Consider the following 49,612-nt stretch of genomic DNA (forward strand, 5'->3'; position numbering starts at 1 on the left):
AATTGAAATATGGAAATGACACAGTTTAAATTACACTCCCCCTATGGCAGGATTATTCGATTGATAGTAATTGATTAACTCCACCTCTTTCTGATTCACTTCTTTGTCAGAGGCAGTCTCAGATTCCCACAGTATTTCTTTTCTAATAGTAAAGTCACGCTGCTGTTCTCTTGTGAAGTCTCTTTCTATGAGCTTGCTGTTGGCACTTCCAAAGTAGTTTAAGGTATCTGTTAAATCTTTGCCGATGTATATTTTGCCATTAGGATACATGATCTTGTAAATGACTTTCATCTAGTATGAAATTAATCCTTAAACCTATCAAAATATGAAATGTCTATTTCATAAACCACTTTGGGCTTTAGCCCCAGCTCTACTTTTTCAAACATGCTAATTAACTTTTGACCATCCACAAGTTCTATTTGTGGTGCTCCATCACGATTCGCTTCTTTTATAGCTTCATTGGTAAATGTGCCAGTTGTCATAATAATTCCTTTTTCAGCTCTACCAATCATGGCGTTTCTAAAGTCTCCTACCTGTGCCCTTGAAACAGAACCTTTGTACCTTTTGCATTGAAACAGCACTTTAAAACTTACAAAAGGGTTAACCTCCAAAACACCATAACCATCAATACCGCCGTCGTGAGAACCGCCTGTTACTTCTACTTTTTCAAAGTTATGCTCTCTTAAAAGCTCTTTACACACTCTCTCAAATCCAGAAGGAGACAAACTTTGTAAAACCTCCAGCAGGTTCCCTTCTGCACTTAGCTCAGCCTCTTCAGGAGACTGTTCTTCCTGCTCTATAATAACATCTGCTTTATCTTTATTTTTCCTAGCCCGTTGGTTTATTTCCACCCACTTTAAGAAGATATCATGAGCTTGCTTATAATCTAAATGAGTGCTTTTGCCTTTCTCAGTAAGCTTCCAGGTTCCTCTTACGGAAGAATCAAGCAGGCCTTCCCAGATAAGATATTGTCTTGCCCAAGCTACCTGATTATGAAATCTATTAGTACCAGATTTCAAAGTTTGGTCCAGAAAGTCATCCTTCAGCTTTAAAGTTTCAGCAATTTTAATTGAAACTTCCTGTGGCTTACCTGAATAGCCAAGTTCACGTAATGCATCTAGCACAGGACCAAACCATTGTACAAATTCAGCCTGCTTTTTCTTTTTAGCCATTATTTTCTATACCTAAGTATAAGTTAGAGAAAACAAACCTTACGGTTAAGAAAGTGTAATCAACCTAAAAGTAAGATTATTTTCTCTGGATAATATAAGCATTTAGTCTTGGAGTAGATTAGATGTAAAACAAAAAAGCTGCTCCGTTTCCAGAGCAGCTTTTTCCTATACTTTAAATTCACCGTTGTTGCGTCTTCTGACCAACAACAAAAAGTCCTGAGTCTTGTGTCTTAAATCTTGTGTCTCTAGAAAAAACTACACCAGTTCTTTCTCTACCAAATACTCTGCAATCTGCACCGCGTTGGTAGCGGCGCCCTTGCGCAGGTTATCGGCCACAATCCACATGTTCACGGTGCGCGGCTGGGTTTCGTCTAAACGAACACGGCCTACGAACACCTCATCTTTACCATGTGCGTCTTTCGGCATTGGGTACTGCAGGTTCTTCACGTCGTCTACTACCACCACGCCAGCTGTTTCGCCCAGTATGCGGTAGATATCATCCAGAGAGAAATCCTTTTCAAACTCCACGTTCACTGCCTCCGAATGGCCGCCCATTACTGGAATGCGCACTGCTGTAGCCGTTACACGAATAGAGTCGTCGCTCATGATCTTCTTTGTTTCCAAAATCATCTTCATTTCCTCTTTCGTGTAGCCGTTGTCCTGGAACACATCAATGTGCGGCAGCACGTTCAGGTCGATGGTATACGGATAAGCCTTTTCGCCTTCTTTACCCTCACGCTCGTTCATTAACTGGTCAACCGCTTTCACACCCGTGCCTGTTACCGATTGATAGGTGCTCACCACGATACGCTTCGCCTTCAATTCCTTGTGCAGGTTATTCAGCGCCACCACCATCTGAATGGTAGAGCAGTTCGGGTTCGCGATAATCTTATCCTCTTTTGTTAGTTCGTGTGCATTAATCTCAGGCACTACCAGCTTTTTGGTAGGGTCCATGCGCCAAGCAGAAGAGTTATCTACCACCACAGTACCTGCCTCTGCAAAACGAGGAGCAAGTGCGGTTGAGGTACTTCCACCAGCAGAGAAAATTGCAATTTGCGGAGCAGCGGCAATCGCCTCTTCCACCCCGATAACCTTTATCTGTTTACCCTTAAACTCGATCTGTTTACCAACAGACTTCTCTGAAGCAACCAACAATAATTCTGTTACTGGGAAATTCCTTTCCGCCAGCACTTTCAAAATTTCGCCGCCAACTAGTCCTGTGGCGCCTACAACTGCTACTTTCATGGTTTAAGGTTTATTTATTTAATTGTTGTTCATTGTTGTTCTATGGTAGAACGGCTAAAATGGAGGTCTTCAACTTTTTAACTTCTACCTTTTTAACTTCCCCAACTCTGCATACTTTTTCCCGTAAAAGTTCTAAAATTACCAGCTGGAGTTAAAATGGGCTTGCCCTTTCGCTGTGCGAGCAGGCCAGGCTTCCGCCTATACTCCTCGCCCTCACGGGCTGCGGGGTGTCGGCTCTATCCCTCACGCGGGGTGCAAAGTAAACAAGTTTTCATCACTAATTCTACAAATGAAACAAACTTTACCTCAAGCCTTTGCACATTTTCTAAAAGCAATACTGTGTTTTGTGTTCAGAGCTGCTAACTTCTGCGCCATTAGCATAGTTCCTTTTCCTCATGTTTTTAGAGTAGGGGCGCTGTTTATAAGGAGGAGCTTAGGGGGAAGTCTGTTGCTGCTCCCATTACTGGCCCAGGCCCAGCTGCAAGAAAACTTTTCTGACGGTGACTTTACGCAAAACCCCACTTGGGCAGGCAATACTGAAAGTTTTATAGTTAACGCTACAGAGCAACTGCAAAGCAACGGCCCCGCCGCCACAGGCACCACGTTATATCTGGCTACACCCTCGCAGGCTGTGGTTGGTACGGTTTGGGAGTTTTGGGCAAACCTGCGGCTGGCAACCTCCTCAGGTAATTATACCGATGTCTACCTCATCTCAGACAAAGAAGACTTAAGCAGTGCCGATATAAACGGCTACTTCGTGCGCATCGGCGGCACGGCAGACGAAGTAAGTCTGTTCCGCAAAGACGCAGGCCGTAATCCTGTACTTATAGTTGACGGCGAGAACGGCACCATCGGCAGTAGCAACAACGTGGTGGGAGTGCGGGTAAGCCGAAGTGTAAACCACGAGTGGCAACTAGAAATAGACATTACAGGTACAGGCGAAAACTATACAAGTCAGGGCACCGCCACCGATGCCACCCACCAACGCTCCAATTATTTCGGAGTATTGCTCCGATACAGTTCCGCCAACAGCCGCAACTTCTATTTCGACGATTTCAGCATCACCGACGCACAGCCACCTGCGCTGCAGGAGTTGGAAACTATAAACCGACAGGAACTGACGCTACGCTTTAATGAGCCCCTTGCAGAAGGTGCAGCACAAACTGTAGCAAACTTTACTTTAAATGGAAACCTACACCCGACGATAGCTGAGTTAACAGAGGCAGGAACAGTACGGCTGTGGTTTTCGCAGAACTTTAGCAACGGCAGCAACAGCTTAAGTATAGCCAATATTTCCGATCTCTACGGTAACTACCTTACATCGCCTATAGAAACAGATTTTACCTTCGTGCCGCCAGCGGTATTACCTAACTATAATGAGCTGCTCATCACTGAGATCATGGCTGATGAGTCGCCAGCAGTGGGATTGCCCGCACAGGAGTATATCGAACTATATAATTCCACTTCTGATAAGGTGCTCACGCTGCAGGGTATCCGCTACTCCGATGCCACCTCAACTACCACCCTACCCAACGTGCAACTGTTGCCAGGTGAATATGCGGTGGTGGTGCCGAATGCGCAGGTACAAAACTTTAGCCAGTACGGAAAAGTGATCGGCATCAGCAACTTCCCGAGTTTGAACAACAGTGGCGAACTGCTGCAACTGCGCCAGCCGAATGGCCGCCTGGTTTATGCTATAAGCTACAGCGATACCTGGTACAAAGATAATCGCAAACGTGAAGGAGGTTGGAGCCTGGAAATGATTGATGTGAGCAACCCCTGTGCAGGAGCAGAAAACTGGACTGCTTCGGTTGATTTGCGTGGCGGTACCCCTGCGCAAGCTAATTCCGTAGCTGCCTCTAATCCTGATAACACACCACCTGTTTTAGTAGCTACCACCGCTACAGCGCCACAAAGTATACTGCTGCGTTTTAACGAGCGCCTTGATAGCTTACAAGTTGCCAAGGTTGTGAACTACAGTTTAAGCCCAGGTATAAGTATATTAAGTGCGCAGGTACAAGGACCGTTGTTTGTGGAAGTTACATTGCAACTGGCGGAGCCGCTGCAGGAGCAGACGCCGTATACCTTAACCGCAACAGGTATGGTAGATTGCTCTGGCAACCTGAGCCCGCAGCCGCAGCAGGTAAGCTTTGCCTTGCCCTCACCACCAGCACCTGGTGATGTCGTTATCAATGAAGTGCTATTTAACCCAAGGCCGAATGGGGTGGATTTTGTGGAGCTGGTAAACCGCAGTGATAAATACATTAACCTAAATAACTGGCAACTGGCCAACACCAGCGGTGACACCATTGCCAACCAACGCACCATCACCAGTTCCAGTTATGTGCTACAGCCAGGGCAGTACGTAGTGCTTACCTCCAATACTGAAAATATAAAAACAAATTACCCCGCTGCCCGCGAAGAAACCTTTCTACGTATGGCCACGCTTCCTTCTTACCCAGACGGAGCAGGCACAGTCGTCGTGCTGCAGCCTGATGGCCGTGTAGCCGATAGCTTTGCTTATACTGATGATATGCATTTTGAATTGCTGGATAATTTGAATGGGGTATCGCTTGAGCGGATACGGCTGGAAGGGCCAACTATAGCGAGTAATTTCCACTCCGCCGCCAGTACGGTTTACGCCACGCCTGGCTACCACAATTCACAATCGCAGGAGGGGGTGGCGGCGCAGCAGCTGTTCCAGGTAGAGCCGCAGGTTTTCTCCCCCGACGGCGATGGCTATGAAGATTTCACTACCATCAACTATAGCAACGCCCAAAATGGCTTTGTGGCCAATATCACCGTTTTCGATGCGCAGGGACGGGAGATACGAAAGCTGGCACGGAATGAACTGTTAGCCTCTAACGGTTTCTTTCGCTGGGACGGTATTCGTGAAGACGGTACCAAAGCAGCCATTGGTTATTACCTGCTCTACATCGAACTCTTCGACCTGAACGGGCAGGTAAGTGTGTTCAAAGAGAAGGTGGTGGTGGGAGGGAGGTTGTAGCTTTATTTTGCCGAAGCTGTTGGTCCAACCATCTCCCTGATCTTCCTTGACTAAGGGATCAGAGAGAGGTTTCAGAACCAAGACTTTTCTACTGGTAACGGAGCTTGGGGAGAGGTCTTACTTAAACGACTTTATCCAGGGCACCATATCCTGCAGCATCGGAGCGAAGGCTGTACCGTGGCTTTTGCCTTCAATTGGGATAAATTCGAGCTGCTTAGCCCCTTGTGCCTTAAAGCGCTCGTAGGTTTGCTTTGAGTTCTCGAACGGCACGATGTTATCGGTAGTGCCGTGGTAGAGGCGGGTAGGACTCTGCGGTACCCAATCAAAGAAGCTGTTGGCCTGTAGCGCCTGCTTTAGCGGTTGCTCTTTACTGGCATCACTTAAAGCGGCAAAAAAGGCTGGTGCGAAAAGCTTCTTCGGGTCCGTAGTTAATTCACGGTTAATGCTGCCGCCGCTGTTTTTACCGTTAAGCAAGCCTTCAAGTTTAGAGGCGTAAGGCTCCTGAAAAAAGTCTGAAAGCGGACGGTTCCAGTTGTTGGTCTTGTTGTACGACTGCAGCACGTAGACCAGGTAAGCAGGGTACGAATATGATTTGCCAGACTTCACGCCCTGCAGCATTGATACCAAATCATAGCCCCCTGCACCTGCTGCTGAAGCTGTTACCTTCAGGCCATGCGTCGGGTTGGTTTCGATCTCCTTTTGCGCAGCTAGCGTTACGAAGCCTCCTTCGGAATAACCTGCCAGAAACAGCTTGTCGTTTACCTGAATTTCCTTCTCTTTGTAAAAAGACTTTGCAGCTTTGATCATATCCACCACAGCCAAAGCAGAATGTTTTTGGTCGTAGTATGGGTGAAAGATCTCTGCGGAGGCTCCGAAACCGATGTAGTCAGGTATAAGGGTAACATAGCCAGCGGCTGAAAATAGCTCAAAGCCAGATAATCCTTTGAAGTTGGAAGGAGCTTCGCTTTGCGTAAAAATGGTACCGTGTTGTGCGCTGATAACAGGAGCAGGCGTAGTCATGTTTTGGGGCACTACTACCAACCCCGAAGCTTTAATCGCGTGGCCCTGATAGGTGGTGGTGTATTCCAGTTTGTACACGTCCACACCATACTTGATCTCGTTGGTATAAACGCTGTAGCCCTGCGAATTTGCCACCGACTGCAGCATGTCCTTTGGTACGCTCAGCAGCAGTTCCGACGATACATAGAAGTTTGTTTTAGGTGTAGTTGTGGCTATTGTCTCAGGAGATGCAATAGGCTCTTTCTCGCATGCAGTAGTAGAAAGCAGCGAGCTGAGCAGTAATGTATAGGTTAAAATATGTTTTAGCACGAGCATAGAAGTTAAATGTAAGCTGATAAATATGGGCCACTGTGTTATTGAGTACCATTATTTTCATTCTCAAATTCAATAACTATACCAATGTTTGCCTTATGTTATGATTTGAGTTATAACTCCTGTGCCCTGCTAAATAAATAACGCCAAAGGCAGAAACGATAGGGAAATTTAGTCTCAGGAACGGAGACTAGTCCTTTGTTATGCTGAAAATAATCCTCCATCAATTCTCCCTCAATCAAGGGCAAACGTTTAACTTGCGCCACTTTTGCCTTAAGCCAAAATAGTGGTTTTAGAAGCTTATGGCTATATCTTATACTTGCTTCTTATAAATGGAAGAGATTTTATACCTGTGTCTGTTTGCCTTTCTGGCGGGCTTTATTGATTCGGTTGTGGGAGGCGGAGGCCTTATTCAGTTGCCTGCGCTTTTTATATTTCTGCCTGGCGTGCCTGTTCCTACTATATTCGGAACGGGTAAGTTGGCTTCTATTGCAGGTACCACTTCGGCCATGGTGCGCTATGTGCGTAGCGTCAAAATCAATTATATGGCCATTTTACCAGCTGCTGCTGCGGCTTTTGTCTTCTCTTTTCTAGGGGCACGTGCCCTCAGCCACCTCGATGCCAGCTTACTGAAGCCCTTGATTCTGGTGCTACTGGTTCTGGTGGCGGTGTATACTTTTATCAAGAAGGATTTCGGCTCATTGCATGCGCCTAAGCTAACGGAGGCAAAGGAGAAACTACATGGCTTATTAATTGGAGCCGTGATAGGCTTTTACGATGGCTTTTTCGGGCCAGGCACTGGTAGTTTTCTGATCTTCATTTTCATCGGTATTTTCGGTTTTAATTTTCTGGCGGCCTCGGCGGCGGCTAAGGTGGTGAATGTGGCTACAAACCTTTCGGCTTTGCTGTACTTTGGCTACAAAGGCTACATTCTGTATGAAGTGGCTATTCCGATGGCGATCTGCAGCATCATTGGTTCACAATTGGGTACGCGCACAGCGCTAAAACGAGGCACTGCCTTTGTGCGGGTGCTGTTTTTGGTGGTGGTGACGGGCATCATCATCAAGTTTGCTTACGATACCTACGGCACAGGTGGCAGCGACTTTGTAAAATTAAGTTCGGCAGTGCTGGAATGGGTTAAACTGAAAGGATAGGGATCTGCGGGGAGATTTATTTGATGGAGAATCTTACAGGAAAATAATAAATACTTCTTACAGGCTTTCCTGCTGCTATGGCAGGAAACCAATCGTTTGGTATGAGCTTGAAAACACGGATTGCCTCCTCATCCATGCTATAGCCCACTGATTTTTCTAATTTATAGCTCAGTACCTGGCCTGTTTCAGATAATTCCACTGCTATTACTACGACACCCATTGCATCTGCTCGTACGGCGGCGGCTGGGTAGCGGATGTGCCTGCCTAATATAGTCATAACACGGGCTTTGCCGCCAAGTAGGAATGGTTCACTATCAACTGACTTTTTCTGATAAGCCCCGTCTATGTATACTTCTGCTTCAGGAGCGGATGTATCGGGGGCGTTGAACTCATAGGTTTGTTTCAGGTTCGTAAAATCATACTGACTATTTAGCCTGCCTTTATACCCATAAAATGACCAGATGCCAGTTCTTTGGCCCATGTTGTACTGGCCTTCTGCTTTCCAGCTAGAGCCTTCCATCGTGTACTTGCCATGTTTTATGCTTTGGTCGCTTTTCAGGGCGTAATAACGTTCTACATGGTCTTCCTGCCGTACAGATTGTTTTTTTGTTGATTCACTTGTAGCAGATACCTGTTGTGCAGATGTCGTAAAAAATACACCCGAAGAAGAGCAGCAGGCAGCATAAAGCACTAGTTAGTTTCATAACCATAGAATTTATCAAATATAGTAATATTTAGTTGATAAATTCTATGGCTATAGTTGGTTATTCATCTACTTCTATATTTCCTGCTGACCAGTAAAGCAACGTTTTTGCTTTAGCGTATTTTGCTCTTAAAACATATAGTTTTAACTGTGCCTCCATCAGTTTCATCTCGCGTGCGTTTACCAGGAACAAAGAGCTTTCTCCGTTCTGGAACCGTATTACTTCTCCGTTGCGAAGCACATCGGCATTTTGTACCATTCGCTCTTGTAGCCTGATTTGTACCTCCAGTGCCTGCCACTCGTTAAAAGCAGCTAACAGATTGTTTTCTACCTCCCGGACTGTCTGCACAAATGCCAGGTTGTTGGTTTGTTGTTTTGCTTTGGTTAGCTGTAACTTTCCGCGTTCTTCGCGCAGAAACAGTGGAAGGCTAAAACTGACACCCAACTTATAGTTGGCTCCCATATGTTGCCGTTCCAAAACATCGGAGTTCAGGTAAAAATCGCTCTGTAGTACATTGTATTCTACATTTAGCTTTGGCTTTAGCTTATCGGCTGCAAACTGTTGCTCAATCTGTAGTTGTTGGCCTTTCAGGTTCAGCTTACGCAGGTCGGGGTGGTTTACTTTGGCTATCTCCAAAAGGTGCTGCAGCGAATCCTGCGGTAGCGACGTAAGCTCGCTACCGAGTATGGCTGGAATAGTACTCTCCTGCAGTTCCAGCGGTACCTGGTCCTCTGCCCATAGGTGTGTGGCAACCATAAGGCGGGCGTTGTTATAATTTAACCTGGCCTGCTCCAGCAATACCTGTCGGTTCTGCACTTCTGTAAGCGCCTCTACTGTGTCAATGGCAGCTAAGTCTCCCTCCTGCGCACGAATTTTAACCGCGTTTAGCCTAAAGGAAGCCAGTTCCAGCGACTCCTGGTATAGTTGTGTCTCGCGGAAGAAGAGTAGCCAGTCCCAGTAGTCTTTGGTGGCCTGTAGCAGCAGTTTATTAATAAGCTTAATTCTGTCTGCTTCTACTATCTCCTGCATCAGTTTCGCCTGTCGTATGGTGGCTCGTCTTGCGTCAATAAACAGTCCCTGGCCCAGTGGCACCGAAATGCCTGCATAGCTCAAGCCATTTGCGGGCGTGTTGTTTTCTGGGTTCAGGTACTGCCCTTGTGTCTGGTCGAAGCCTGCGACAAATTCGGGGCCAAACCAAGTGGGTACGCGTAGCGCGTTGTTCCAGAGTGTGAAATACTCTTTGCCATTGTATTCTTTGCGGTACAGTTTACTGCTAATAATAGGGTCGAATGCACCGCGTGCCATCCGTAGTTCCTGGCGGGCCTGCTCTGTAAGTAAAGCGGCCTGCGAGGCAACAGGGTGGTACTGTAAAATAAGGCGATGAAAGTCCCGTAGAGTAAGTACCTGTGCAGAATCGGTTACTTGTGCCACCGCGTTGGGCTTACTCCCCAACACCGTCAGCACAAATAACACCATCCAGAAGACACGGCTATGCTTAATTCCCATTGTTGAGCCTACCTTCACTTTGATTTTTCAGTTGTATTTTTGTTTTTAGCACCTGCACTAGCTGTAGTTCCTCCAGTATAATCTGCTGGGAAGTTGTTTAACTGGCGCCAGATCTCATACCAGATAGGCACTGTGTTCAGCATGGCCCAACCTTGCACACCAGAACCTACCCGTATGGCATCAGGCCACTCTTCCTGCTCAGGGTCTGGTACCACCAGCAGGCGGTATTGCCCGTTGGTGCCTGTGTTATCGATAACTGCTACAGTGCCTCCAAAAGTACCGAAGCTTGCGCCAGGCCACCCAGAGAATACCAGCGCAGGCCAACCCTCAAACTGCAGTCGAATATCGTCGCCAGGCTTTATGAGCGGCAGGTCTAGGGCATCTACATAAAGCTCAGCTGCAAGCTGTGGGTCATGCGGCATAATAGTAGCTATTGCCTCGCCTTCTTTTATTGTCTCGCCTATACCTGCTTTTAAGGTTCTTACCAAATAACCTGTTTGCGGAGCCAGAATGTGGTAGTATTGGCTTCTGACATGTGTACTGCTGTACTCATTCTGCAATTTAGATACTTCGCCTACAGTGCCATAAAGGTAAGAGCGGGTAGAACTAAGTTCTGCCTCCGCTTTAGCAATCTTATCAGCATATTCAGCCTCTAAAGAGTTTAGTTCCGTGCGGGCATTCTGCAGTTCGGCACGAGAGGCATCAAACTTGTTTATTACCGAAAGTAACTTTGCCTGTGCCTCCTGTAGCTTTAGCCGACGCGCCTCCAACTCGGTTAGTGATTTTAAGCCTTGGTTGTACAGACTTTCCTGCCGTTCAAACTGAGCCTCGGCAATGGCAAGGTCTGTACGCTGCGCTACCACATCCATACTGTCGCTTTGCATTTTCAGGCGTGTTTGCTCTACCTTGTTGCGGGCTTTTTGTAGGCTGAAGACCAAGCCTTCGCGTAGCGCTTGTATCTGCTGTTGCATGGCAGTAATCTTTCCTTCTGTAGCTACGGCAGCGTCTTGTTTGGCGTTTAACTGCTCGCTTAGCCTTACGAGCAGGTTAGGGTCCATGTACTTCTCCTTTACCTCGGTGATGCTTGCAATAGTGTCGCCTTTTTGCACGAAGGCGCCTTCCATTATATGCCAGTTCTCTATTCGACCAGCTATAACAGCCTCCACTGTTTGCGGCCTGTCTTGTGGCGAAAGGGCAGTTAACATACCCTGAGAGCTAATGTTCTGCGTCCAAGGCAAGAAAAGGCAGAGCAGGAGCACCAGAAAGAGTCCAGCAATCCAATAGGCAAGTATACGGCCTTGCTGAGGCGTCTGTACCTTTTCCATCGCCTCCAGGTGTATACTGCTCATTTCAGTGTTATTTACTTCTACAGCCATTGCTTATTGAGTTACGTATGTTAAGTCCTGCAAAATATCCAGTTTGCTAATTTCGTCGTAGTTACCTGAAGCAATTAGTTTGCCATCCTGCATTAGCAACGTGCGGTCGCATAATTTCATTACATCAGCATCGTTAGATACAATAACAATGGTCCAGTCAAACTGCTTATCTGTGAGTACAGTCAGAAAATGCATTTTGTCTTTCTTGGCCAGACCAATCCAAAAGTCATCGATAATAAGCAGCTTAGGGCGTTGAGCCAAGCTGCGCGCCATTACAATTTTGCGGGCCACGCTGCCAGGCAGGCGCATGCTGCCACCTGTCAGGTAAGAATGCAACCCTTCTGGTAGGGAGTGTACAAAATCTGCCAGCTCCGTCAGGTCAATAGCCCAAAGCACATCATTTAGCGGCAGATCCCTGCCAAGCGTAATATTCTCCAGCAAAGTGCCGTCAAATACCTGCTCTCTTGAAATATTGTCGCCTATGTGGCTGCGCAGGTTCCCGACGTGCAGGTCCCTAAGTGATATGCCGTTGTAGGCAATATTTCCTTTGTAAGATGGATAAAGACCTAACAGCAGATTGATAAGCGTACTCTTGCCCGAGCTGTTGTAGCCTGCCAAGCAAATGTGCTCGGATGACTTTATATGAAAGTCTAAATTATGAATGGCAGTTTTGTTGCTGTCTGTGTACTGATAGCTCAAATCTTTCACCTTAATCTCCAGACCGCCTCCCTTCTGTAGTTCATCCAGTTTCATGCCTTTCACTTCTTCAATAGGTAGGTCAGTTACTTGGCCTATCTTATCAAGGCTGGTAAGCACATCATAAACCGTATCCAGGCTCACAACAATTTTCTCTACCGATGTCATAATCAGGATGATGATAATTTCAGAGGCAACAAATTGTCCTATGTTGATTTCACGCTGCACTACCAGTATACAGCCCAACACTAGCAAGCCACCCGTTATAAAGGTTTTAAAGCCAACAAAGCTGAAGTACTGTGTTATAAGCACACTGAAGTGCTCTTTTCGTACTTTCAGATAGCCGTAAACATACTCGTCCGTGCGTTTCATAGGCAGGTCTGTGTGTCCAACCAACCTGAATGTGCTCAGGTTGCGGGCCATCTCCTCCAGCCAAGCTACGGTTTTATACTTGTACTTCGATTCGGTTATACTAGTGCTTACGCCTTTGTCGCCCGTCCACCAGATTATAGCTATCAGGGTTACCACCAACACCAGCCCCAGAAAAATAAAGTAGGGGTGGTAGAGCGATAGCAGGATTAGCCCGAACACAATCTGGATAACCGCTGTAGAAAAGTCGATCAGTATTTTGGACATGCCTTTCTGCAGTGTTACCACATCAAAAAAGCGGTTCATGAGCTCTGGAGGATAATACTTATACAGCTTTTCAGTCTGAAATCTCGGAATACGATAAGCAAAATCGAAAGCTGTTCTAGCGAAAAGGCGTTGCTGTATGTATTCCACCAGCCATAACTGCATAATTTGCAGGCCGCCGTTTGCCAATAAGGCTACAATAATGAGTACGATTAGTACTACAATGGAAACAGAAATCTGGCCGCTAGATACGAAGCCGATAATACTCTGTATGAAAAGCGGAACCGATAAACTGATAAGTCCTGCTGCCATAGCATACACGTACAGATACGTGATCTGACGTTTCTCCAAAGCCAGAAGCTCCAGGAAACGCTGCATAGGGCTTTTACTGTTCTGAGTGCTGTTGTTACTCATATGATTCGCTGTATAACGATTGTTGTTATTTACTTTCTATAGTTGAAAAAACCAGGTGCTTTAGAAACTGTGTAGTCTCCTCATTGCTCTCTGTGTCAGGAATCTCTGTTAATGAAGGCAGGTGCCTTGCATAATATACTTGCTGGTGTGCAGCTTCCATTACCGTACTTATTAAAGCGTGCGGAAAAGGATAGGTATCGTTTATATCCAGTACCATTATCGCTAAGCGATGGCAAAGGCGCTTCAACTCCAAAAAATAACCCTCTTTGTTTTCGGCGTCCACATCTTTTGTGTGGTACACTTTAGAGGATTCTGTCATCACGATGCGGTGCAGAATGCGTTCATCTATATAAGCCACATTAGGGTCGGCTTCCTGGCCAGCCTTGGTCAGTACCTCAATGGCACGGCATAATCTTTCGCGCGCGTCCGCTATATTGTGCGTCTGGAAGCTAAGAGTGTAGTCTACCCAAGCCCAGTACCACGACACCAGGTACACCAGCAGTTTGTGCTTGTTCTCGAAATAGCGGTAAACCGATGCTTCAGTAGAACCAATTTCGGCGGCTAATTTTTTAAAGGTAAACTGCTCAAATCCTAATTCATCAATCAGCTTTATACTTTCTGTAATAATTTTCCTGCCTAGTTCGGTACTTTCTGGCTCGCGCAGATACGACTTATGGCTTAGGGTAATATGTACACTTGTGGCCATGGTAAGGCTATTGAACATTTGTAACTTTTGAAGTTTTGGAAATTAAATCGCTTAAACTTATTTCTCTGGTTGTACTACAAAGATATGTTAACTTTTGTTCATAATAGTAAAGCTATTATAAAAGTTTTGATTACTATTAATTTTTGCTTAAAAATTTTCGATTAGTGTAGTGTCGCTGGTACTGCCATGGGGGCTTGATGCCTTTCTTGGTCACTTTTTGTTAAGAAAGATGTGTGGATGTTTTGGTGTTATGGTATGCACTCCTTTTCATAACTCATAATTCGTGTCTCGTAATTATTAATTACTGGCTACCTTTGTAGCCTATTTCTGCCGTACGTATAGTAACAGGCAAGTTTAAATACCATCACTATGAAGTTCGAAGATTACCGCATCTCTGACGAAATAAAGAAAAGCTTAGAAAAGCTGAATTTTAAGAAGCCTACTGATATTCAGTTTAAAGCCATATCTCCTATTATGCGAGGGGAGGATGTGCTGGCGATTGCACAGACTGGTACTGGTAAAACAGCGGCCTTTGCTATACCTGTGCTCGACAGACTGCAGTTTAGTAAGAACCGTAAACGCGGCGATGGTATAAAATGCGTGGTGATGGTGCCGACACGTGAACTGGCGCTGCAGATAACCGATGTGTTTAACGAAATTGGCCGCGGCACCCGCGTCAGTACTTTTTGTGTTTTCGGAGGAGTAGAGCAGGGGCCGCAGATTGCGAAACTGCAAGATGGCATAGATGTGCTGGTGGCAACACCTGGCCGCTTGTTTGACTTGGTAAGCCAAGGGCATATTCAGTTGCACCGAGTGGAGGTGCTTATCCTTGACGAGGCTGACCACATGCTGGACCTTGGCTTTATACATGATATTCGCCAATTGATCACAAAGCTGCCACGCCAGCGCCAAACATTGTTTTTCTCGGCCACCATCAACGAAAAAATAAAGGAGCTGGCATACTCGCTGGTGAATAAACCTGTGCGCATACAGGTTTCTCCCAAAGACCCTGTGGCCAAAAATGTAGACCACTCCGTTATGTACGTGGGCATGGACGATAAGCGCTATTTTCTGGAGCGTGTAGTGAAAGAGAACCCAGATAAAAAAATACTGGTGTTTGTGCGTACCAAAGTGCGGGCCGAGCGGGTGCTGAAGGCGATGGAACGTGTAGGTGTAGAAAGCATGACCATACACGGCGATAAAGAGCAGAAGGACCGTAATGATGCCATGAAGAAGTTTCGTAAAGGCGAGGTGAAACTGCTGATCGCCACGGATGTAAGCGCCCGCGGTATAGATATACCTAGTGTGGAGTATGTGGTGAATTATGACTTGCCCGAACAGCCCGAAAACTATGTACACCGTGTGGGCCGTACAGGTCGTGGCACCGAAAAAGGTATTGCAGTATCGTTCTGTGCGCCTGAGGAGAAGCCTATCCTGGATGAGATACAAACCTACCTTACCAAAGATGTTAAGGTGCTAGAGGTAGATAAAGACGACTACGAAGCAACCATCGACTTCAGCACTGATGCCAAGTATGACTGGAGGACCCTGATAAAAGAGGCGGAAGAAGAGGAAAAGCTGGGACGAAAAGTAAAGAAGAAAAAGAAGAAATAAAAAGCTTTATGCTATGCATCAAAGGCCTGTGCAGATTTCCGTCTGTACAGGCCTTTGGTGTTTTAAGGCTGAATGACTTTGCCTCTAACTAACAGTTACATCGATAAAGTAACAGCGCCTCTGTAGGTGCCTGTTTCGGTTTTGATAAAGTAAAAGTAGTTTCCACCTGCGCTTCCATTTCCTGTCCATTCAAAGTCTTTTGAGTTGGCTTGGTAAATCTCTTTTCCCCACCTGTCAAATATTTTCACTTTGAACAAGCCCTTCCCGTTATAAGCAACTTTAAAGCTGTCATTCTTCCCATCGTTGTTCGGCGTAAAGATGTTCGGAACAAAAAGGTGGGGCGCAACTATAACATTGTATGTTTTGAAAGAGCTACAGCCATATTTATTTGTTGCTGCCAAAGTAACCGTGTACTTTCCTGCGTATTCATACACATGAGCAGGAGATGGAACACTAGTGGTATAGCCATCTCCAAAGTCCCAGTGCCAAGACACTAAATCTTCGGCACGAGCCTCTACATAAAGTGGCTCGTTATGCTTAAGTGAGTCGTTTGAGGCAGTTATGGCCAGGTTGTTTAAGGAATTATAGTTTACGGTTACTTCGTCTCTTGCTGTGCATACGCTGTTGGTAACTTCAGCCCAGTATGTTCCAGAAGAATTCACGGTTATAGAAGGAGTTGATCTTCATGCTTTTCTTTCTTTGGTTATTCTAGGCTTGTATCAACAGAGCATATTTGTTGCTGTTCTAGGGGTAGACTGAAAACTAAACTGTATATTACACTATAGTAAAAGGCTTGTATTTAGTAGATTAGGAAATACTTGTGCAGTAGCAGCGCGAATGCCTTGTTGCAAGATGTGCTTAGAAATAGGTAAACTGAGTTATAATCCTTCTAATATGAAAAAGAAATTCATCTACAGTTGTTTCCTCATCTGCTTTGTCTTGTTGGCTGCCTTTAAACTGCCGCAAAACCAAGAAGCGGAACTTGTACTCGATGCCAAAGCAAAATTAGGAGAAGGTGCTATCTGGCATCCAACAGAACAAAAGCTGTATTGGATAGACATTGAAGGCAAAGCGCTGCACATTTATGATCCTGTTACTAAAAAAGATATACAGTTCCCGACTGGCTCTAGAATAGGCACGGTGGTGCCTGTGCAAGGTGGAGGTGCTTTAGTGGCGCTACAAAATGGTATTCATAAAATGGATACAAAAACAGGTAAACTAACTTTTGTGCTAAATCCTATTGCAGGCGATGATCAGATGCGTTTTAACGATGGCAAGTGCGACCCCGCAGGCAGGTTTTGGGTGGGAACAATGGCGCTTGACTCTCGAAAAAAAGCTGCAGCGCTTTACCGAATGGACAAAAATAAAGATGTGCACCAGATGTTGGACAGCGTAAGCATTTCTAATGGTATTGTGTGGACGGCAGATAGAAAGACCATGTACTATGCCGACACGCCAACCATGATGGTACAAGCTTTTGACTATAACGACAAGACTGGCGAAATATGCAACGGCAAAGTAGCCTTCCGAATACCACGATCGGCAGGTGGTGCCCCAGACGGTATGACATTGGATGCAGAAGGAAAACTTTGGATAGCCTTGTGGGGGGCGGGTGCCGTAACACGTTGGGACCCTGAAACAGGCGAAATGCTGCAAAAAATAGAAGTGCCTGCTCCCCAAACTTCCTCCTGCGCCTTTGGTGGTGAAAACCTGGACATATTGTACATTACCACAGCCAGAGAATGGCTCAGTCCTGAAAACCTAAAGAAGTACCCGCTGAGCGGAGGCCTGTTCGCTGTAAAGCCTGGTGTGCGTGGTGTTCCAGCCTACACATACAAAGGCAAGCTATAGCAGAGTGTTATAGTTGTAAGTAGTTGCCTTCTTAGCTCCTCTGATAGAGATAGTAACTATATTAAAGATATGCCTTCTGTCACTGGAGTCATTCCTGAACCTCGTAAAACATTCTTTACAGAAAATTAAGAAGTCTTTTTATAAATTTTCATATATTTTAAGGTTTCTGTTTTGAAGCTTCATGACTAGCTAACTACCTTAGTATCATGAAAGGGAAATTGATTGGAATGGCAGCAGGGATAGGATTTATCCTGTGCAGTGGGTCGGAAGCAAAGGCGGTGTCTCTACAGCAGTTTAAAGCGGAAGCTAGTCAAGCAAAAGTTAGCTTAAAGCAGGAGGATAAAGGAGAGCGATACGCGAAATCGAAGAAGCACCAATCGAAGAAGCACCAGGAGTATACTTTTAAAGTTTTATTTAATAGCGGTGAGGAGCGCGACTTTACGGGGCGCATAAATTTTTCGAAAGAAGATTCTACCTATTCGCTTGTGTCTGATGATGAGGCTATCAAAGCATCTGAAACAAAGCAGATCTCCAGATTTGATGAAGCTACAGGCAAGAAAATTGTAGGTGCCACGAATGGAAATAAATGGTTATTTCCTGTGATTGAAGGGAAGATAAATGGCTACAGTACTTTCGCTGAAACTAACGCAGGTTATGTGACCCATATTAGTAGGAATGGAAGTGGCCAATTGTATTCCTTCGAGATAAGCAAGCGAAAGGACCGCGAGCAAACTGGCGTAATGCTGCAGGAGTTAATACACGGCAATACCGAAGCCGAGCAATTGATGCGAGAATTCAGGCACAAAGATAGGAAGCAGCAACTGGCTCAGAATATTGCGCTGGGAGGTTTAAGTTTGGCTGTGATAGGCGTTGCAGCACCTGTGCTTGGTACGGCATTGGTTGTGGGCGCACCAGCAGGCCTTACAGCTGGCTTGGCAGCAGTATCGGTAAAAACAGTAGACTTACTCGAAGTAATTGCCACTTATAACAGCACAGAGGCAATTGCTTTATTCTAGAACATCAAAAGGTAACCAGCTCCAGAAATAAGTCCCCCTTAATCTTGAGGCTGGTTACCTTTTTTACATTTTGTTTGTTTTTACCTGCTCCAGTAGCCGTTCTATCCAGAAGATCAGAAATAAAGCAACCAGGTTAACCCCAATAAATTTCTGCCCAGTATCAGTCCCTAAATCGAACTGAAAAGAGGAGAGGGCCAAGCGGAATTTAAATGTCCAGGAGCCGACCATGTCTGCGCCTATACCTACTCGCAAGCCTGCCACATACTGAAAGCCGTAGCTACCAAAACTGAAGTATATTACTTGCAGTACCTGGTTTGCTAGTGAAAGCTTAAGCCCTTTCTGCGGATTACGGTACAGCATACGACCACAAAGTATAGAGAACACGAATAGCGCTGTGGCAAACAATGCTACACGCAGGGCCTGCTGTGTAATAGTTACTTCTCCACTAAACATAACCCACAGCATGAGGGCTATACCCAATATGCCACCTGCTATCTGGTAAATGGCCAGTCCTTTTAGTTGGTTTGACAGTTTTTTCTTTAACACACTATTTTTGCTAATCTGTTGTTACGACAATGAGATGGCAAAGGTAGGCATGAATTCTGAATGAAGAATTGGGAACAAGAATAAATACATGCCATATCCATAGTAGGAGTTTAATCTTCCGTTTTAGAAGGCTCTGTCGTATCGCCTGGCTCTGAAGATGGTAGCACTGGCAGCAGTAGTACTTTGTCTATGCGGCTGCCGTCCATATCCACCACCTCTAATTCATAATTTTCTATCGGAAGTTTTTTTCCAATGTTAGGTATGTCAGAGAGTTGGTACAGTATAAATCCTGCCAGGGTGGTGTAATGCTCAGGCATATCAGGAATTAACACCTGATCGAGTTCCTGGTTTAGGTGGTGGACTGGCACAGAGCCACTGATGAGGTAGCTTCCGTCATCTCTAAGATAAATATCTGGCTCCAGCGGCTCATCCTGGTCTGGAAGATCGCCTACAATGGCCTCTACTATATCGTGCAGCGTGATAATGCCTTCTACAGTGCCGAATTCGTTTACTACAAAAGCAAGGTATTGCCGCTGCTTCTGAAAAAGCTTTAGGGTCTTTACAGCCAGCATGTGTTCCGATAAAAAGATAGGTGCAGCCAACAGTTCTGGTAACTCCTTGCCCTCGAAGTCCAGATTCTCGAAATAATCTTTTACAGACAGAATGCCCACCACATTGTCGATGTCGCCTTTGCACACAGGAAATTTGGTATGCGCACTAGATAAAATAGCCTGGTGCAGTTGCTCTGGTGGCCAGTTTAGGTCGAGCCATTCAACTTCGGTCCGGTACGTCATCAGGTTGCGGTTGCGCTGCTCGTAGAGGTAAAAGATGTTGTCGTGTATGCGTTGCTCCTCCTGTTCTAGTACTCCTTCCTTGCCAGCCACACGTATCATGTGGCGCAATTCTTCTTCTGTAACGGAGGCTCCTTCTGTGTTTGGTTTTATGCCTAGCAGCCTTATAATTAAGTTAGTAGAGCCTGATAGCAACTTTACCAGGGGGTAAGTAATGACTGTAAACACCCTAACGATGGGAGCTGCAATAAGCGCTATTTGGTTTGGGTTATTTAAAGCTATGGTCTTCGGAATTAGTTCTCCAATTACGATGGTGAAATAGGTGATCAGGCCAATAACAACAACAATAGAAATCTGAGGAGCATACGGTGCAAATGCGTCAACGCGGGCAATAACTGGTGTGAGATCGTCGGAGAAGGCAGCACCACCGTAGGCACCTGCCACAATGCCGATAAGCGTAATACCCACTTGTACCGCTGAAAGAAAGTTCTCGGGGTCCTCCAGTAGCTTAAGGACTATCTTGGCGCTGGAGCTGCCTTCTAGTGCTTTTTGTTCTATCCTGTTCCGCTTTACAGACACCAAGGCAATTTCAGATAGGGCAAAAAATCCATTCAGCAGCGTCAGTATAAGAATAATAAGTATCTCCATAGTTTGCAGTAGTGGCTTAGTATGCCTGATACGTAACCAGACAGTAGAGTTGCATACGCAAATTTTTACCCTGTTGCTAACTTTAGGTGATACAATGGGAGGGTGAAGTTTATGAAAAATAGCTTCCTACAGCGAAGGGCTGAAGGTTAAGCGTGTGAAACCATTGTCATAATGCATTATGGCGCAAGCGGACGTTTGTGCCAGGTTTTTTAGGAGAGATGTTTTTGTTTTAGCAGTGAGTTGCAGGAAAAGCCTATTTGGTTTTGTCCTTTGCCTTACGTAGCACTTTCATGTAGGCAATCAGGTTATCCATTTCCTCATCCGAGATAACGTCTTCTTTGAAAGCAGGCATCATGCCCATGCCGTGGCGCACCTGAAACCGAATAGCAGTGCCAGGTAAGGGCTTATTATTCAATGCTGGTCCTACGCCTGTGGCGCCTCCTGGGTGGCATTTCTGGCAATAGATATTGTATACCACTTCACCTTTAGCCACAGCCTCTTTTGTAGTAGCAACGGATGCATAGTGGGGGGTGCCGCGTTTAGCTGTGCCGCAGGCAATTACAAAAAGCAGGCAGCAAAGTATAAGTATAGCGTAGGTGGTTTTCATAATTTATTTCTTTGAGATCTTCCAGATAACGCCTGAGTTTTGCTGCGGAAATGAGTTTTCTTTTGTCATGCGCATAATGCCGAAATCTACTACATACAGGCTGGTGCCGTCTGGCGAGAACTTAACCGCAATAGGTCTTTCTAAGCCTCCCGATTTTAGCTTGGAAGCTGGTCCGTTTTCTTTGCCTTTGTTGGCAGCAAACTCTTTGATAACGCCATTCTGTACGTTTACACGCATCACCTTAAAACCAACAGGGTCGAGTACTTTGCCTACCTGCGGAGCCATATCACCGAATTGCGCTATAAAGGCCTCACCTGCATAGCCGAAGTTGTTGTTTGTGGAGAAGTCGAGGCCGTTGGAGGAGGAATGTACACCTAGAACAGCCGCTGGTTTGGGAGGTGTGTTAGGGTGGTTTGCCAGCAAGCGCTGAGGTGTTTTTTCGCCAGGAGGCGCGTAGCTTTTATTGTGCAGCGGTTTGCCACCCGTAAAGTCGGGCCAGCCGTACCACAGCCCCTGCTGTATTTCCCAAAGATAATCTCCTGTGCCCCAGGCAGGGCGTGAGCCACGCACATCAAAGCTATTATCGCTCACATACAACTTGCCTGTCGGAGAAAAAGCCAGCCCAAAAGGATTGCGAAAACCCCAAGCTACCAGTTCCATGTTACCGCCTTCAGGTGTGATTTTAAAAACAGCGCCAGAGCAAGGTAAAGCCCCTTGTATAACCTGTCCTGCTGATGCGGGGGTGCCATAAGGCGAGTAGGGGCCTGTGGTTTGCTTACCGCTTTTAGATGCTAAAGGTATTTCGCTCGTATAGTTCTGTCCTGTAAGGGTAACGTCCTGGCAGGGAATGTCATGGAAGTCGGGGTGGCGCTTAAGCCAGCCATAATTGTAGTTGTCTGGGCCAACAACAGCAGAGTTTGTAGCGGTGCCCAAGGCAAAGTAAACATTTCCGTCGGGGCCAATGGCGGGGCCGTTGGTATGGTGGTCGCCCTTCGTTGGCAGGTCTTCAACCAAAGCGTTTATTTCTCCTTTGGGGGAGATGCGTAGTATTTTGCCGCCTTTTAGTTCGCCACCCTCAGCTACATAAAAGTTGCCGTTGTGGTAGGTAATGCCCGTCCAGGGACCGTTTTTTTCGCCAGTGGCAATAGTGGTTAAGTTTCCACCAGCCTCAACACGTAGTAGTTTTGGCTCCAGAAATACCTCCCCATAAGAATAGCCTGCCTCAATTACATACAGTCTCCCTTCCGCATCAAACGCCACACTTGTAGGAAAAGTAAGCCCTGTGGCTACCGCCTCTATGGTATATCCTTCTGGTAAAGCAATATCTGCGGCATTGATAGCTCTTGCATTAGGCGATTTCTCAATCTGACCTCCTCCCTCCGAGGAAAGAATACGGTAGCAGCTACTTAGCACAAGCAACAGCATGAATGGTAGCAGGCGCTTTACAAGCATAGGGTTTTTATATTAAATTTTTTGTTATATCTTAACATGTATAAGTGCAGTACGTCAGCAGGTAGCGAAGGTTAATTACGGTAGCGGTGGCAAATAAAGTATACTTCCACAAACCCACGAACAGCAAAAGTTATTTACTGGAGGCTGCACTCTGGGTACTTGGCGTAGCAGTGCTTGCCCTGATGGAGCCAACAGGCAAACACGCCTTTAGTTTTTGCCCTTTTAGCTGGGTGTTGGAGCAGGGTTGCCCTGGCTGCGGCTTAGGGCACGCAATCGCTTTTTTAGCTAGAGGAGAGTTAGCTGCTTCGTGGCAGTCGCACCCGTTGGGTGTTCCTGCATTGGTTATCATTTGCTATCGGGTGGCGGTGCTCGTTAGGTTGTACTTTGGGCTTATCTGGTGGGAGCGCGCCTAGAGCTGAATAACAAATACATCTTACCTTCATGATATTTCAACTCTATCAAAAATAATTTCCATGGCCAGTATTTTAAACATTATGCCCGATCTGGATGCCGATGAAATGGCTTTCGTGCAGAACCTTGTAAAAGACATGTCGGATGCAGAGGTGCAGCAGTTCGCCAGTATTTACCGTTCCCGCCGACGTGAACCTATGCTCATATTAGGAACCACTTTACTTGGCTTCTTTATGGTGGCAGGTGTGCAGCGGTTTCTGGTTGGGCAGATCGGGATGGGTGTTTTATACCTGCTTACAGGTGGGCTCTGTGCCATTGGCACCATCGTAGATCTTATAAACTTCAGAAGGATTGCCTTTGAAAATAATATAAAAGAAGCTCAATTGGTGGTAGCCATGATGGGCGGCAACTATAACCGTTTTTAAGCTGCTCGTTGGCTATTGACTATTGTCCTACGGCTTTCACAAAAGAATAACGGTTTTGATTCGTGCTGTTGCTTAGCTGCAGAATGTAGTAGCCTGCGGCTAAGTCATGAACGGGAATGCTGGGTGCTTGAGTGCCTGTAAACCTTAGGCGCTTTACCAGCTTACCTGAGCTATCGTATATTTCAGCCATAGTGGGGGTGTAAGCCAGATTAGCCACTTGCACAAACCTGACTGTTGGGTTAGGGTAAAGTAGCGGCGCTTCATCTGGCTCAAGCGGAACCTCCAGGTTCTTGTTCTGTTGGGGAGGGTCAGCAAAGTGCAGCACCCAATCGTTCGGGTCTATCTCTATACTTTGCACTGTGCCTCTTACTCTGAAAAGATATTCTTCTGTAGGTTGGTTATGCGGCACACGTACAAGGGTATCCATTTCGGAGGTGCGGATGCGGTATTCCATGTCTGTTTTGAAAAATGGCGTGGTGCTGCTCGGAGTTTGTCTGTCTGCAAGCACAAGCCGCTCACCTTCCTGGTTCCACTCCACAGTAAATACAGGGTAACCGTCTCCCCTGTACCATTGCTCAAAAAAGTAGTTTAAATCCATGCCAGTGGTTTTTTCAACCACGCGCTGCAAGTCGGCTGTTGTGGCGGTGCCACCTCCAAATTCATTTTGATAATTCTGTAAAGACTGAAAGAACAGCGCATCGTTGTTTATGGCAAAGCGGAGCATGTGCACTACCGTAGCTGCTTTTTTATAGGAAAGCCTGTAGTCGAAAATGCGTCCACCATTAGTTGTGTCAGGTACAAACACGCTGCCATAGGGTACTCGCAGGGCGTAAGATTGAGCGTTGCGCATCCAAGTCTGAGCACTGGCAGGCCTAAGCCTTTGCAAGGCGATATATTCTGCATAAGAGGCAAAGCCTTCGTTCAGCCAGATGTCATGCCAGCTGGCGCAGGTAACGTTATCACCGAACCACTGGTGCGCCAACTCGTGGGCTGTTAGCGTAAACTCGAAGGTGCTTTGGGTAGTCATGGTCTGGTGTTCCATGCCGCCACCCATAGGAGCCATACTGTGCCCGTACTTCTCGGCAGTAAAAGGGTAAAGCGTAAACAGCTCTGAAAATGTTTCTATAAGCAGGGCTGTTACATCTATTTCTTCTTTAAAACGGTTAAGGGCGCCGCCTCTGTACACGTAGTTTAAAACAGGAAGAGGCTGAGGGGCCTCTGCAGGGTTAGCATAAATCAGGTATTCCTCATAATTAGAGACTGCCACAGAAATCAGGTAATAAGCAATCGGGTACCTCGACTTCCACTCAAAGCGCTTTTTATCTTCTGGCAGCTCTACCACATCGGTTAACACGCCATTAGAACCTCCTTTGTTGTCAGCGCTGGTCGTAACAAACACATGCACTGAATCGGCTTTGTCGGTAAGCACCTGCTTGGTAGGCCACCACTCGTAAGCTGCATAAGGTTGGCTGAGGCTCCAGGTTACCTGGTTCTCCCAGGTTGGTTCTGTGGCGTTGCTAAACCCGTTGCCGATGGCGGCAATGCCGCTGTAAGAGATAACCGCCTCAACGCTAGAAGGAGAAACAACAGGAGATGCCAGTTTAACCGTTACATTGTCGTCGTTTCTGCTAATATCCTGCTGTGCTGTTCCGTTAATCACCACGGACTGTATCTCGAAGTTGGGGTGTAGCTCGAAAGCAAACGTATCTAGGCGGCTGCCTCTTAGTTTGGCAACAGTTGTTACGCTACCTTCAATGTGAGTGCTGGTGCGCTCCAGGTGCAGGTCCAGTTTGTAAAAGGTAACGTCATACTGCTCCATGCGCTGCACATGCTGGGGTGTGGCAATAGCCTGGCGCTGCATAGTCTGCACTCTGGCTTCGGCACAGGTTGCTAAATTTTGGGCGCTGGTTGTCTGCGTCTGCGTTTGCAAAAGGATAAAGCAAAGCAGAGCTAGTAGCACGGTAAATTCTTTTTTCATAGCATGTTAGGTGAGGCCTGTATAAATGATTTACGCAATACAAGAGAAGAGTTAGCATTAAAAATTAGCCTGTTTTCAATTAACCAGTCAGGAACGACAAGCTTGGCTCTTCAATATTGTCCTATAGGTTTCTCGGTATAATACTTATATTCACGCCTCTGTTCAACCAGAAATTTTATGGCTTCATATATCCTATCAGAACTAAATATTTACCCTATCAAATCCCTGGGAGGGATAAGTTTAAAAGAGGCAACAGTTACAGCGAAAGGCTTGGAGTACGACCGCCGTTGGATGTTAGTAGATGCAACGGGCAACTTCCTGTCGCAGCGGCAGCATGCTATAACGACTTTGCTGCAAGTGCAACTGCAGGAGCAAGGGCTACTGGTAACGCATAAGCAAGGACTTTTTGCGCCGCTTCATGTTCCGTTTCAGCCAGAGTCGGATAAGACCTTTGACGTAATCGTGTGGGATGACACCTGCCAGGCGATAGAAGTAAGTGCAGAAGCAACAGAGTGGTTTAGCAAGGTATTGCAAATGCCTGCCCGACTGGTTTATATGCCCGATAACACCCAGCGGAAGGTAGATGAAAGGTACGCCTTCAACGATGAAGTGGTAAGCTTTGCCGACGGCTATCCTTTCCTGATGATCGGACAGTCCTCGCTCGATGATATAAACTCCCGTTTAGCTGCTCCCATTCCTATGAATCGCTTTCGCCCAAACCTGGTGTTTACAGGCGGTGCACCTTTTGAGGAAGATACCTGGAGTGAGTTTAACGTTGGAGAAGCCGCCTTTCGTGTGGCAAAGCCCTGTGCCCGCTGCGTAGTTACCACCATAGACCAGGAAACAGGTATGAAAAGTCCTGAGCCCTTAAAAACCTTAGCTTCTTACCGCCAGGTAAATAACAAAATTATGGTAGGGCAAAACCTAGTTCACACCAGCTCAGGCATCTTACGGGTGGGCGATGAGTTAGAGGTACTCACGCGGAAAGCATAGTCTTTCTGTGCTATTGTACTCTAGTAATTTGCGTTTTAACAGGAGCTGTGCTTATATTAGCTAATTAAAACTGTTTTCTGTCGCTGCTAATAAGTGATTATCAAAGAGGTTAACTACTTTAATAGCACCTTAAAAGGACTTAATGCACCCATATACCTACAGAGTCTAGCTGGTTATAATTTCTGTTTCTGATTTTACCACACTTACACCAAACTAATACTAATCTAAACTAAGAATGAAGTCAAATAAAAAACTTTTATACTTCCTGATTGGCACAAGCTGCTTTGTGTCTGGTGCTTTCGTTTCGAGGGTATCCGAAGAGAAAATTACAGTAGATGTGCTGCGCGACGCTCAGAAGCTGATGGGCCTAAACTTTAAAGATGCCCAACTAGACTCTGCTTTGAGTGATATTCAGGATTACAAAGAAGGGTACGAAAGAATACGCAAGCAACCGCTGACAAACGATGTAGCGCCTGCCCTTGTTTTCAATCCAGTGCCAGTCGGCTATACTTTCGAGAAGAAGCAGGAGGCTTTTGAAGTAGACCATCCGAAAAAAGTAAAGCTGCCGCAAAACAGGGAAGAGTTGGCCTTTTATTCTGTTCCTCAGCTAGCAGAGCTTGTCCGCACGAAGCAAATATCTTCGGTGGAGCTTACCCAGTTTTACCTGGACCGCCTGAAGAAATATGGCCCTACCTTAGAGTGCGTGGTAACGTTAACAGAGGAACTCGCTTTGCAGCAGGCGCGCCAGGCTGATCAGGAAATTAAAGCAGGTAAATACAAGGGGATGCTGCATGGTATTCCTTTCGGTGTAAAAGACCTGCTTTCTACCAAAGGGTACAAAACTACCTGGGGAGCGATGCCTTATAAAGAACAGATGCTAGACAAAGACGCCACTGTAGTGAAGCGTTTGCAGGATGCTGGTGGGGTGTTAGTTGCTAAAACAACATTGGGCGCTCTGGCTATGGGCGATGTATGGTTTGGAGGTAAAACCCGTTCTCCTTGGGATATTACAAAGGGTTCCAGTGGTTCATCCGCAGGTTCTGCCTCGGCTGTGGCAGCAGGTTTATTGCCTTATGCTATCGGTACCGAAACTTTAGGATCTATTGTGTCACCGTCTACGGCTTGTGGTACCACAGGCTTAAGGCCTACCTTTGGCCGAGTAAGCCGCGATGGCGCGATGGCGCTAAGCTGGTCTATGGATAAAATCGGTCCGATAGCTCGTTCTGCCGAAGATTGTGCCATTGTATTCAATGCTATTTACGGCCCAGACGGTAAAGACCTTTCTGTATACGACGTACCGTTTAACTATAACAAAAGCATCAATCCTAAAAAGCTGCGAGTAGGGTACCTGAAAAATGACTTTGAGCGCAACTACGGTCAGTTTAAAGAAAACGATCAGGCAACTTTGGAAGCACTGCGCAAAGCAGGTATCGAGCTTATCCCGATTGAGTTGCCAGACCTGCCAGCGCGCGATATAACCATGACTATTTCGGTAGAAGGTGCAGCAGCGTTTGACGACCTTACTCGTAGTGGCCGTGACAGTCTGCTAGTACAGCAGCATAAAAACGCGTGGCCAAACAGCTTTAGAGCAGCACGCTTTGTAACAGCAGTAGAGTATTTGCAGGCGCAGCGTGTACGTACCTTGTTGGTGCAGCAAATGCAGGAGAAGCTTAAAGATGTGGATGTGTATATCAGCCCATCTTTTGCCAGCAACAACCTGGTGGTTACAAACCTGACTGGGCACCCGTGTGTGGTCGTGCCAAACGGTTTCCAGAAGAATGGCATGCCTACTACAATCACCTTTATGGGCAAGCTGTTCGGAGAAGGACAGGTATTAGCGTTGGCTAAGTTCTACCAGGACCTTACCTCGCATGAGGAGCAACACCCACCTATGACTTTTGCAAACGCCAAGAAGTAAAAATACCACAGTCTTAGTGGCTGCTCTAAATTAAATATTAGAAATGAGGCATAAAGTGCTCCTCCAACTGGGTTCTTAAACAGATATCTTAATTGGAGGAGCACTATTAAATAAATGCTATCAGTAAGAATTAGCTAATCTAACATCAACAAAACATGTTCTTTAAAAAGAAAGCCATAGCCTTTATGGTAATCAGCCTCGGGCTTTGCGGAAATATACTGCAGGCCCAGGATAACAAAATGGAGCTAAGCGTGGAGAAGATCATGCGCGATCCGAAATGGATTGGTACTTCACCGAGCAACATCTTTTGGTCCGAAGACGGTAAGAAGATCTATTTTTCCTGGAACCCAGAGGGCAACCGTAGCGACTCGCTTTATAGCGCAACAGCTGATGGAAAGAACATAAAAAAGGTATCTCCGCAGGAACGGCGCAGTTTGCCGTCGCCGTACGGCAGCTACAACAAAGCCGAAACCAAAAAGGTGTACGAAAAGAACGGCGATATCTTTTTATATGATGTAAAGTCTGGCAAAACACAGCAGCTTACCAATACAGTAGAGCGGGAGAGTAGCCCTTCGTTTAGCTTTGATGAGCAGGAAGTGCTTTACTTGAACGAGAATAACATGTATGCCTGGAGTATAAAGAATGGGCAGGTAGTGCAGTTAACTGACTTTAGAAGAGGACGTAAACCAGGGGCTCGCGAAACGAAAGATCCTCAGCGCGATTGGCTGAAGGAGCAGCAGCTGGCCCTGCTGGGAACAATACGTGAAAGCGAATCTGCCAGAGAGGAACAACAGGCACAGCGAAAGTTGGAGGCACCTGCTCGTCCGAAGGAGATTTATATTGAGGATAAGTCTGTTTATAGTGTAGTGCTGAGCCCGGATGAACGCTTTATCACTTACAGTTTAGTAAACAGGCCAGCCAATGCAAAAGGTACTATTGTGCCGAATTATGTAACAGCGTCTGGTTATACCGAAGATATCAATGCCCGCACAAAAGTAGGTGATGCACAGGCTTCCTATGACTTTTACATCTATGATACAAAGCGCGACTCTACGTTTGCGGTTTCGATGAAAGATGTAGACGGAATTTATGAGCAGCCAGATTATTTAAGCGAAGCCTCTAAAGCAGCCAAGCCCGCTGACGCTTCAAAAGAGAAGAAAGAACCGAGGGCAACAGCCATCTACGGCCCTTATTGGTCAGACAACGGAAAGAGTGCCGTGGTAGTGGCACGGTCTGCAGATAACAAAGATCGCTGGATTCTTAAACTTGACCCAGCCACAGGAAATTTATCAGTACTGGATCGGCAACATGATGAAGCTTGGATAAATGGCTACGGTGCTGGCGAGATAGGCTGGATGCCAGACAATGAAAACGTGTGGTTTGTGTCGGAGGAAAGTGGCTACGCGCACCTTCATACTGTAAATGTAACCAACGGAAAGAAAAAGGCTCTTACGAGCGGCAAGTTTGAGGTATCGGAACCTCGCATATCAGACGATAAGAAAAACTGGTATTTTTCTGCAAATAAAGTACACCCAGGCGAGCAGCATTTTTACCGCATGCCTTTACAGGGCGGTAATATGGTGCAGTTAACCTCTATGCTAGGAGCACATGATGTAACAATGTCTCCAGACGAAAAAACATTGGCTGTACGCTACTCCTATAGCAACAAACCATGGGAGCTTTTTGTGATGGACAACAAAAAGGCGGCAAAGCCGCGCCAGGTAACACAGTCTTTAACAGAAGAATTTAAGTCTTACGATTGGCGTGAGCCAGAGGTGATAACCTTCAAAGCCGAGGACGGTGCCGATGTATATGCTCGATTATATAAACCTGCCAGTGCGCAGCCTAAAGGGCCTGCTGTCGTTTTTGTGCACGGAGCGGGTTACCTGCAAAATGCGCACAAGTACTGGAGCAGCTATTTCAGAGAGTATATGTTCCATAACTTTTTGGTAGATCAGGGCTATACCGTATTAGACATCGACTATAGAGGCAGTGCGGGGTATGGCAGAGATGTGAGAACAGGCATTTATCGTTTTATGGGAGGTAAAGACTTAAGTGACCATGTGGACGGAGCAAAGTACCTGGTAGATCAGCACAACATAGATCCGAAGCGCATTGGAATTTACGGTGGTTCTTACGGTGGTTTCATTACGCTGATGGCCATGTTCACACAACCCGATGTGTTTGCAGCAGGGGCAGCGCTCCGATCTGTTACTGACTGGGCACACTACAACCACGGCTACACTTCTAACATTCTTAACACACCCCAAACGGACAGCCTGGCCTATGCCCAAAGCTCTCCTATATATTATGCCGAAGGTTTGAAAGGTGCTTTATTAATATGTCATGGCATGGTAGATACAAATGTGCATTTCCAAGATGTGGTGCGCCTTACGCAAAGGCTGATAGAGCTGGGTAAGGACAATTGGGAGCTAGCTGTTTACCCTGTCGAGAACCATGGCTTTGTGGAGCCTGCCAGCTGGACAGACGAATATAAACGTATTTATAAGCTGTTTGAAGAGAACTTGAAAGAAAGCAAGATCGAATAAGCTAAAAAAGCTACTATATCATGATAAAAGAAGGGGCTGCCTAACATGTTAGGCAGCCCCTTCTTTTATGATAAAACAGGTAAAATGTATAAGTCTTACAGAAAACAACCTTTTTCGCTACATCTGTACGATGTTACCACATGATAAGGTGCTTGAAAATGGGTTAATAGAAGGAAATAGGGGGTTAATAGATAAAAAGACCCTATTAAAAGCAAGGCGTATACGTGTTTTTTGTAAAAAAAGTTTTGGAAGTCGGATTTTAGTGCTAATTTGGAAATCATATTCAACAAACTAACCAATTACTAATCTAATTTTATGAGAAAAGTTCTATTGATGAATTTGGCTCTGCTCTTTGTGCTGATCAATCAGGCATGGGCGCAGGGCCGTACTGTCTCAGGTAGAGTTACAGACGCAGAGGCTGGGATTGCTCTTCCTGGAGTGGGAGTCGGGGTGAAGGGTACCACATCAGGTGCTATTACTGGGCCAGACGGTAGGTATACTATTACGTTGCCCTCTGAGGACGCAACTTTAGTATTTAGGTTCTTGGGTTATGTTACTCAAGAGGTGTCTGTGGATGGTAGAAGTACTGTGGATGTACAATTAGCTGGAGATGCAAAGCAATTATCTGAGGTTGTAATTCAGGTACCTTATGGTTCAGTTGCTAAAACAGCTTTTACTGGTGCTGAGTCTACAATTACATCTAGATCTATTGAAAGACAGCAAGTAACTTCAGTTACCCGTGTTCTGGATGGTCTTGTTGCAGGTGTGCAGACTACAAATGGTGGCGGTGGTCCAGGTTCAAATGCGGATATCCGTGTGCGTGGTATTGGTTCGATCAATGCGAGTAGCTCTCCGTTATATGTAGTAGACGGCATTCCTTACGATGGAAACCTTCAGTCGATTTCTACAGACGATATCGCCTCAGTAACGGTATTGAAAGATGCTGCTGCAGCTGCACTTTATGGCTCTCGGGCTGCAAACGGTGTAATTATGATCACAACCAAGAGAGGCACGAAAGGTAAGCCAACAGTTGCTGTAAACCTTAGAAGAGGTATTTCTGAGCGTGCTATACCAGAATACGATCGTGTAAACTCACAGCAGTATTATGAGTTGAGCTGGGAAGCCATGAGAAATAACCGTCTTGCTGCAGGTTTATCAGAAGCGGATGCAAATCAGTATGCATCTGATAGAATTGGAGGAGCAAATGGACTTGTATATAACCCTTTTAATGTTGCCAATACAGATATTATTGATCCGGCTACAGGACAATTGAATCCTAATGCTCGGTTACTTTACCAAGACAACTGGGCGGATGTGTTATTCCAGCAAGCTGATAGAACAGACTTGAATGTAAATGTATCCGGTGGTGCAGATAATAGCGATTATTATTTGTCGGTTGGTTACATCGATGAGCAGGGTATTGCTAAGTTCTCTGGTTATGATCGTATTAACGCACGTGCAAGTATAAACACGCAGGCAACAAGTTGGTTGAAAGCTGGTGTTAACTTAACAGGAAACTTATCTGAGAACCAAGGTAATTATGCAACGGGTACTGCTACATCTAATCCGTTCTACTACTCACGCTACATGGGCCCTATTTATCCGGTTTGGCAGAGAGATGGCGAAGGTAACTTCGTGCCTGATCCAGTTCAAGGAGGTAATGCTTTAGATTGGGGTGGTGGTACTAATGCTACTATGGGTATCAGACCATATGCCCCTAACTCCAACCTGTTAGGTACATTAGCGCTTGATGAAAGATCAATCAGAAGAAGTGAGGCAACTGCAAATACGTATGCAGAAATTAAGTTCCTGAACGATTTTACCTTTAGAACTACTTTTGGAGGTAACTACTATAATGGTTTCAGCACTACTTTTCAAAACTCATTATACGGTGATGCCGCGTCAGATCAAGGTAGGTCTACTAAAGCAGACACAAGAACAACTTCCTTTACTTTTAACCAAGTGTTAACATGGGACAAGAAGTTTGGGGCTCATAGCTTTAATGTTTTAGCTGGCCATGAAAATTACAACTGGGAGTCTAGAAACGTTTCTTCTACTAAAACTGGTTTCCCTTTTCCTGGAACAACTGAGCTAGCTTCTGCCGCTATAATTACAGGCGGTACTTCTAACTTTAGTGAGCATAAGATAGAAGGCTTCTTCTCTCAGATAAGCTATAGTTTATCTGATAAGTATTTAGCATCTGCCAGCTTCAGAAGAGATGGAACATCAAGATTTTATGAGGATGCACGTTGGGGTAACTTCTTCTCAGTAGGTGCTGGCTGGAGAATCTCTGAAGAAAGTTTCTTAAGCTCAGCTGATTGGCTTGATGAGTTAAAAATTAGAGGTAGCTACGGTGAGCAAGGAAATGAGAATACATCAAGTGTATACCAGTGGCAAGGGCTTTACGGCCTAGGCTGGAATAACGCTTCTAATCCAGGTGCTTTAGTAGAAAACCTTGAAGCCAGAGAGCTACAGTGGGAAACCAATGCAAACTTTAACATTGGAGCTGACTTTAGACTCTTTAATAAAGTTGATGGTTCCGTCGAATACTTCCAAAGAATTTCTGATAACCTGTTGTTTGAGGTTCAACTTCCTTTTTCATCAGCTGGTGATTTAAGGCAATGGGCTAACGTAGGTACCATGGAAAATAGAGGATGGGAACTACAGTTAGGTTATAATGCTATTACTACCGCCGATTTCGATTGGAGAATTGATCTTAACTTAACAAGCTTTAACAATGAGATTACCAAAATGCCCAATGGAGATCCAATTATAAATGGTACTAAGAGATTGGCAGAAGGCCATGATGTATATGCATTCTGGGCGCGTGAGTATATGGGTGTAGATCCTGATAATGGCGATGCGCTGTATCGCGCTGATCCTGATTTATACGACCCAACAAGTGCTGCTTTTCAGATTGTTGGAAATGATACCCTTACAAACCGTATCGACAGGGGTGTTTATGGATACCATGGTTCAGCAATACCTGATATGACAGGTGGTCTTTCAAACTCCTTTAGGTTCAAAGGATTTGATCTTTCAATACTGGCTACATTCCAGCTTGGGGGCGAGTTCTATGACTCTAACTATCAAGGTTTAATGCACAGAGGCGCTTATGGAACTCACATGCATGAGGACTTGTTGAACAGATGGACACCAGAAAACAGGATTACTGATGTACCTCGATTACAAAATGCGATAACACTGCAGGATGGCTACTCAACCAGATGGTTATTTGATGCTTCATATGTAACCATTAAGAACATTAACTTTGGTTATGTACTGCCTAAATCTGTATCAGGCAAAATTGGTTTAAGCAATTTAAGAGCTTTTGCTTCTGTTGATAATGCATTAGTAATTACAGAGAGAGAAGGAATGGACCCGCAGCGTAGCTTCAACGGTACTGCTGATTACAGTTATCCGCTGATGCGTACTTTCACGCTAGGTCTTAATGCAAACTTTTAATAAAAAGATCAAATTTTCATGAAAAATATATTTAAGAAAGCAGTTCCATTAGCGCTTGCAGCATTAATGTTAGTGGGCTGCGAAAAGGAATACCTTGAGACAAGCCCTAATTCGGATGTACCTAATGAGTTAGTTTTTTCTACCACAGATGGTGCATTGGTAGGCCTGAATGGTATCTATAGATTTATGTGGTCAAGTGAGAACCACGATGCCTTTGGACAAAAAGCTCTTGATATAGCCATGGACTACATGGGTAGCGATATGTTTACTCCTGTAAGGGGCTATGGTTGGTTTGTTAATGATTATAATCTATCATCATTAGCAGCAACAACTAATGCCTCAAGATCAGGTTATGCCTGGAGGCATTATTACAGAGTTATCTTCAATGCTAATAACCTCATCGCAAATATCGATGGGGCAACTGGTACTGAAGAAGATAGGGAGTACATTAAAGGCAATGCGCTGGCGCTTAGAGCTTACGCATACTTTTATTTGATAAATTTATTCCAGCACACGTATGTGGGGAATGAAAACGCACCTGGTGTACCTTTATACACAGAGCCAAACGTTGAAGGCAAAGGAAGAGGTACTGTACAGGAAGTATATACCCAAATTATTGCTGACTTAACAGAGGCTGAAAGATTATTAGAAGGTAAAACCAGAATGGTAACCCCTTCTCATATTAATGTTAACGTGGCACAGGGCTTACATGCGCGTGTTGCTCTTCAGATGGAAGACTATGCTACTGCTGCCACTATGGCAAATGAAGCTCGTCAAGGCCGTACCCTTATGAATGCAGCAGCCTATCAGAATGGATTTAGCATGCATAATGCTGAATGGATCTGGGGCTTGCAGATTCCTAACGATCAGGCTACAATTTATGCATCATTCTATTCACACATGGATAATACCGCTTTTGGTTATGCTGGATTAGGGAGCACCAAATTAATAGCGAGAGAACTGTATGAAGCAATTCCTGAAGGAGATGTTCGTAAAGAGCTATTTCAAGCTCCAGTTGCAGAGCCAACAGACGATGATTGGATGAACTATACTTCCTTTAAGTTCCGTAAGCCCAACCCTAGCAATTGGGCAGGCGATTATGTGATGATGAGGGCTTCGGAGATGTATTTAATCGAAGCAGAAGCTCTTGCAAAAACAAATAGAGAGGCTGAAGCTGTAGAAGTATTAGAGGAACTTGTTCAAGCAAGGTATCCTGAGTACACTGCCCCAGCTACTTCTGGGCAAGAGCTTATAGAGGAAATCCTTCTTCAGAGAAGAATTGAGTTGTGGGGCGAAGGCTTCTCACTACTGGATATGAAGCGTCTTAATAGGGATCTTAACAGAACAGTTGGTTCTGCAGAAAATGGAGAGCATGAGGCTGGCTTAGCAGTTGTTACTCAGCGATCTATTACTGATAATGCATATTTGTGGAGAATACCACAAACCGAAATCGACTCGAATGAGGCATTAACTGCTGCGGATCAAAATCCATAATTGCATAATGACCCTGGAAACAAAAAGGCCACCAATTTGGTGGCCTTTTTGTTTCCAGGGTCATTATGCGTTGAAGGTACAGGAGTGCGTATTTCGTAATGGTAAAAGTGCTTGGATCGCTTAATGTGCTCAGGTGAAAGAGCAGGTAGTTGGTAATGACCTCGCTTTTGCTCATGATTGCCAAGCACCATGAAGGCTTACCTAAAAGAAAAGTTCGGGTAGTGTCATTAAGCTCCTGCCAGAACTCATTATTAAGGCAGAATTAAGGCAGAAAATATCTATAAGTTTAGTGTAGACAATAGTAGAAGTATTGAACTTTGGGGAGAAGGATTCCGCTTCTTTGACTTAAAGAGAACAGATAGCGCCTTAGATAGAACAGGAGCCAACCACTCTGCAACTGTTGCTTCTAACCTGCTTAATGTACCTGCTGGAGATCCATGTTGGCAGTGGCAGTTCCCAAGAAGAGAACTGGATCCAAACCCAGCCATGGAGATTGTCTTTTAGTTTTTAAGGAATAAATAAAACAAAACAGCCAACCAAACTTGGGTGGCTGTTTTGTTTTACAGGGCCGTATAGGCTGGCATAGAAACTATAGGCTTCTTAGTGAAAGTTTTCAAAAAGATAAACTTAAAACCGCCCCATGATACGTAGGTGTTGCGAAAGGCATAATATTGACAGAGGAACCCTCTTTCTTTTTATGCAGCTGCGGCACCAAGATGCCTGTAGCCGCGCCTATGGTGTAGCCTATAATATTATCACTTAAAAAGTGTTTACCAGCTCTTAGCCTAAGGTAGCCCACAGTGGCTGGCACGGCGGCTGCGGCGGCCCAAACGTAATACCTGGCTGGGGAGTCGGGGTTAAAATCATGAAAGACTTTGGCCGCAAAAAAGGTAGCGCTGGCTGTGGCCGCTGTATGGCCGCCGTAAAAGGAGTTGGTGGCATATTTATGTAAGCGAGCTTCTAAAGGAGCGTCAACAGCATATACATTGGGGCGCTTACGTTCTGTAAGGCCAGCTGTAAGGCTGTACATGGCTCCCGTTATAGACATGGTTTGAGCAAATAACAGGTACACTTCTGGGGCATTGCCAACCACTTTTTTATCCAGCAACAAGAACAAAGGCACAGCAAAAGAACCGTAAAATGGGATGTCGCTTGCTCTTTCTGCCGCTGCACTATAGTTTCCTGCTGCAAAACGATCAAACCTGTTTACATCTTTGCTGTTCAGATTTTGTAAGTCGGTTTCTGTTAGTCTTTCCTTATTTGTAAGCAAGCTACTGCCCAATACAGCACCGCCAATACCTCCTGCCGTTATAGCGCCATCTTCAAGCCAGTTTATTTTGTACGGAGGTTGTGCCTCTGCAACCTGCGTGGCCAATATAAATGCAAGAAGGAAAGCTAAAATCCTGTGCATAAGATCAGAAGCTATAAGTCATGACGGCTCCATTGAAATTCGGTGCGGAAACTGGGAAAAGGCTAAGGTTAGTTTTATTACTCTTCTTGTGTAGTTGAGGAACCAATATACCTGCGCTGGCTCCAATTACATAGCCTAATATATTATCACTTAAAAAGTGCTTACCAGCCTTCAACCTTAAGTAACCAACAGTGGCGGGCACAGCTGCGGCTGCAGCCCATACATAGTGCCTTGCAGGAGAATCAGGATTGAAATCGTGAAATATTTTAGCCCCGAAAAAAGCAGCACTTGCTGCTGCTGCGGTATGGCCTGCATAAAAAGAGTTTTGTGCGTTTGCACGTGTTTTCTCTGAGATGTCTACATTCGGGTCGTAAGTTAATGGCCTGTTTCGCGGTACGTTGCCGTTTGTCATGGTGAAAAGAGCGGCTGTAACAGCCATTGTCTCCACATAAAGTACAAATACTTGCCCTGCATTGCTTCTTACTCCATCGTTTAGGAGAAGTAAAAATGGCGCTGCGAACGACCCATAAAATGGAATGTCACTTGCTTTCTTAGCGCTTTCTGAACTGTAGCCAGCTGAAAACCTGTCGAACTTAGGCACGTCGTTTTTGTCCATGTGGGTGGCCTGGTACTCAGTTAGGCCAGGCTTGTCCTGCATTAACGTTAGGCCATAATAGCTTAAGCCCATGGTTGCACCAATGATGGGTGCATCTACTTTAAAACTGGTTTTATAGGGGGAGTCCTGCTGTGCTAAGGCGGCGTTAAAGCTAAAGGTGATTAAAAATAGTAGTGAATATATTCGTTTCATAAAATTGCTTAATAGAACATTGTGTAGTCTAAAAACGCTTGAAGCTTAGAAAAGGTTAAATCAGCTTTCTCAGAATAGCAATAGAACTATAGTGTGGGTACTGCGTTATCTCTTCAGAGAATGAACAAGATGCAAGGCCTTTTGAAATGTATAAGGCCTGCTGATGTTTTATCTGTGGAATAATTAAGCTAGTTTTGCAACCTGAAAACAGAGCGATTAGCCGATCTTTAAATATTAAATACGGAACAGTATGCCATACTTATTTACTTCTGAGTCTGTATCAGAAGGACACCCAGATAAAGTTGCGGATCAGATCTCAGATGCACTTCTAGACGAATTCTTAAAGCAGGACCCTCAATCTAAAGTAGCCTGCGAAACATTGGTAACCACTGGTTTGGTGGTGCTAAGCGGCGAAGTGAAAACAGAGGCTTACGTAGATGTGCAGAAAGTGGCCCGTGATGTTATCAAGCGTATTGGCTATACTAAGTCAGAATATAAATTCGACGCAGATGCTTGCGGTGTTATTTCGGCTATACATGAGCAATCGAGTGACATAAACCAAGGAGTGGAGCGTGCTAACCCAGAAGACCAGGGTGCAGGCGACCAGGGCATGATGTTTGGTTACGCAACAAACGAGACTGACAACTACATGCCCTTGGCTTTGAGCATATCACACCTGCTGCTGCAGGAGCTTTCTGCCATACGTAAAGAAGGTAAAGAAATGACTTATCTTCGCCCTGATGCTAAGTCGCAGGTTACTATCCGCTACAGCGATAATCATGTGCCTGAGAAAATTGATACCATCGTTATTTCTACGCAACACGATGAGTTTGAAATGGCGACAGAAGACAGTGCAGAGGCAAGACAGCAGGCGGAGGACAAAATGGTGCAGAAAATATCGGAAGATGTTGCCAAGGTGCTGATGCCGCGTGTGCTAAACCTACTGCCAGAGCGAATCCAAAAGCTTTTCAACGACGATATTGTTTACCACATTAATCCTACTGGCAAATTTGTTATCGGTGGACCTCATGGCGATACTGGATTAACAGGACGTAAGATTATTGTAGATACGTATGGTGGTAAGGGTGCACACGGTGGCGGTGCTTTCTCAGGAAAAGACTCTTCTAAGGTAGACCGTTCGGCTGCTTATGCCGCACGCCATATTGCCAAAAACCTTGTTGCAGCTGGTGTAGCAGATCAGGCGCTGGTGCAGGTAGCTTATGCTATTGGTGTGGCAAAGCCTGTAGGCTTGTACGTAACCACCTATGGCTCTACAAAGGTGCAAGATGCCAATGGCAATGCCCTAAGCGACGGTGAGATTGCTGAAAAAGTAAACAAACTGTTCGACCTGCGCCCATACGCTATCGTGCAGCGCTTTGGCTTACAAAACCCTATCTTCTCCGAAACTGCTGCTTACGGGCACATGGGCAGAACACCAGGAGTAAAGACAGTAGCAGTAGGTAAAAATGGCCAGACAGAAGAAAAGGAATTCGAAACCTTTACCTGGGAGAAGCTGGATTACGTAGACAAGATTAAGGCAGAGTTTGGCCTGTAAAAAACAGATACAGGACATTAGTCTATAAAACAGAAGGGCCAGCTACATGTAGCTGGCCCTTCTGTTTTATAGACTAAGCAACTAGGAATTCGTAATTCTGAATTCGTAATTGCGGAAGCTCTGCTTCCGCTAGTGTGCTGCTTGTTTCTCTTTGTGTCTTTTAAGCTGTCTGCGCATGGCGTCAACGGCCGCGTCTGCAGCAGCTTCAAAAGAAGGAGCATCCTCTTGCGAGAAAAGTGTTGTGCCAGGCACAAATAGTCTCACCTCCACAGTTTTGTTGTCTATGCCTCCCTGGTTATTGTTTTTAAGGAATACTTCCCCATCTATTATCTTATCGTAGAACGTTTCCAATTTATTCACCCTCTGCTGAATAAACTCATTCAGCTGTTCGTCAGCATCGAAATTAACGGAATACATTTGTAGCTTCATAGTTGTAATAATTTAAAGTTTAAAATTTAGGCCTTAGGATGAGCTTTTTCGAAAATTGACTTAAGCTTATCTATTGAATTGTGGGTATAAACTTGCGTTGCCGCCAAGCTTGAATGTCCCAGCAAGTCCTTTATAGCGTTTAAATCTGCTCCTTTGTTTAGCAAGTGTGTCGCAAAAGAGTGCCTAAGTACATGTGGGCTGTTATGTTCTGAGGTGGTTATCAAGCTGATATACTTTTTTACGACACGGTAAACAAATTTTGGATAGAGTGGACGAGCCTTAGTAGTAACGAGCAGTTTCTCGGAATAGTTATCGCCAAATTCACTTTTCTTGTGCTCCAGATAAGTGGCTATACTCTCGACAAGAGACTCGTTGATGGGTATGATTCTTTCCTTGTTTCCTTTGCCGAGTACCTTCACTGTTTTCGACCTCAAGTCAAGATCTGTTTCGGCTATGCCAATAAGTTCAGCCAGTCGAATACCTGTGCCATACAGAAATTCCAGAACCAGCCTGTCTCGCTGCCCTTCAAAGTTGTCTTCAAATTCAAAGTTATCGAGTAGGTTGTTGAAAGGCTGCTCCGCTACAAAGCCAGGTAATTTTTTAGATACTTTAGGAGCTTTAATGCGCAGCATAGGATTTACCTGCACACGTTGCTGTGCCAGCAAAAATTTGTAATAAGACCGAAGGCAGGCAATTTTCCTGTTAATGGACCGCGGCTGTATGTTATTGTGTACAAGAGTCAGAATCCAGGAACGGATAATGGTGTGGTCTGCCTCTGCGGGGTCAGTTATTTCATATACCTGCTGCAGGTAGGTAGCAAACTGACCTAAATCTGTGTGGTAGGAGGTAAGGGTATGAGGGCTATAGCGCTTCTCGTACTGAAGGTACTTAAAAAATAAATCCATAAATTCGAGTATCTGATATACATTTCAGATACTCGAATTTATGGAAAAATAAGATATAAAGGTAAAAGGACTAGTAGTTTTGCTGTGCAAAAAGTTGCTGCTTGTACTTAGCTCTTTCCTTCTGTTTTCTTTTAGATACAGATGGTTTTTCAAAGAAAGTTCTGGATCTCAGTTCTTTAAGAACACCAGTTCTTTCGAATTTCTTCTTAAATCTTTTCAATGCACGGTCTACTGACTCGTTGTCCTTTACGTTTACAATTATCATATCTTTTTTCTTTCTTCTCTTAGATTAAGGGATGCAAATTTACACAAGCTTTTACTTAAAAATCAATAGTTTGGGTAAAAATTATCTCTATAAACAATAAATTTCTACGCATAAAGCGCTGAAAGGCTTTATGGAAGCTGCTAAACTACTTTTTATTTAAGTATAGCTCTTGCTATAACAAGCTTTTGTATCTCGCTGGTTCCCTCGCCTATAGTGCATAGTTTGGCATCGCGGTAGTATTTCTCGGCAGGATAGTCTTTCGTGAAGCCATAGCCTCCAAAGATCTGCACCGCTTCGTTTGCCGCCCTAACAGAAACCTCTGAGGCATATAATTTGGCCATGGCAGATTCTCTGTTCACATCCAAGCCACGGTTCTTCATGTCTGCCGCCTGGTATGTAAGCAACGAGGCAGCTTCTATCTCAGTGGCCATATCTGCAAGCTTGAAAGAAATACCTTGCAAGCTTGAAATAGGCTTGTTGAACTGATGGCGCTCCTGCGAGTAGGCCAGTGCCACCTCAAATGCACCTTGAGCTATGCCCAGCGAAAGCGCTGCAATTGAAATGCGTCCGCCATCCAGTACCTTCATCGCCTGAATAAACCCTTCGCCTACATTGCCAATAACCTGATCTTTGTGCACGCGGCAATCCTGGAAAATAAGTTCAGTGGTTTCGGAGGCACGCATACCTAGTTTGTCTTCTTTGCGACCAGCGCTAAAGCCTTCGGTGCCCTTCTCAATAATGAAGGCAGTCATGCCATGCGAGTCGCCTACATCGCCTGTGCGCACTATTACTACTGCCACATTGCCAGACTTGCCGTGCGTAATAAAGTTCTTAGCGCCGTTTATTACCCAGTGGTCACTGTCCTGCACTGCAACGGTACGCATATTGCCCGCGTCAGAGCCTGTGTTAGGTTCGGTTAGCCCCCAGGCACCGATCCATTCGGCGGTAGCTAACTTTGGCAGGTAGCTTTTCTTCTGCTCTTCGTTGGCAAACTGTAGAATGTGGCCCGTGCATAAGGAGTTGTGGGCAGCCATAGACAATCCGATAGAGCCATCGATTTTAGCAAGCTCGGCAATTGCGGTTACATACTCTAAATAACCGAAGCCAGAGCCACCGTATTCTGTAGGCACGAGTACGCCCATCAGGCCTAACTCCCCGAGCTGTTTAAAAACTTCGATAGGAAACTCCTGCGTTTCATCCCATTCGCGCATCTTGGGTTTTATGTTTTTCTTCCCGAAATCACGGACCATGTCCGCAATCATGCGCTGGTTTTCTGTTAGATTGAAGTCCATTGATAGATTAATAGTTATGTTGTAGCGGATTATTATGGGTCGACTATATAACGAATATGAAATGTAATCGTTGTAATAAAGCTGTCATGTTTGCATAGGCGGCCCAATTGTTGTAGTGGTTTTTCAGTTGTCGGTCTATCTTTATCGGTAGCTGTTTATAGATGAAGCAGCTATTTTGATGCATTTTTTAAATTGTGTTATTTTGAATAAGTATATACGGCAGTACCTGCCCATAGAGGGTGTTTAGCAAGTGCTTATCAGCGTTTTTTGTTGTAAATGATAAATTTTTTAAAAAACTTATTTGGTGGTGAGGCAGCTGCCATAGAAGGAGCTAACTTTGGGCAGCTTAGCGTGGATATGCACTCGCACATTCTGCCAGGGCTGGATGATGGCTCAGAGTCTATGGAGCAGTCGCTGGAACTGGTGCGTGCTATGCAGGAACTAGGGTACCGAAAGCTAATTATGACCCCACACATCATGAGCGATTTTTACAAAAATACGCCAGAAGGTATACGGGAACGGCTGGAACAACTCAGGCAAGCCGTAAAAGATGCTGGTATTGCTATGGAGCTGGACTGTGCAGCAGAGCACTACCTCGATGAAGGCCTGATGAGAAAGCTGAACGAAAAGGAGGAAATCCTAACTTTTGGAAAGAATTACCTGCTTTTCGAAACATCTTTTTTAAATGAGCCGCTGCACCTGAAGGACGCTGTGTTCAAAATGCGTTCTAATGGCTATCAGCCTGTTTTGGCGCACCCAGAGCGATATACTTATTTTTACAGGAAATTTGATGAACTGGCAGCTTATAGAGAAGAGCTGGGAGTGTTGTTTCAGGTAAACCTGAACTCCCTTGTTGGCTATTACTCCTCTGGGGCAAAGCAGGTGGCAGAAGAGTTGGTGGATGCCAAGATGGTAGACTTTCTTGGTTCTGATGCCCATGGTATGAAACACCTGAACTCGCTACACAAAGTGACTGGCTGCAAGTATCTGCAAAAAGCACTGGCACTTCCTTTACGCAACTCGCAACTTTAATTGCTTATCTTCTCCTCGTATGGTTTTTGTAACTGGCGGCAGCGGCCTTATCGGTAGCTTTCTTATTGCTGAACTCTTGCAGCAGGGGTATGAGGTAAAGGCTCTGTACCGAAAGCAAATTCCAGCTATAAAAGGAGGCGAAAATGTAAACTGGATAGAAGGCGACATTCTGGATCCTGTGCTGCTCAGAAAAGAGTTGGCTGGTGTGGAATATGTCGTGCACAGCGCTGGACTGGTGTCGTATGCGCCGCAGGATAGTGAGCTTCTAAAACAAGTAAATATAGAAGGCACAGCCAATATTGTAGATGCTTGTTTGGAAACTGGCATTACAAAACTCTGCCACGTTAGTTCTATTGGCGCTGTCGGGAGGCCTAAAGGCGCGAAAATACTGACAGAAGAAAATAAATGGGACGCTGCCGAAGAGCATTCGGCCTATGCCAGTTCGAAGTATTTAGGCGAACTAGAAGTATGGCGTGGTGTGGCCGAGGGGCTGAAAGCTGTTGTTGTGAACCCATCCATCATACTTGGTCCTGCCGATTGGAACCGTAGTAGCACGCAGCTGTTCAAGTACGTGTTTCAGGAGCGGGCTTTCTATACTGATGGCACAGCTAACTTTGTAGATCTGCGTGATGTGGTGGAGGCAATAATGCAGCTTACTTTCTCGGATATATCAGGAGAAAGGTATATATTAAGCGGAGGGCAGCTGAGCTATAAAGCATTCTTTGATAAAGTTGGGCTGTACTTCGGTAAAAAGGCCCCTGGCATAAAAGTGCCTGCTGCTGTAGCAGAAGTTGTTTGGCGGTTTGAGTATGTTCGTTCTTTGCTCACGGGCAAAAGACCTTTAATAACGAAAGATACAGCCCGTGTATCTGTAAAAACACACAAGTTTAGTAACGAAAAAGTGGTGAAGGCTACAGGTTTGAAGTTCAGATCATTAGATGAAACAATAGCCTGGAGCTGCGAACAACTACAAAAACAAGAGCTGGCGGCAGTACGCTGAAGCCTGTTTTGACTAAACTATTTACAGTATTAAAATGTAGTATGACAAAGGCTGTTACATAACAGCTGGTTGGATTTTGGAGATGAAAGAAAACTTTGATGAACATAGCGAAGAGCTGGAATTGGTTCAGCGATTCGAGCAGATGCTTGGGAAAAACGAGTCTGCTTTTTTTGATCTTGGCGATTTCGAATTGATTATAGACCACTACACTGCTAACTTCGACTATAAGAAAGCAATTCTGGCCTGCGATTCTGCTATTGCCCAATACCCGTTTTCCTCTGAGCTTAAAATAGATAAGGCGCAGTTGCTGGCTATGGCTGGTAATTTCGAAGATGCGCTTACACTTATAAATGAAGTGGCTGATGTAGAGCCCGACAACCCTGATGTGCTGCTGACGCGCGGTATCATTTTCACCCAGCGCGGTGACTATCGTGATGCCATCGACCATTTTAAAAAGGCTTTGGCTTTCGCCGACGATCGGGACGATATTTACTTTAACATCGGACTTGCCTACCAAACCTGGGGTAAGTTTAGCTCAGCTATCAAATACTATAAAAAGTGCGTTGCGCTTAACATAGAAAATGAAGCTGCTATGCAGGAAGTGGTGTATTGTATGGAGCTTACAAACTCTATACGGGAGCACCTGCCTTTCTTCGAGGAGTTTGTAGATAGTGACCCTTACTCGTCTGTAGCATGGTTTAACCTGGGCAATGTGTATAATAAGCTAAGCGCTTACGATAAAGCCATTGCTGCCTACGACTATGCGACCATTATCAAGCCTGATTTTATTACGGCTTATAATAACATGGCAAATGCCTATGTGTTTTTGGGAGAATATACAAAAGCGATAGAGGCCTTCAACGCTATGCTGGAACATGGCGATCCATCGGCAGAAGTGTACTGCAACATAGGTGAATGCTACGAGAAGCTAAAGCAGTGGGATCTTTCCAGGCGCTACTACCAAAAGTCTACCGACTTAGACCCTGAGATGGATGAAGCCTGGTTTGGCATTGGTGTGATACTGGATGCGCAGGGAAAATGGTACGAAGCCGTACATTTTTTTAAGAAAGCAACTGAGCTTTATAACGATAGCGCTGATTATTGGATTGCTTTGGCCGCTGCCGAGTATCATGTAGGGCATGTGGTGTCGGCGCTGGAGAGCTACGAGCGTGCCGCAGAGATACAGCCTGGCGATAAAGACATATACCTGAACTGGTCTATTATACTGTTTGAGCAGGGCAATTTTGATGAGGCAACAGACATTATCCTCAATGCCATAGAGATTCAGCCAGACGAGGCGGAACTGTATTACAGGGCCTGTGCTTATATGCTTTCGGCAGGAAAATACCGAGAAGCATATAATTATTTAGAAAATGCGTTAATTTTGGATTTCGAAAAGCACAAACTGCTGTTTGAGTTCTTTCCAGAACTGGAGTCGCAGCGTGCCTTGTCCCGATTAATTGACCAGTACCGCAAATAAAACTTGATGAACTACACCCTGAATAACCTGCCCGAACGCGAACAGAAACCAAGAGACAGAGGTTTTACCATGGCCATGGATAAAGGCCTTAGCATAAGGGAGGTTGAAGACTTTATAGAAGTAGCAGGAGACTACGTTGATATTGTTAAACTTGGCTGGGCTACCTCTTATGTAGTTCCTAACCTGCAAAAGAAGCTGGATGTTTACAAAGCCGCAGGTATACCTGTATACTTCGGAGGCACTTTGTTCGAGGCTTTTGTCATCAGAAACCAGTTCGAAGACTATCGTCGCGTACTTGACAGGTACCAAATGGAATTTGCAGAAGTATCGGATGGATCGCTGGATATGGATCATGATGAAAAGTGTGGGTACATCAGAACGCTGGCAGAGCAGGTAACGGTTCTGTCGGAGGTTGGCTCAAAGGATGATCAGAAGATTATACCGCCTTACATGTGGATTAGGCTGATGCAGGCCGAGCTGGAGGCAGGTGCCTATAAAGTAATAGGTGAAGCTCGTGAAGGTGGTAACGTAGGTTTGTTCCGTTCTACTGGCGAGGTTCGTAGCGGCTTGGTAGAAGAAATCCTGACGAAGATTCCGTTTGAGAAGATTCTTTGGGAAGCTCCTCAGAAATCGCAGCAGGTATGGTTTATCAAACTATTAGGCGCCAATGTTAATTTAGGAAACATAGCACCTAGCGAGGTGGTGCCACTTGAAACAATCCGTTTAGGTTTGAGAGGCGACACCTTTGATCACTTCCTGGATTTGAAAACTCCTTGTTAATACGCTGAAGTATAAGATACATTATTTAAATTGCCCGTCGGTTTGTCCGCACGGGCAATTTTTATTAGAAGACACTACGCTTACTATATGGAATCAGTAAAAGAAGAAACCAACACACAGAGAAGAACGGTTAAAGAGTATTTTTTGCTTTTCTCGAAAGGCGTAGGTATGGGCGCAGCCGATGTAGTGCCTGGCGTGTCGGGCGGTACGATTGCCTTTATCACAGGTATTTACGGAGAACTTTTAAACGCTATTCGCTCTGTAAACGGAGAGGCTGTAAAACTGCTGTTACGCTTCGACCTGAAAGGTTTGTGGAAGCACATAAACGGAAGCTTCTTGCTGGTGCTGCTGGCAGGTATTGGCTTCTCTGTTGCCTCGCTTTCAAGGCTGATTCTTTTTCTGTTAGATAACTACCCAGAGTTGCTGTGGTCATTCTTTTTTGGTTTGATTGTAGCGTCGGCGATAGTAGTTGGTAAAAAAATAACCAGCTGGACACCTGCCGTTGTCATAGCGGCGCTGGCAGGTGCGGCCATTGCTTATTATATAACAGTGGCAACTCCAGCTCAAACTCCCGAATCTTATTGGTTTATATTTCTGTCTGGTTCCATAGCCATTTGTGCCATGATTTTGCCAGGTATATCAGGTAGCTTTATTCTAGTGCTGCTAGCCAAGTACGAGTTTATCTTAGGTGCGGTAAAAGAGATTCGGCTAGATATAATTGGAACGTTTGCTGTAGGCTGCGTAACGGGTATATTGGTTTTCTCGCATGTGCTTAATTGGATGCTGAAGCACTACCACAACATAACCGTAGCCTTACTGACAGGTTTTATGGTAGGCTCTCTAAACAAAGTGTGGCCCTGGAAGAATACGCTACAAACCTATACCGACCGCCATGGAGTGGTAAAGCCCCTTGTGCAGGAAAACGTGCTGCCAACTGAGTATCTGCAAATTACAGGCAAGGAGCCTTACCTGATGTATGCCATTGTGCTGGCCATTCTTGGCTTCCTGCTGGTATACCTGGTAGATCGCTTTACAGCCGATAACACAGCAGAAGCCTAGCATAATTTTCTTTCTTACTAGTACAGGTTCTGTAAGCACAGGGCCAGAGAAACAATTAACTACACTCCATTAGTATATGCGTACGTTTGGTCTTATCGGTAAAAAACTTGGACACTCTTTTTCGAAGCGCTACTTCTCTGAAAAATTTCAGCGAGAGGGAATAACTGATGCCCATTATGAATTGTATGAGCTGCCTGGCATAGATGAGTTACCAGTACTGTTAGCCAAAGAACCGACTTTGGTAGGACTTAATGTAACGGTTCCCTACAAAGAGGTGGTTATCCCTTTTTTGGACAAGCTAAGCGATGCGGCAGCACAGATAGGAGCGGTTAACACCATCAAAATAGAAAACGGAACCACGACTGGCTATAATACCGACTACATTGGTTTCAGAAATTCGCTAGAGGATTTTTACCCTGAACAGGAGCGTAATAAGGCATTGGTGCTAGGTACAGGCGGTGCTGCAAAAGCTGTGTTAGCAGTGCTAAAAAGCCTGGGCGTGCCTTATACTTCTGTTTCACGTGTGGCAAACTCAGAGGCCATTGCTTATACCGACGTTTCGCCAGCAACTCTAAAAGAATACAACCTGATCATCAATACAACACCCCTGGGCATGTACCCAGAGGTGGAGACCTTGCCAGCACTGCCTTATGAAAGCTTAAGTGCAGGACATTATTTATATGATTTGGTTTATAACCCCGAGCAAACTGCTTTTCTGCAGCAGGGGCAAAAGGCAGGTGCTAAAACGAGTAGCGGCTTGGCTATGCTGCACGGGCAAGCTGAGGCAGCTTGGGAAATCTGGAATAACACAGCGGGATAATACAAAACTAAATTTTTAAAAATATTGATATTCTGTAACTTGTAGCGTGTAAAGCTGCGTAAAGGGCTATAAAATATGACATCTTATGGCTCAGCTACAAACTATAAAATTAAAAGCACACAATCTAAATGCAGAGGTATACGCTCTGTATTTATCTTACCTAGATACCCGCGTAAAGTGGTACGTTCGCGTGCTGCTGGCTTTTGTAATCGGCTATGCGCTTAGCCCAATCGATTTTGTGCCTGATCTGCAGGCCGTCTTTGGATTCTTGGATGATGTAGTGGTTATTGCTGCTGGATTAAGCTTTTCTTATCAACTTCTTTCTAAAGACGTACTTGGCAAAGCTCGTGTACAAGCTTACGAGGCACTAAACGGCGATAAAGAAAGTGTGATGGCGGCCTACCGCATTATTGGTTATACCTGGATGCTTGCCTTCTGCCTGCTAGCAATTATTGTGTACAAGCTCCTGAACTTAAATTCTTTTTAAGAAGATCTCTAAAAGGTAAGTTTTAGAATAAATTTTGCTCCCAAGCATACATTCCCAAAAAGCCTCCTGAATAAGGAGGCTTTTTTAGTGACGGCTATCACACCTAAGACTCTTTTATAGGATCGGTTTCTGTAAGAATAACTTTATGGGGAAGGTGAAAATACCTATAACTTGGTATTGTAGTGCGTTTGTGTGTGTTATAGATTTGCACTCAATCAGATGTTTTTTCTTCTTCAAATGTTAAAGTTGTAAAGTTAGATTAGTTGTTTTCATGGCCTCTAGAGCGAAAGTTCTAGAGGCTTTGTTTTTGTACAGGTACAGCTACAGGAGGCAACTATCAAAAACTGCGGCTAAACCTGCATCAGTACTTAAATTGACACAATGTGAAGTGGTAAATTGGCGGGATGGATAGTTAGTTATATTAAATGATTATAAATATCTCTTCGTTAAAGGCAATGACACATGTAGTAAGTGCTACATTATCATATATTTACATCTCGATAAGTCTGCTGCGGCTATACTGCCTACCAAGTGCCTTATCGACTAAAAATTTGGTTGTGGTTTAGAATGTATGATGTAGGAATAA

General features: G+C 45.1%; 42 protein-coding genes. 21 read left to right on the plus strand and 21 right to left on the minus strand.

Annotation, left to right across the window (positions count from 1 at the left end; all coding sequences use genetic code 11):
* Positions 1-30: 30 nt before the first annotated feature.
* The 3 genes from LN893_RS14905 to LN893_RS14915 form a co-directional block, all read right to left on the minus strand.
* Complete coding sequence (locus tag LN893_RS14905; protein ID WP_229971412.1) at positions 31-291, minus strand: GIY-YIG nuclease family protein; 261 nt, start codon at positions 289-291, stop codon at positions 31-33.
* A gap of 11 nt (positions 292-302) precedes the next feature.
* Complete coding sequence (locus LN893_RS14910) at positions 303-1,172, minus strand: restriction endonuclease (protein ID WP_229971414.1); 870 nt, start codon at positions 1,170-1,172, stop codon at positions 303-305.
* Positions 1,173-1,427: 255 nt separating this feature from the next.
* A complete protein-coding gene (locus tag LN893_RS14915; protein WP_229971416.1) occupies positions 1,428-2,417 on the minus strand; it encodes an aspartate-semialdehyde dehydrogenase in 990 nt (329 codons plus the stop codon).
* Between the two features lie 289 nt (positions 2,418-2,706).
* Here LN893_RS14915 and LN893_RS14920 point away from each other — a divergent pair, with 289 nt between their 5' ends.
* Entirely contained in the window at positions 2,707-5,424 is a 2,718-nt protein-coding gene (locus LN893_RS14920) for a lamin tail domain-containing protein (RefSeq protein WP_229971418.1), read from the plus strand.
* Between the two features lie 117 nt (positions 5,425-5,541).
* On the opposite strand, the gene LN893_RS14925 is transcribed toward LN893_RS14920, so the two are convergent.
* Positions 5,542-6,759, minus strand: coding sequence for a lipase family protein (locus LN893_RS14925; protein ID WP_229971420.1), 1,218 nt, complete (start codon positions 6,757-6,759; stop codon positions 5,542-5,544).
* A gap of 329 nt (positions 6,760-7,088) precedes the next feature.
* On the opposite strand from LN893_RS14925, the gene LN893_RS14930 reads away from it, so the two are divergent.
* Complete coding sequence (locus LN893_RS14930) at positions 7,089-7,910, plus strand: sulfite exporter TauE/SafE family protein (RefSeq protein ID WP_229971422.1); 822 nt, start codon at positions 7,089-7,091, stop codon at positions 7,908-7,910.
* 16 nt (positions 7,911-7,926) lie between these two features.
* Here LN893_RS14930 and LN893_RS20790 read toward each other — a convergent pair whose 3' ends face one another.
* The 5 genes from LN893_RS20790 to LN893_RS14955 all read right to left on the minus strand — a co-directional run bounded on the left by LN893_RS20790 (position 7,927) and on the right by LN893_RS14955 (position 13,945).
* Complete coding sequence (locus LN893_RS20790) at positions 7,927-8,601, minus strand: energy transducer TonB (protein ID WP_229971424.1); 675 nt, start codon at positions 8,599-8,601, stop codon at positions 7,927-7,929.
* A 73-nt stretch (positions 8,602-8,674) separates the two neighbouring features.
* Positions 8,675-10,120 (minus strand): TolC family protein, encoded by a 1,446-nt coding sequence (locus tag LN893_RS14940; protein ID WP_229971426.1) that lies wholly within the window; start codon positions 10,118-10,120, stop codon positions 8,675-8,677.
* A 14-nt stretch (positions 10,121-10,134) separates the two neighbouring features.
* Positions 10,135-11,496, minus strand: coding sequence for an HlyD family secretion protein (locus tag LN893_RS14945; protein ID WP_229971428.1), 1,362 nt, complete (start codon positions 11,494-11,496; stop codon positions 10,135-10,137).
* Between the two features lie 3 nt (positions 11,497-11,499).
* Positions 11,500-13,239 (minus strand): peptidase domain-containing ABC transporter, encoded by a 1,740-nt coding sequence (locus LN893_RS14950; protein WP_229971430.1) that lies wholly within the window; start codon positions 13,237-13,239, stop codon positions 11,500-11,502.
* Positions 13,240-13,264: 25 nt separating this feature from the next.
* A complete protein-coding gene (locus tag LN893_RS14955) occupies positions 13,265-13,945 on the minus strand; it encodes a TetR/AcrR family transcriptional regulator (RefSeq protein ID WP_229971433.1) in 681 nt (226 codons plus the stop codon).
* Positions 13,946-14,314: 369 nt separating this feature from the next.
* On the opposite strand from LN893_RS14955, the gene LN893_RS14960 reads away from it, so the two are divergent.
* Entirely contained in the window at positions 14,315-15,559 is a 1,245-nt protein-coding gene (locus tag LN893_RS14960) for a DEAD/DEAH box helicase (RefSeq protein WP_229971434.1), read from the plus strand.
* Between the two features lie 95 nt (positions 15,560-15,654).
* On the opposite strand, the gene LN893_RS14965 is transcribed toward LN893_RS14960, so the two are convergent.
* Entirely contained in the window at positions 15,655-16,221 is a 567-nt protein-coding gene (locus tag LN893_RS14965) for a T9SS type B sorting domain-containing protein (RefSeq protein ID WP_229971436.1), read from the minus strand.
* A 232-nt stretch (positions 16,222-16,453) separates the two neighbouring features.
* On the opposite strand from LN893_RS14965, the gene LN893_RS14970 reads away from it, so the two are divergent.
* Positions 16,454-17,410: an SMP-30/gluconolactonase/LRE family protein gene (locus LN893_RS14970; RefSeq protein WP_229971438.1), complete on the plus strand. Its 957-nt coding sequence runs from the start codon at positions 16,454-16,456 to the stop codon at positions 17,408-17,410.
* 206 nt (positions 17,411-17,616) lie between these two features.
* Entirely contained in the window at positions 17,617-18,426 is an 810-nt protein-coding gene (locus tag LN893_RS14975) for a hypothetical protein (RefSeq protein ID WP_229971440.1), read from the plus strand.
* A gap of 63 nt (positions 18,427-18,489) precedes the next feature.
* Here the strand turns inward: LN893_RS14975 and LN893_RS14980 are convergent, their stop codons facing one another.
* From LN893_RS14980 to LN893_RS14995, 4 genes are all read right to left on the minus strand, one after another.
* Entirely contained in the window at positions 18,490-18,972 is a 483-nt protein-coding gene (locus LN893_RS14980; protein ID WP_229971442.1) for a hypothetical protein, read from the minus strand.
* A gap of 110 nt (positions 18,973-19,082) precedes the next feature.
* Entirely contained in the window at positions 19,083-20,411 is a 1,329-nt protein-coding gene (locus LN893_RS14985) for a hemolysin family protein (RefSeq protein ID WP_229971444.1), read from the minus strand.
* Between the two features lie 253 nt (positions 20,412-20,664).
* Positions 20,665-21,018, minus strand: coding sequence for a c-type cytochrome (locus LN893_RS14990; protein ID WP_229971446.1), 354 nt, complete (start codon positions 21,016-21,018; stop codon positions 20,665-20,667).
* A 3-nt stretch (positions 21,019-21,021) separates the two neighbouring features.
* Complete coding sequence (locus LN893_RS14995) at positions 21,022-22,470, minus strand: PQQ-dependent sugar dehydrogenase (protein ID WP_229971447.1); 1,449 nt, start codon at positions 22,468-22,470, stop codon at positions 21,022-21,024.
* Positions 22,471-22,556: 86 nt separating this feature from the next.
* Here LN893_RS14995 and LN893_RS15000 point away from each other — a divergent pair, with 86 nt between their 5' ends.
* Together LN893_RS15000 and LN893_RS15005 are read left to right on the plus strand one after the other, a co-directional pair.
* A complete protein-coding gene (locus tag LN893_RS15000; RefSeq protein WP_229971448.1) occupies positions 22,557-22,883 on the plus strand; it encodes a DUF2752 domain-containing protein in 327 nt (108 codons plus the stop codon).
* A gap of 60 nt (positions 22,884-22,943) precedes the next feature.
* Entirely contained in the window at positions 22,944-23,306 is a 363-nt protein-coding gene (locus LN893_RS15005) for a TM2 domain-containing protein (RefSeq protein WP_229971449.1), read from the plus strand.
* A 19-nt stretch (positions 23,307-23,325) separates the two neighbouring features.
* On the opposite strand, the gene LN893_RS15010 is transcribed toward LN893_RS15005, so the two are convergent.
* Positions 23,326-25,284: a M1 family metallopeptidase gene (locus LN893_RS15010; RefSeq protein WP_229971450.1), complete on the minus strand. Its 1,959-nt coding sequence runs from the start codon at positions 25,282-25,284 to the stop codon at positions 23,326-23,328.
* Between the two features lie 177 nt (positions 25,285-25,461).
* Between LN893_RS15010 and LN893_RS15015 the strand changes: the two genes are divergently transcribed.
* The 6 genes from LN893_RS15015 to LN893_RS15040 all read left to right on the plus strand — a co-directional run bounded on the left by LN893_RS15015 (position 25,462) and on the right by LN893_RS15040 (position 36,207).
* Positions 25,462-26,277 carry an MOSC domain-containing protein gene (locus LN893_RS15015; RefSeq protein ID WP_229971452.1) on the plus strand — a complete coding sequence of 272 codons (816 nt, stop codon included), beginning with the start codon at positions 25,462-25,464 and terminating at the stop codon, positions 26,275-26,277.
* Positions 26,278-26,512: 235 nt separating this feature from the next.
* Positions 26,513-28,195 (plus strand): amidase, encoded by a 1,683-nt coding sequence (locus LN893_RS15020; RefSeq protein ID WP_229971454.1) that lies wholly within the window; start codon positions 26,513-26,515, stop codon positions 28,193-28,195.
* Positions 28,196-28,350: 155 nt separating this feature from the next.
* Positions 28,351-30,744, plus strand: a complete 2,394-nt coding sequence (locus LN893_RS15025; protein ID WP_439651216.1) for a prolyl oligopeptidase family serine peptidase — start codon at positions 28,351-28,353, stop codon at positions 30,742-30,744.
* Positions 30,745-31,059: 315 nt separating this feature from the next.
* Entirely contained in the window at positions 31,060-34,209 is a 3,150-nt protein-coding gene (locus tag LN893_RS15030; RefSeq protein WP_229971456.1) for a SusC/RagA family TonB-linked outer membrane protein, read from the plus strand.
* An 18-nt stretch (positions 34,210-34,227) separates the two neighbouring features.
* Positions 34,228-35,703, plus strand: coding sequence for a RagB/SusD family nutrient uptake outer membrane protein (locus tag LN893_RS15035; RefSeq protein ID WP_229971458.1), 1,476 nt, complete (start codon positions 34,228-34,230; stop codon positions 35,701-35,703).
* Between the two features lie 276 nt (positions 35,704-35,979).
* Complete coding sequence (locus tag LN893_RS15040; RefSeq protein WP_500797096.1) at positions 35,980-36,207, plus strand: RagB/SusD family nutrient uptake outer membrane protein; 228 nt, start codon at positions 35,980-35,982, stop codon at positions 36,205-36,207.
* 109 nt (positions 36,208-36,316) lie between these two features.
* On the opposite strand, the gene LN893_RS15045 is transcribed toward LN893_RS15040, so the two are convergent.
* Positions 36,317-37,114, minus strand: a complete 798-nt coding sequence (locus LN893_RS15045) for a phosphatase PAP2 family protein (RefSeq protein WP_229971460.1) — start codon at positions 37,112-37,114, stop codon at positions 36,317-36,319.
* Positions 37,115-37,118: 4 nt separating this feature from the next.
* Positions 37,119-37,922, minus strand: coding sequence for a phosphatase PAP2 family protein (locus LN893_RS15050; RefSeq protein ID WP_229971462.1), 804 nt, complete (start codon positions 37,920-37,922; stop codon positions 37,119-37,121).
* Between the two features lie 250 nt (positions 37,923-38,172).
* Between LN893_RS15050 and metK the strand changes: the two genes are divergently transcribed.
* A complete protein-coding gene (gene metK, locus LN893_RS15055; protein WP_229971464.1) occupies positions 38,173-39,477 on the plus strand; it encodes a methionine adenosyltransferase in 1,305 nt (434 codons plus the stop codon).
* A 129-nt stretch (positions 39,478-39,606) separates the two neighbouring features.
* On the opposite strand, the gene hpf is transcribed toward metK, so the two are convergent.
* The 4 genes from hpf to LN893_RS15075 form a co-directional block, all read right to left on the minus strand.
* Entirely contained in the window at positions 39,607-39,906 is a 300-nt protein-coding gene (gene hpf / locus LN893_RS15060; RefSeq protein WP_229971466.1) for a ribosome hibernation-promoting factor, HPF/YfiA family, read from the minus strand.
* A 26-nt stretch (positions 39,907-39,932) separates the two neighbouring features.
* On the minus strand, positions 39,933-40,811 hold the full coding sequence (locus LN893_RS15065; protein ID WP_229971468.1) for a tyrosine-type recombinase/integrase: 879 nt from the start codon (positions 40,809-40,811) through the stop codon (positions 39,933-39,935).
* A gap of 70 nt (positions 40,812-40,881) precedes the next feature.
* The gene (rpsU, locus tag LN893_RS15070) at positions 40,882-41,076 is read right to left on the minus strand and encodes a 30S ribosomal protein S21 (RefSeq protein ID WP_229971470.1); all 195 of its coding nucleotides are present in this window, start codon (positions 41,074-41,076) and stop codon (positions 40,882-40,884) included.
* A 152-nt stretch (positions 41,077-41,228) separates the two neighbouring features.
* Positions 41,229-42,368 carry an acyl-CoA dehydrogenase family protein gene (locus LN893_RS15075; protein ID WP_229971472.1) on the minus strand — a complete coding sequence of 380 codons (1,140 nt, stop codon included), beginning with the start codon at positions 42,366-42,368 and terminating at the stop codon, positions 41,229-41,231.
* Positions 42,369-42,644: 276 nt separating this feature from the next.
* Here LN893_RS15075 and LN893_RS15080 point away from each other — a divergent pair, with 276 nt between their 5' ends.
* The 7 genes from LN893_RS15080 (at position 42,645) to LN893_RS15110 (ending at position 49,026) form a co-directional block, all read left to right on the plus strand.
* Positions 42,645-43,400 (plus strand): tyrosine-protein phosphatase, encoded by a 756-nt coding sequence (locus LN893_RS15080; RefSeq protein ID WP_229971474.1) that lies wholly within the window; start codon positions 42,645-42,647, stop codon positions 43,398-43,400.
* Between the two features lie 19 nt (positions 43,401-43,419).
* A complete protein-coding gene (locus LN893_RS15085; RefSeq protein WP_229971476.1) occupies positions 43,420-44,400 on the plus strand; it encodes an NAD-dependent epimerase/dehydratase family protein in 981 nt (326 codons plus the stop codon).
* 82 nt (positions 44,401-44,482) lie between these two features.
* Positions 44,483-45,880: a tetratricopeptide repeat protein gene (locus LN893_RS15090; protein ID WP_229971478.1), complete on the plus strand. Its 1,398-nt coding sequence runs from the start codon at positions 44,483-44,485 to the stop codon at positions 45,878-45,880.
* 6 nt (positions 45,881-45,886) lie between these two features.
* The gene (locus tag LN893_RS15095) at positions 45,887-46,660 is read left to right on the plus strand and encodes a phosphosulfolactate synthase (RefSeq protein WP_229971480.1); all 774 of its coding nucleotides are present in this window, start codon (positions 45,887-45,889) and stop codon (positions 46,658-46,660) included.
* An 87-nt stretch (positions 46,661-46,747) separates the two neighbouring features.
* On the plus strand, positions 46,748-47,719 hold the full coding sequence (locus tag LN893_RS15100) for a polyprenyl-phosphate transporter (RefSeq protein ID WP_229971482.1): 972 nt from the start codon (positions 46,748-46,750) through the stop codon (positions 47,717-47,719).
* Between the two features lie 76 nt (positions 47,720-47,795).
* A complete protein-coding gene (locus LN893_RS15105; RefSeq protein WP_229971485.1) occupies positions 47,796-48,539 on the plus strand; it encodes a shikimate dehydrogenase family protein in 744 nt (247 codons plus the stop codon).
* Between the two features lie 85 nt (positions 48,540-48,624).
* On the plus strand, positions 48,625-49,026 hold the full coding sequence (locus LN893_RS15110; protein WP_229971487.1) for a YkvA family protein: 402 nt from the start codon (positions 48,625-48,627) through the stop codon (positions 49,024-49,026).
* The last annotated feature ends 586 nt before the right edge of the window (positions 49,027-49,612 follow it).

Origin of the sequence: Pontibacter harenae (assembly GCF_020907245.1) — a bacterium.
In the GTDB taxonomy this organism is placed as follows: domain Bacteria; phylum Bacteroidota; class Bacteroidia; order Cytophagales; family Hymenobacteraceae; genus Pontibacter; species Pontibacter harenae.

Coding starts and splice junctions, on each gene's coding strand:
- LN893_RS14905 (WP_229971412.1), bottom strand. CDS start 291: ATGAAAGTCATTTACAAGATCATGTATCCTAATGGCAAAATATACATC.
- LN893_RS14910 (WP_229971414.1), bottom strand. CDS start 1,172: ATGGCTAAAAAGAAAAAGCAGGCTGAATTTGTACAATGGTTTGGTCCT.
- LN893_RS14915 (WP_229971416.1), bottom strand. CDS start 2,417: ATGAAAGTAGCAGTTGTAGGCGCCACAGGACTAGTTGGCGGCGAAATT.
- LN893_RS14920 (WP_229971418.1), top strand. CDS start 2,707: ATGAAACAAACTTTACCTCAAGCCTTTGCACATTTTCTAAAAGCAATA.
- LN893_RS14925 (WP_229971420.1), bottom strand. CDS start 6,759: ATGCTCGTGCTAAAACATATTTTAACCTATACATTACTGCTCAGCTCG.
- LN893_RS14930 (WP_229971422.1), top strand. CDS start 7,089: ATGGAAGAGATTTTATACCTGTGTCTGTTTGCCTTTCTGGCGGGCTTT.
- LN893_RS14940 (WP_229971426.1), bottom strand. CDS start 10,120: ATGGGAATTAAGCATAGCCGTGTCTTCTGGATGGTGTTATTTGTGCTG.
- LN893_RS14945 (WP_229971428.1), bottom strand. CDS start 11,496: ATGGCTGTAGAAGTAAATAACACTGAAATGAGCAGTATACACCTGGAG.
- LN893_RS14950 (WP_229971430.1), bottom strand. CDS start 13,239: ATGAGTAACAACAGCACTCAGAACAGTAAAAGCCCTATGCAGCGTTTC.
- LN893_RS14955 (WP_229971433.1), bottom strand. CDS start 13,945: ATGGCCACAAGTGTACATATTACCCTAAGCCATAAGTCGTATCTGCGC.
- LN893_RS14960 (WP_229971434.1), top strand. CDS start 14,315: ATGAAGTTCGAAGATTACCGCATCTCTGACGAAATAAAGAAAAGCTTA.
- LN893_RS14970 (WP_229971438.1), top strand. CDS start 16,454: ATGAAAAAGAAATTCATCTACAGTTGTTTCCTCATCTGCTTTGTCTTG.
- LN893_RS14975 (WP_229971440.1), top strand. CDS start 17,617: ATGAAAGGGAAATTGATTGGAATGGCAGCAGGGATAGGATTTATCCTG.
- LN893_RS14985 (WP_229971444.1), bottom strand. CDS start 20,411: ATGGAGATACTTATTATTCTTATACTGACGCTGCTGAATGGATTTTTT.
- LN893_RS14990 (WP_229971446.1), bottom strand. CDS start 21,018: ATGAAAACCACCTACGCTATACTTATACTTTGCTGCCTGCTTTTTGTA.
- LN893_RS14995 (WP_229971447.1), bottom strand. CDS start 22,470: ATGCTTGTAAAGCGCCTGCTACCATTCATGCTGTTGCTTGTGCTAAGT.
- LN893_RS15005 (WP_229971449.1), top strand. CDS start 22,944: ATGGCCAGTATTTTAAACATTATGCCCGATCTGGATGCCGATGAAATG.
- LN893_RS15010 (WP_229971450.1), bottom strand. CDS start 25,284: ATGAAAAAAGAATTTACCGTGCTACTAGCTCTGCTTTGCTTTATCCTT.
- LN893_RS15015 (WP_229971452.1), top strand. CDS start 25,462: ATGGCTTCATATATCCTATCAGAACTAAATATTTACCCTATCAAATCC.
- LN893_RS15020 (WP_229971454.1), top strand. CDS start 26,513: ATGAAGTCAAATAAAAAACTTTTATACTTCCTGATTGGCACAAGCTGC.
- LN893_RS15025 (WP_439651216.1), top strand. CDS start 28,351: ATGTTCTTTAAAAAGAAAGCCATAGCCTTTATGGTAATCAGCCTCGGG.
- LN893_RS15030 (WP_229971456.1), top strand. CDS start 31,060: ATGAGAAAAGTTCTATTGATGAATTTGGCTCTGCTCTTTGTGCTGATC.
- LN893_RS15035 (WP_229971458.1), top strand. CDS start 34,228: ATGAAAAATATATTTAAGAAAGCAGTTCCATTAGCGCTTGCAGCATTA.
- LN893_RS15045 (WP_229971460.1), bottom strand. CDS start 37,114: ATGCACAGGATTTTAGCTTTCCTTCTTGCATTTATATTGGCCACGCAG.
- LN893_RS15050 (WP_229971462.1), bottom strand. CDS start 37,922: ATGAAACGAATATATTCACTACTATTTTTAATCACCTTTAGCTTTAAC.
- metK (WP_229971464.1), top strand. CDS start 38,173: ATGCCATACTTATTTACTTCTGAGTCTGTATCAGAAGGACACCCAGAT.
- hpf (WP_229971466.1), bottom strand. CDS start 39,906: ATGAAGCTACAAATGTATTCCGTTAATTTCGATGCTGACGAACAGCTG.
- LN893_RS15065 (WP_229971468.1), bottom strand. CDS start 40,811: ATGGATTTATTTTTTAAGTACCTTCAGTACGAGAAGCGCTATAGCCCT.
- rpsU (WP_229971470.1), bottom strand. CDS start 41,076: ATGATAATTGTAAACGTAAAGGACAACGAGTCAGTAGACCGTGCATTG.
- LN893_RS15075 (WP_229971472.1), bottom strand. CDS start 42,368: ATGGACTTCAATCTAACAGAAAACCAGCGCATGATTGCGGACATGGTC.
- LN893_RS15080 (WP_229971474.1), top strand. CDS start 42,645: ATGATAAATTTTTTAAAAAACTTATTTGGTGGTGAGGCAGCTGCCATA.
- LN893_RS15085 (WP_229971476.1), top strand. CDS start 43,420: ATGGTTTTTGTAACTGGCGGCAGCGGCCTTATCGGTAGCTTTCTTATT.
- LN893_RS15090 (WP_229971478.1), top strand. CDS start 44,483: ATGAAAGAAAACTTTGATGAACATAGCGAAGAGCTGGAATTGGTTCAG.
- LN893_RS15095 (WP_229971480.1), top strand. CDS start 45,887: ATGAACTACACCCTGAATAACCTGCCCGAACGCGAACAGAAACCAAGA.
- LN893_RS15100 (WP_229971482.1), top strand. CDS start 46,748: ATGGAATCAGTAAAAGAAGAAACCAACACACAGAGAAGAACGGTTAAA.
- LN893_RS15105 (WP_229971485.1), top strand. CDS start 47,796: ATGCGTACGTTTGGTCTTATCGGTAAAAAACTTGGACACTCTTTTTCG.
- LN893_RS15110 (WP_229971487.1), top strand. CDS start 48,625: ATGGCTCAGCTACAAACTATAAAATTAAAAGCACACAATCTAAATGCA.